Below are 53,585 nucleotides of genomic sequence, written 5' to 3' on the forward strand. Positions count from 1 at the left end.
GGCAAAGTCCGCCGCAACACCTGCATCGACCTCTACCGCACCAACCAACTCCCCCGCCAAGACACCTAACCGGCAAGAGATTGCTAGTTCGCCGCCGCCTTCTGATTGACGGCGGCCTCGAACCGCTTCTCCCAGCGGGAGTAGCTGCCGAGGTTGCCGAGCACGAAGGGCGAAAGGGCGATGAGCCAAGTGGCCATCTGGTTCAGCACGTTCGCGGGGAACCGCATGGGGCGCATCATGTCGACGAAGAGCACCACCCGAACCCCGTCCGTGCGGTTCCAGGCTTCGTGCTCGAAGGTGTCGTCGAAAATCATCACCCGGCCCTCTTCCCAATGGCGCGTTTGCGACCCGACCCTTATGCCGCATTGGTCGGCGGGCTCGGGAACGAGCAGCGCGAGATGAAGGCGGAGTACACCTTTGTACGGGCCGCGGTGGGGCGGCAATTCCTTGCCGGGGGCGAAAACGGAGAAAAACGCGGTTTTCATTCCCGGGATGGTCTTGAGCAGCTTGGCCGTTTCCGGGCAGCGGCGGCAATTTGCTTTCGCCCTGATCCCGTAGGCGTAGAAGAAGAAGGTCTTCCAGCCATCGTCTTGGGAGAGAGCCTTCTGCTCCTTTGAAATGTCTTGGAAGTTCGGCATGTCCGCCGCGTAGGGCAGCAGCGCGTCCAGCTCGGCGCGGACTTTTTTCCAGTCAGCCTCGACCGCTGGCACCCACGGAAAGTCGGTGACATCAAAGAATTCACGGTCGCCGAGCAGCGAGGCACGGCTGTAGAGGCGGTAGAGCCAACCGAAAAACGCCATCGCCAGGCGTCCGAATGTGCGCGCGACGAGCCCAGGCGCCTCGTTCATACTCCCCCCTTCACCAGACGCCGAAGTTTATTATCGGGCGCGTTGGTGCGCAATGCGCGAAGCCTGTCCATGCAGCACCGTCTCCTCGAAACTGTGTTCCCGCAATCGAGCGTCTCTCTCAAGAATTTCAGTCACACACAAGGTACAGCGCAACGCGATCGCTTGATGCATCTCGCGGAAGCACCGACATATCCCGGGGATCGCGATTAGCACTGCAGGGTCGGCCATCTTGCGTCGGGGGCCACACCTCAGACGACCATGGTCATTCGCTGAAACACTACCCGCGTAAGAAGAATCGCAGTTGAGCAAGCTCAGCATCACCAACAAGAGAAGCATTAGGCAACTACAGCAAAGCTCAATATATGTTCCGAAACCGCAATCGATCGCGCTTTTTCGTTCTGACTGGATCGTGGTGATCCGGTGTGCGCCTGGCGGTCCGAGGCCAACGAGTCGCCGCATTTCACCGGACGCGCACCAGAATTGAAAGGCTAGGATCTCGGCGATGAAGTTTGTGCTGGCGAGCTACGGCAGTCGTGGCGATATCGAGCCTTGTGTCGCTCTCGGCCGCGAGCTGTTGGCGCGGGGGCATGACGTTCGCGTCGCGGTCCCGCCTGACCTGGTCGGGTTCGCCGAATCGGTCGGCCTCACCGCGGTCGCCTACGGGCCGGATGCGCGAGCGTGGATGGACGTCCATCGAGACTTCTGGACGCGCCTTTTCAAGAATTTCTGGAAGGTTCGCGGCCTGGTCAACACATGGCGCGAACTCTGGGCCCCTGTCAACCAGTGCTGGGAAGAGCTCAGCGCCACACTCAAACCGTTGGCGGACGGTGCCGATCTGCTGTTCACCGGTGTGGTTTTCGAGGGCCCCGCGGCGAATGTCGCGGAACACTACGACATTCCGCTGGCGACGCTGCATTACAACCCCACCCGCGCCAACGGACAGTTCATGCCGTTCCTGCCGGCACCGTTGGCTCGTTTCGTCAGCGAGCTGGGCGACTGGTTTCTCTGGCGGATGGCGAAAAAGGTCGACGATGCGCAGCGCAGTGATCTGGGGTTGTCGGCGTCGACGAAGCCCCCGCCACAACGGATCGCCGACCGGGGATCGCTGGAAATCCAAGCCTACGACGAGGTTTTCGTCCCCGGACTGGCAGCCGAATGGGCGCAGTTCGCCGATCGACGCCCATTTGTCGGCGCCCTGACGCTGGAGTTGGCAGTCGATGCCGACGAGGACGTCTCGTCATGGATTGCCGCTGGCTCGCCCCCCATTTACTTCGGCTTCGGAAGCATGGCGGTCGGTTCGGCGGCCGACACGATCGCGATGATCGCAGCGGCCTGCGCCGAATTGGGGGAGCGCGCATTGGTTGTGGCCGGCTCGAGCGATTTCAGCGTCGTCCCTCACATGGAGAACGTCAAGGTGGTCACTGCGGTGAACTTTGCGACGGTCTTTCCGGCCTGTCGCGCTGTCGTACATCACGGGGGCGCAGGTACCACCGCCGCGGGCCTGCGCGCAGGGGTCCCCACACTGGTGCTGTGGACATGGCCCGAGCAGTCGCTCTGGGGCAGGCAACTCAAGCGCCTGAAAGTGGGTACTGCGCGGCGCTTTTCGACCACTACCAAGGAGTCGTTGGTCGCCGACCTGCGCACCATCCTCGCTCCGGAATACGCCGCGCGGGCCCGCCAGGTTGCCCCCAGGATGACCAAGCCTTCCGACAGTGTTGCCACCGCCGCTGACCTGATGGAGAACTTCGCTCGTTTGGGGCGTGTCGGCTGAGTTGGTCGCAGTCAGTCGATGTCTCCGGTCAAGCCGAAATCGGCCAGCGCCTGGCCCGCGAGCTCACGCAAAGCCGGCTTCGTGTTCTCCCCGCCGGGCTGATAGGCGACGACGGTAACGGTGATCCGGCCGTTGATGCGCCCGGACTGCAACCTCATCACGCCGCCTGTTCGCTCTAGCCACTGCCGCGTTGCGTGGTGCCAGGTCGCCCGCGCGGTGATGTATTCGGCGTCGGTGCCGTCGATGCGGCACAACAGAGAGGTGAGGTCGCCGAGGTAGGAGCAATAGACCGGACAGTCGGGGTCGGCGAGGGCCGCTTCGGCCGCACGCTCCATCGACCGCCTCGACCTGAACGGCATGAGCCACAGGAGCTTTCGGACCTCATCCGGCGTTTGCGCCTTCGTGGCCAACGCGCGTTTGATCGCGTCGCGGGCAACACGCAGATCATTCGTCACGGTGGACGGATCGATGCTGACGCGCGCGATCGACATCGCGTTCGCACGCGTGTCGTCCTCGCCGCGTTCGCTGATCGGAAGTTGCAAGGTGACGGCGCCGTCCGTGGCGCGTCTGCGCCCCATACGCTCGGCGAGTTTGGCGGCCAACCCGGCCAGCAGCGTGTTGCTGGTTCCGCCAAGCGCCTTCGCGCGGGCGTCCCACTCATCGACATCGGTATAGATGGTGATGCCGGGTACGACGATGACCTCGTCCGCGTCGCCGCCAGGAAGGGGGAGGGCCGGTCGGGCCAGTGATCGAACAGCGTCGGTTCTGCCGGGTCGGTTCCGATCACGCCAACGACGGCCCGCCAGCTTCGATCCCGCTACGAACGCCTCGATGATGTGAGGCGTGTCCTGCGCGGTTTCCCTGACATCGTGCACGACCGCGCGCACTGGTGTGCGTGAATGCGGCGGTGGGAGACCCAGATTGCGCGCTTTTCCCATGATCGCGTCGAGGATGACGACCGCGAGGCCGAGGCCGTCCACCAGGCAGTGAGAGACCACAAGACTGATGGCCGTCGCGCCGTCCTCGAGAGGTTGAACGCCGAGGTGCCAGCCGGGTCCCCACTCAGGATCGGTCGGCAGCTGTGAGCGTTCGTCGGCCCAGTCGCTGAGCTCAGAGCGTGGCCGGGGGCATTCGGCGATATCGATGTTCGGCGGCGCCTGATCGGCGACCCACCGATGCCGGGCGAACGGCAGCGGCGAACGTTCAATCCGCCGTCCCAGCAGTCCGTGGCCGAGATTGCGGTGAAAACGGCTCAGACCATCGAAGTCGACTTCGTGTTCGTACACCCACACGATCTGGATGGCGACCTTCTCACCGGTGGCTTGCTGCCACGTAAAAAAACTCTGATCCAGTAGAGCCAGCCGATTGTCGGGCCGCGCAACGCGATTCGAGACGCGGGCGTCATCGGATGCACCTGCAGACCGTGTACGGACTGCCACGTGACACGCCTCCGACCACATTGATTGATTCGCCCGAAATGCCTCATGGAGCGTACACCGGCGCACGGGGCTTTGCTGCGGGCCAACAGCGCAACGGAGGAAGGCGCCGACGCAGCGGGAACCGACAACCGCAGTAGCGCTACGCCACGCGGACCGCGCCACGTATATTCTGCGACCATGAGCAACAGCCGACCCACAGGCGGACAGCGCGCCACAAGATCACCTTTCGCGGTGACTGCGGCCGCGGAGTGGTGCTCGTGACCGCCGCCGGAGGAAGCGGAAGTGCGTCGCGCCCAGTGATTCTGTTCGTATTGGGCATGGGCCGGTCCGGAACTTCGGCTATCACCCGGGTTCTTTCGCTGTGCGGCGCCGCCCTGCCGGAGGGGATGTTGGGCGCGATGCGGGGGAATCCCACCGGTCATTGGGAGTCGCGCGCCGCGGTGAATCTCAACGACAAGATCTTGCACCGCAACGGCGGTGGGTGGTACGACCCGACGCTGCGCCTGGAGGCGAAGGATGCGTTCGACGCCAAAGAGCGTGCCGCATGCATCGCCGAGATCCGCGAGTTCTTCTCCACACTGCCTTCAGCGCCGCTCGTGGTGCTCAAGGACCCGAAAATCACGGTGCTGACCGGCCTGTGGTTCGAAGCCGCGCGTTCGGCGGGGTTCGACGTCGCGACCGTGATCGCGCTGCGTCACCCGCATGAGGTCGTCGCGTCGCTGACGGCTCCCGGTGGAGTCTCTTCGGAATTGTCGAGCGCTCTGTGGCTGAAATTCACGCTGGTGGCTGAGAGAAACACGCGATCCCTGCCGCGTGTGGTGGTCGACTACGCCAATCTGCTCGACGACTGGCGCCGAGAAGTAGCGCGTGTTTCCGCGGCACTTGATGTCGATCTCAACGCCCGTGACGAGAGCGCGATCGATGAGTTTCTGTCCCCGGACCTCCACAACCAGCGGCACTCCGGGCCGATCGAAGAGCCGTTCGGCACGGACTGGTTTGCGACGGTCTACCAACAGCTACAAGCGGCCGCCAGGGACGACGCGTGGGATCAGGGCGCGCTGGACCGCGTGTACGAGTCCTATGAGAGCAGCGAGCAAACGTTCCGAACGGCGTTTCAAGATTTTCAACGCCTGCGAAAAATTCACCGCGTATTCCGGCCGTCCTTCTCCAAATTGTTTTACGGGCTTAGGGCAATGACCCACCGTCGGGACGGTACATGGGCTTAGACTGCCCGTACAAACCCGGGGTATAGGGGGACTTTTCGATGACGTCTTAGGACTTCATCGAATTGGTCTGTCACTTGAGGCGGGGAGGGCCTTCAGTGAAACTGCTTGAACGTTTGAGCTATCACCCGCTCATCTGGAATATCGGTTACAAGACGCAAAAGCACAGCTATCGCGTCATTACTCGCCGATTCGGCAACGACGACGTCGTCTTTCTCAACTATGGCTACGAGGAAGACCCACCCATGGCGTTGGAGCTGGACGCCGCCGACGAACCTGACCGGTTCCCCATTCAGCTTTATCACCGCACCGCGACCCAGGCCGGCGGGCTGGCCGACAAAGATGTGCTCGAGGTCGGCTGCGGCCACGGCGGCGGCGCCTCGTATCTCACTCGCGCTTTGCGCCCGGCCCGGTACACGGGACTGGATCTCAATCCCAACGGGATCGACTTCTGTCGCCGACGCCACCGCCTGCTCGGCCTCGAGTTCGTGGTGGGCGACGCACAGAACCTGCCCTTTCCAGACCAGACCTTCGACGCCGTGATCAATGTCGAATCGTCGATCCACTATCCGGACTTCCGCCGGTTCCTTGCCGAAGTGGCGCGGGTCCTGCGCCCGGGCGGGCACTTCCTATACACCGACGGCCGCTTCGCACCGCATGTGGGCGACTGGGAGGCGGCGCTTGCCGACGCGCCGATGCAGCTCATCTCGCACGAAGACATCAGCCCTCAAGTCGTGCGCGGGATCGAGCGAAATTCGCAGCGTTGGCAGGAGCTGCTGGGTCGGCACAAGTTCAATGTGATGCGCGCGACCTGCCAGTTCGTGGAAGGCTCGAAAATCTACCGCTCTCTGCAAAACGGAGAATTTTCGTATCGCGTGTACTGCTTTGCCAATACAGCAGCTGGCAATTAATTGCTGTGACTTGCTAAGTCATGCGTACCATTCAAAACGAGCGAGTGCCGATAGGAACTCTTGCATCACATTAAGCTGGTCCGTGTGACCGTCAAGCCCTTGAGCTCATTCAAATCTCGTATAAAGAAGTCGATAGACTCCTTGGTTTTCTTCGTCAATAGCTCCGGTCCCGGAGTCCTTGGCCAGCTCGAATACAAGATCAGGTCGGCGCGCGACGATTGGGACGACCCACTGAACGGTCAGGTCGGCCGACTGCAGATATGCCGGCAGATCTTCGCGAAATTGCCGCCCTCGGCCGTCGTGGAGACGGGTACTTTTGTGGGCAACACCACGGTGTTTTTCGCCGAGCTCGGCGTCCCGGTATATACGGCCGAAGTGAAGCCGCGTTATCACGCTTTCGCGGAAATGCGGTTCCGTCCGATGCGTGACCGGGTACATGTCGAACTGGCCGACAGTCGCGCGTTTCTGCGGCGGTTGGCAAACGACCCGGCGGTGCCCAAGGACGGTGTTTTCTTTTACCTCGACGCCCATTGGTATTCGGACCTGCCGTTGGCGGAAGAAATCGACACGATTTTCGGATCGTGGCAACGGTCGGTGGTCATGATCGACGACTTCGCGGTCCCCGGCGACTCATACGAATACGACGACTACGGTCCGGGCGCCGTGCTCAACGCCGAATATCTCGATGCCATCGGGCGCGCCGATATGTTCAGGTTTTATCCCGCTTTACCGGCCAGCCAGGAAACGGGTGCCAAGCGTGGTTGCGTTGTCCTCTGCAATGATGCCGACACCCGAGACCGCCTCAACGATCTGGAGAGCCTGCGGACGTCCTGAGCCGGCAGACGACCCCTTAAGCGGTGATCAGCCGGCGTCGCTGGCAGCTTTGGCTTGACTCGCGTGTGCCACCTGCTGCGCGGTGTAGTTGATGAACAGGACAACACCACCGACCAGGATCACCGCGCCGGCCAGCCACAGAAGACCGTAGGTGATCCCATGGTCCAACGCGTTCAACTGGGCTTCGTTCATGGACTTCACCGGCCCGGTGGTGCCGCCCATGGCGAGCGTGCGTGACGTGATCGCGACTTGCACGACCGCCAGCACCATCGGCCCGCCCAAGCTCTGCAGCATGAGCGCGATGGCGGAGGTCGGGCCGATTCTGTCCAGGCCGACGCTGGCGATCAGCGATAACCGCAGCGGCACATTCACCACGCCGATACCGAGCGCGGCGACGACGAGCGGCAGCACCAGGTTCGGGAAGTACGAGGCGCCGCGCGTCAGTGTCGAGCCGTAGAGCATGGCACACAGCATCAGGCTGCCGCCGCCGATCAACACCACGCGCGGCGAGAAGAATCGCACAAGCCGCGCGGATGCGGCCGCACCGATGGCCACGGCGACGGCGAACGGCAGGAAGGCGACGCTTGCACGCATCGCGCTGTAGCCCATGACGCTCTGTACGTAGAGGGCCACGAGCACCATCAGCGTGAACATCACCCCGCCGCCGAGGAACAGCGCCGCGAACAAGGCCAGACGGTTGCGGTCGCGGAACAGGTTGAAGGGGACAATGGGGTTCGCCGCTGTGCGCTCCACCAGGATGAAGGCGATCAACGCCGACAGCCCGATCACGCCGGATCCGACAGGTATCGGCGCCAACCAGCCGTCCTCGGGCCCCCTGGAAAGACCGAACACCGTTGCGGTGCAGACCAGCGTCGCCAGCACAGCCCCGGTGACATCGAGCTTCATCCGCTCCTTCTGTGTTTCCCGCAGCGCCGCGCCCGCCAGGCAGAAGGCCAGGACTCCGAGCGGCACGTTCACCAGGAACGCCAGTCGCCACGACATCTCGGTAAGCGCCCCGCCGAGCACCAGACCCAGCACGGAGCCGATACCGGTCATCGCCGAGAACACCGCCACGGCCGCGTTGCGCCAAGGCCCCTTCGGGAACGTGGTTGCCACCAGTGCCACGGAGGTGGGTGCGATGACCGCCGCCGCGACGCCTTGCATGAGCCGGGCCGACACCAGCGCGCCGCCATTCCACGCAAAGCCGCACAGGGCTGACGCCAGGGTGAACAGCGCGACCCCGAGCATGAATGAGCGCTTGCGCCCGAACGTGTCACCCACGCGACCGCCGAGCAGCATGAGCCCGCCGAACGCCAAGATGTATGCGGTGATCACCCAATACCGCCCGCTGTCGTTGAGGCCCAGGTCATCCTGGATCTTGGGCAGCGCAATGATTGCGATGGTGCCGTCCATCATGGTCAGCAGCTGGATGCTGCCGATCGCCGTGACCGCGGCGACGAACCAGCGAGGCGGACGCCGCTTGAGTGAGGGCTTCTTCGTGTGGTGCGGCGGGGCTGGCTCGACCGGCGTCTCGGTCGCTTGATCGGCGCGCTCTGTCATGCTCTCCATTTCTGAGAAGCGGCTAAGCCTGCAATGCTATAGCAACTCAAAATGTTGCTAGCCGCCCCTGGCGATACGCACTGGTGCCGCCGATAGCCGCGCTTGTAGCAAATTGTCGAATGTATCGCCAGCAACCGTGCTCCGTGGATGCCATTGAGAATGCCATTCCTGTCGCCGCGGACGTTATCAGCTGCGCAACGACAAAGTCCGACAATGTTCGGGTCGGCGCTAGTTACGCAGCCGCAGGACACGCCTTGCTGGAAAGTCTAAACTCATCGCCGGCAGCCCCGGCATGGAAAAGAGGACAATTTGACGGTGACCGATCGCGACGTGCGATCCCTCTACCTTGACCTGATCCGACGCAATCTCACCAGATACGGGATGCACGAGCGGCTGCCTTCGCAGTGGCCGTTACGTCGGCGTCTTTTGCTGAAGACGGCCAACGCCGTCATGCCCATGCTCAACGGCAGAAGCCCGCTCAGCAAGGACAAGCGCGACCTGGGCCTGGACTGGCCGGCCGAAGCCGAGACGATGATCGGCATGCAGAGGCTCACCAGCCTGCAGCATTGTGTGGAAACGGTGCTGAAGGAGGACATTCCGGGTGATCTCGTCGAATGCGGGGTATGGCGCGGGGGCGCGTGCATCTTGATGCGCGCCGTGCTCGCAGCGTACGGCGAGGAAACGCGTTGCGTGTGGCTCGCTGATTCATTTGCCGGCTTGCCGCGCCCCGACGCCGAGAATTACAAGGCGGACAAGGGACTTCGGCTCGATCTGTTCACGGGGATTCTCGGGGTGCCCGAATCCGAAGTCCGGGCGAATTTCGAGCGGTACGGGCTGCTTGACGAGCAGGTTCGCTTCCTTCCGGGCTGGTTCAAGGACACCCTGCCGAACGCGCCGATTGATCGCATCGCGGTGTTGCGGCTCGACGGCGACCTCTACGAGTCCACGATCCAAGCACTCAATGCGCTCTATCCCCGGCTGTCGCCAGGGGGCTTCTGCATCATCGATGACTACTCGATCCCGGCCTGCCGGCAAGCCGTCGCGGACTACCGCGCCGAGCACGACATCACCGCGGAGATCAACGACATCGACGGAACCGGCGCGCTGTGGCGCAAGTAGCGACCGGATTTCTGCGATGAAGTTTCTGCTGTCCTTCTACGGGAGCCGTGGAGATGTCGAGCCCGGTGTCGCCGTCGGCCGTGAACTTGTGCGCCGCGGCCACGACGTCAAAATGGCCGTCTCACCCAACCTGGTCGACTTCGCCGAATCGCATGGATTCGCCGCGGTTTCGTTTGGACCGGATGCGGGGAAGTGGCAGGATCTGCACCGCGACTTCATGATGCTGATCTTCCGAAGCTTCTGGCGTATCCCCGATTTGATCCGGTTGGGGCGCGAGAACTGGCGGATGTACGGCCAGTTCTGGGAGGAGGCCAACGCGACGCTGCTATCGCTGGCCGACGAGGCCGATCTGGTGGTCGCTGACGCCGGTTTCGACCAGCCCGTCGCCAATGTCGCTGAGTACTACAACATTCCGCTGGCGACACTGCACACCTCCCCGCTGCGCGCGCACGAGGAGTTGGTATCCACGCAGTCCTCGCCGTTGATTCGCGCCGCGACGAGTTTCTCGAAGTGGCTGGGCGAACGGTTGGAGAAGACATTCTGGGACAGACAGCGCAGTGAACTCGGCCTGCCGAAGACGACGAGTCCGTCCGTTAGGCGGGTTTCCGAACACGGCTCGCTGGAGATACAGGCCTATGATGCGGCTCTCTTTCCCGCGCTGGAAGCCAAACTCGCGGCGTCGGATGCCGAACGACCCATGGTCGGTGCGCTGACCGTGGAAGCGCCGGCGGAGGCCGACGAGGAGGTCTTGTCTTGGATTGCCGCGGGGACGCCGCCGATCTTCTTCGGTTTCGGCAGCATGCCGGTCGAATCGCCAGTCGACACGTTGGCCATGATCGCCGACGCGTGCACGCAGTTGGGCGAGCGGGCGCTGATCTGCTCGGCCGCAACCGATTTCGGGGATGAGCACCGTGACTTCGACCGCGTCAAGGTGGTGGGCTCGCTGAATTTCGCAGCGGTCTTTCCCGCATGCCGCGCGGTGGTGCACCACGGTGGCACCGGCACGACGGCCGCGGGCCTGCGTGCCGGAGTGCCCACGTTGATCCTTTCGACATGGCTCGATCAAACGCTCTGGGGAGCGCAGGTCAAGCAGCTGAATGTGGGCACCACCCGGCGTCTGTCAACCACGACCCAGGAATCACTGGTTGCCGACCTGCGCACCATCCTCGCCCCGGATTACGTCGCGCGAGCACGCGAGTTCGCCGGCCGGATGACAAAGCCCGCTGAGAGCGCTGCCAACGCGGCCGACCTGGTGGAAAAGTTCGCCCAAGTGCACCGTGTCGGCTGAAACCCCCGTGCGGATCGGCATCCTCGGCGCCGCCAGGATCGCCCCCTTGGCGCTGATCAAACCCGCGCGCGACAGCGCCGACGTTGTGGTGGCTGCGGTCGCGGCGCGCGACGTGAACGATGCGCGAGCCTTCGCCGCGAAACACGGCATCCCAAGAGCACACGACAGCTACGAGGCGTTGATCGCTGATCCAGAGGTTGATGCCATCTACAATCCGCTGCCGAACGCGTTGCACGGCAGATGGACTCGAGCCGCGATGGCCGCGGGGAAGCATGTGTTGTGCGAGAAGCCGTTCACAGCCAACGCCGCCGAAGCCAGTGAGATCTCCGCGATGGCCGCGACGTCAGACCGCGTGGTGATGGAGGCGTTTCATTACCGGTACCACCCGCTGTTCCTGCGGATCGAGGAGATCCTCGCCTCGGGCGAACTGGGCAGGCTCACGCGAGTGGAATCCGCATTCTGCTATCCGCTGCCGAAGTTCTCCGACATCCGCTATGACTATTCCCTTGCCGGGGGCGCGACAATGGATGTCGGATGCTACGCGGTGGATATGGTCCGCAGCTTCGGCGGTTCGACTCCCGAAGTCGTTTCGGCACAAGCGAAATTGCGCGACGACCAGGTCGACCGAGCCATGACCGCCGAACTGCGCTTCGAGGCCGGACATACCGGCCGCATCCGCTGCTCGATGTGGTCGACCGATCTGTTTCAGTTGAGCGCCACGATAGTGGGTGAACGCGGCGAGGTGCGCCTGCGTGTGCGCAATCCCCTCGCGGCGCCGTTTCGCCGGCTGTCGGTGCGATCCAGCGAAGGCAACCGGATCGAGAACTTCCCCCGAGGCTCCTCCTACGCCTATCAGCTGGACGCGTTCGCCGCCGCGGTGCTTCACGGCGAACCGGTGAAGACGACACCGGCGGCCGCAACCGAGAACATGCGAGTCATCGACTCGATCTATCGCGCTGCCGGTCTGCTGCTGCGCGAGCCGGCCTGACCGGCACGGCTTCTCGGATCAGCTGGCGAAATGAACCTGGTTGATGTGGTCGGCCACCCGCAACGCGTTGGCGGCGACCGTCAGGCTGGGATTCACCCCGGTGCTGGACGGGAAGAACGAGCTGTCGACCACGTAGAGGTTGTCGACTTCGTGGGCGCGGTTCTGCGGGTTCAGCACACTCGACTTGGGATCGGTGCCGAATCGGCACGTGCCGCAGACGTGGGCTAGCGCCTCGTTGTCCTCTGCGCCTCGCAGGATGACGGTGCGAAACGGCTTGAACAGTTCCTTCAGCTGGCGCGAAAACGTTGCGCGGCGCTCGATCTCGCTCTTATGGAGGCGATACTGGATCCTCAGACGTTGGCGACCGTTCGAGCTCGGGTGCGCACTGGGCAACACGCGGTTGTCCAGATACGGCAGGTCTTCCATCAGCGGCGCCAGAACCAGCCCGCCATTGAAGTACCGCTCGTAGATGCGCCGCGCGGCAGGATGGACAAGCCGCAACGCCTTCGGTCGCCAACCCGGTCGGTTCGTCAACATCTCCATCGGTGGCATGGAGCCGAAGGACTGGACGGTGCCGTACTTCTGTCCCTCCCAGAAATAGAAGTCGTTCAGGCCGATTTCTTTGTTGGCGCCTGTGATCTTGCATCCGGGTTCGGGCCATATCTCGATCAGGTCGATGAGATGACGCATCATGTTGCGGCCGACCAGGTCCGAACCGTTGGCCAGACCGCCCGGCCAGTCTCCGGATCGCGAATTGAGGAGCAGCACAGGGCTTATGAGAGCACCTGCGGCGAGCACCACCAGCTTCGCCCTCAAGGCCACTGTGCCGGAGCGATCTTGACAGATGACTCGCCGCACCTGCGTGTCGTCTGCGTCCATCCGCACCACGCGACATTGCGGCAGCAGTCGGGCGCCATGCTCGGTCACTGCAGGCAGCACACAGTTTCGGCTGGCATCGTTCTTGCACGCGCGGTTGCAGAGATGGCTGTGACACGTCGAGCAGTCATCGGAGTAGTCGCAGGCCATCGGAAGGTGGTAGGGATGTAATCCGCGGCCCGTCAGATAGTCGGCCAGAAGCTGGTTGGCCGGTGAAAACGGCGGTGGCGCAGGCAGATCGAGGTCGGCGGTCTCCGGCCGCAGGGGGTCGGGCTCACCGCGTACCCTCAGCAGTTTCTCGGCCTCGGCGTACCACGGGCGCAGATCGTCGTAGGTGATCGGCCAGGCCTCGGGCACGGTGGATTCGCCCGGGTCGCGGAAGTCCTGGCGGGGAGTGAAATCGCGGACGAAGAAGCGCTCGCACGCCATGCCGTAGATGGCCGAGGATCCGCCCGTGCCGCTGCCGAGGAACGGCACGAACCGCCGCGGGAAGCGTCCGGTGGCATCTTCGACCTCATCGGTCGTGCGGCCGGCCCGGGCCAGCGCGTCGTAGTAGGCATCTGGCGAACGGCCGGCCTGTGGCTCGGCGAGTTCCGGCAGCGAATCGCGAATGGTGCCCGGCGCGCCGGGCAGCGTTGAGCGTCCCTTCTCCACGAACAACACGCGCCGCCCCGACCGGGCGAGTGAGTACCCGAGGGTGCCGCCGCCCATGCCGGTGCCCACCACGATCACGTCCCAGAAAACGCGTTCCGCATCGCGAGCATCAATCTCGCCGTCAGCCAAATCGAACTCCTCAGCGGACACCCCCACCACGCGGCCCGGGTTCGGGCGAACACGAAAGTACCACCCGTGCGCAGCGGTGAAACATGACTCGCTCGTGTCGGTGCGCAGGCCCGACGCGCAGCTGGGTCCATGAACCCGCAGTCAAGAGCCGGAATAAATGGCCGCCGACCCGAGGTGGCTGACGGGCAGGGGAGATGAGAGGCTGAGGCGGCGATGAAGTTTGTGCTGGCAAGCTACGGAACTCGCGGCGACATCGAGCCTTCGGTGGCGATCGGCCGCGAGTTGGTGTTGCGCGGGCACGAAGTTCACATCGCCGTCCCACCGGACCTTGTCGACTTCGCGGCGTCGGCCGGGCTAGCGACGAGTCCCTACGGGCTCGAGACGCAGGCCTGGCTGGACGCCTATCGCAACTTCTGGAGTTCCGTCTTTCGCAATGTGTGGAAGATCGGCGAACTGCGAAGGTTGTGGCCGGAACTATATGAGCCGCTTGTTCGCTGCTGGGAAGAGATCAGCACAACCTTGACGTCGCTTGCCGACGGCGCCGATCTGCTGTTCACCGGCTTGAGTTTCGAACAACCGGCGGTCAATGTCGCGGAGTTCTACGACATACCGTTGGCCACGCTGCACTACCTGCCTGTGCGGCCTAACGGTCAGGTCCTGCGGTTCCTGCCGAAGCCGTTGGGCCGCGCCGCAATGGCGACGTACGACTGGGTGGCTTGGCGGATGGACAAGAAGCTCGAAGACACTCAGCGGCGTCAACTGGGCCTGCCGAAGTCAACCCGGCCGGCATCGCGGCGGATCGCCGAACGCGGATGGCTCGAGATTCAGGCGTACGACCAGGCGTGCTTCCCCGGATTGGCAGCCGAGTGGGCGGGTTGGAATCACCGGCGCCCCTTCGTGGGCGCGCTGACGATGGAGTTGCCGACGGAGGCCGACGAGGAGGTCGCGTCGTGGATCAGGGGAGGGACACCGCCGCTCTTCTTCGGGTTCGGCAGTATGCCGGTGGAATCGCCCGCCGACACGTTGGCCATGATCGCCGGCACCTGTGCGCAATTGGGCGAACGGGCGTTGGTATGTGCCGGCTGGAGTGATTTCAGCAACGTCCCGCAGCCTGGGGACGTCAAAGTGGTGCGTGCGGTCAACTTCGCGAGCGTGTTTCCGAACTGTCGCGCGGTCGTGCACCACGGCGGGGCTGGCACGACGGCCATCGGTCTGCGCGCCGGGGTGCCGACGTTGATCCTTTCCATGGACGTCAACCAGACGGTGTGGGGAGCCCAAGTCCAACGACTGAAGGTCGGTGCCTCCCGGCGATTTTCGAACACAACGGGCGAAACGCTGCTCGCGGACCTGCGAACGATCCTGGCTCCCGACTACGTCGCGCGGGCCCGTGAATTTGCCACGCGGATGACCAAGCCCGCGGAAAGCATTGCGGCTGCGGCCACTCTTCTTGAAGAGAAGGCCCGTGTCGGCCGTGTCCGCTGACAGCGGCTAATCGTTGAGAGAGGGCGTCGCCTCGTCCTGGCTGTCGATCCATTTGAGCAAAGAATTCAGCCCGTCGTCGAGTGTCCACTGCGGGCACCATCCGAGCACCTCGCTCGCGGGCTGGACCGAGCAGCTCGCGGCGCGGACGTCGCCGTCGCGAAATTTTGGAACGACGATTGGTTCGGGTGCGTCGCACAGGCCGGCGATCTTGCGGGCTAGTTCGTGAATCGTGGTCGCCGAGCCGGACCCGATGTCGAGCAGTCGCATGGCCGTCGCGCGCCGCTGGATCGCGGCGAAGAGCGCGTCGGCCACGTCATCGATATAGACGAAATCGCGTACTATTCGGCCGTCTTCGTAAACCTCCAGCGTCTGGTGCCCGCGCGCCAACCGCGCGAAGAGGGCGACGATGCCGGTATACGAATTGGTCAGCGACTGACCCGGTCCGTACACGTTCTGCAGGCGCAGCGTGGTGAGATTGGTGTCGTGTGCGGCCGTCCAGGCAGTCATGATGTGTTCCTGGGCGAGCTTGGTCGCACCGTAGATGTTCGTCGGCCGAGGTTCGGTTTCTCCTGCGCGGCTCGGAACCGGTTCCGCGGGTTCGCCGTTCGGGCCCTGGGCATCCCAGACACCGGCGAGCAGCTGCGCGTGGCTGCGAGGCTGCGGGTAGAAATGGTGTCCGCCGCTTCGCCACGCGCCCTCGCCGTAGACCGCTCGCGACGATGTCAGCACGATCTGCTCCGGAACAAGATCGAAGCGGCTCAAGGCATCCAGAAGCGCAGTCGTGCCGACGACGTTGACCGAACCGTGTCGTGTCGCCTGCGCAAGCGACTGCGCGGTTCCGGTCTCGGCCGCCAGATGCACGACCTGGTCGGGGCGGAACAACCGTAGGACTGCGTCCCAGTCCGGGCCGTGCGTGACATCGCCGGTGAACAATCGGACCCTCGGCGGCAGATCGACGGCTCGACTCGTGCCATGCACTTGAGGGTGCAGGACGTCCATGACGGCCACGTCGTAGCCGGCCTGCACGAGACGACGGGCGAGCGCACATCCGATGAATCCCGCGCCACCAGTGAGCAGCACAGATGTTGACAAGAGCGCTAGCCCCCCATCGTCGGCTTACGTCGTCGACCGGTACTCGCTGGCGAGGCCGCGGTCTGATCGATCGTATCCGCGAAGGTTCGGGTGCGGCCGGGCGCGCGTCGAGAAAGATGAAATCGAGTCGAGGGCGAGGGCCTAGGCTATATTTCTCAGGCAGGCGATCGGGGAGGTGGGGACAGGCCGAAACTGGAAGGCCGAGCAGAGCTTGCTAAACCGTTGCGCTGCAACGAAAACGCGCGGCAGGATCACTGGTTGCACTCCCGGGCTCAGGTTGCTGAAATCGCACGGGATTTGGCGTGTTTTATGTTCGCACGTTTGCGGGCGGCCAGCCTCCTTTATAGGCTGCCTCCTCGGGAGGGTTTGAAAAGGGCGTGCTGATGACAGCATGACCCGACGAGGGGAAGGTGTCGCTTGAAGCGGATCAAGGCCGTGCAACGGGCGCTCGAGGGCCGGTCCAAGCCTGTTTATCTTGAGATCGGCGTCAAAAAGGGGGCGGCGTTCCGGCAGATCACCGCGGACGAAAAGATCGCCGTCGACCCAGCTTTCAGGCTCTCCGAGCGCTCGCGCAGGCTTGCCGACGCCAATGCGCGCGCCACGCACTACTTCGAAACGACCAGTGACGAGTTCTTCGATACGCAATCCGCCTTCTTGGAGGACCGCGGCGTCGACGTCGCCCTGATCGACGGACTGCACACCTACGGACAGGTGATGCGCGACGTCGAGAACACGTTGCGGTATCTGCGCGACGACGGCGTCATCATCCTGCACGACTGCAACCCGGCGACCGCTTCTATCGCCTACCCTGCCGAGTCATTCGCCGACTTCTACCAACAGCATCGCTGGTGGAACATCCTCTGGAGTGGCGATGTCTGGAAGGCGATCGTCCAGTTGCGCAGTACTCGCGGTGATCTGAAAGTGGCCGTGCTGAAGTGCGATTTCGGCGTCGGGCTGGTTCGGAAGGGCACACCCGAATCGACGTTGTCGTACACCCCGGAACAGATCGCGGCGCTGACGTACAAGGATCTCGCCGCCGATCGCCAGCGCATGCTCAATCTGAAGCCGTGGCGCTACCTTGATCAATTCCTGACGTCAGAGGATCGCATCGCGCCTTGACGGGCCTGCTCGACCAGCCTGCTCGGTTACCTCGGTGACGTGACCGCGTCGTGCGCTGCGCACGCAAGCCCGCTTCGCGCTGCGCACGGAAAAGATCACTGCGCCGGCGCAGTGCTCGTCGACGCCGATGACGAGATGTGAAGACGTCAACTCTGCCGTCACGTATCTATTCCTGCATAAATTGCGCCAATAGACGGATTCAGCAAAACGTTGCGTACGGTAACGAACTAAATGATCATCGTCACGGGCGAAGCGTGAATTATTAGCCCAATCATGGCACTGACAACCTTTTTGCTGTAGAGCGGCATTGATGACCATGACCGTCAATTAACTAGTTTTGAACGCCGCGTGCGGTCAGACGAAATTCGGCATCAGTTAACAAATTGTCAATAAGCTCGCGTTCGGCTCCGCATATCATGCTGTCTGAGTGTTGGCTCGGGGGGCTTGCGGAAAGGGGATTGTGATCAGATTTATTTGCCTAGCGCAGCCCTCTACGTTGCTGTGCCGGACAGATCGCTCCAGGTAGACACTGCAAATTCGGTGATCATCGAGGCGGCCCGGCGGGGTCCGGTCGAGGAGCGCGAGAACGCCAGTCCTCATTCCTCGGGTTTGCCGAAAGCGCGGATTCGCATATCCTGCTCAAGTATCTTTAGATTAGTTCAATACATGTCGACGAGACGGGTTGGAGAACTGTGAGCATTAATCCCTTCGATGACGACAACGGCAGTTTTTACGTCCTGGTCAACGAGGAGGAGCAGCATAGCTTGTGGCCCACCTTCGCCGACGTTCCCGCCGGTTGGCGGGTAGTTTATGGGGAGGCTGATCGCTCGGCCTGCCTTGATTACATCGAACAGAACTGGACCGATATTCGGCCCAAGAGTTTGCGTGACCGGTTGGCTGCGGGAGGAAGCCGCGATCAGTAGATCTTTTCGGATCTGGGGAGTCGTTTGGGGGGCTGGATGAAGTCCGATGATGGCGCTTTTCCGCTAACGCGGGCGCAACTAGACATCTGGCTTGCACAGGCTATTGGCCACTCCGCGGCCGAGTGGCAGGTCGGTCTGCTCGTGAAGATCGACGGCGCCGTCGATCACGACGCGCTCGAATGGGCGATCCGCCGTGTCGTGCAGGAGGCCGAGCCCATTCGGGTTGGCTGCTTCGAGGAAGACGGTCAAGTCTTTCAGCGGGTGATCGACGACCCAGACGTCGAACTGACCTTTCATGACCTGAGCAGCTCGCGCCACCCGGTGCAGGATGCACACGAGATGGCCGCGGCTATTCAGCGGACGCCGATGCCGATGAGCGGTCCGCTGTTCAACTTCGCGCTCTTTCAGACCGGATACGACGAATTCCACCTGTTCGCATGCTTGCACCACATCGTGGCGGACGGTCTCGCCATCGCGTTGGTCGGCCAACGTATCGCGGCCGTCTACTCCGCTGTGGTTTCCGGTGAACCGATCCCGCCGGCGTTCTTCGGCTCCCTCAAGGAGCTGGTCGACTGCGAGCTGGAATACGAGGCGTCGGCCGACTATCGGGAAGACGAGGCCTACTGGAACGCGAATGCACCCGAGATTCGTGAGTCGGCGGCCCTTCCTGAGTCTGCGAGCCAGACTGATCCACAACGTTTTTCCGAGCCGGTACAGATAGATCCGGTTGTCGTCCGCCGCATCGACGAGCTGGCGGACGCGTGGAACATGCCTCGGTCGTCGCTGCTCACCGCTGCCAGCGCGCTCTTGGTGCGCGGATGGAGCAACAGCGACTCCGAGCTGGTCCTCGACTTCCCGGTGAGCAGGCGGGTTCTCCCGGAGACCAAGACGCTTCCCGGGATGATCGCCGGCGTTGTGCCGCTGGTGCTGACGGTCTCGCCGACGTCGACGGTCTCGGACTTCTGCCGCCATGTGCACGCCCGCATCCAGGAAGCCCTGCAGCACCAACGGTTTCCGGCGCAATCGGCTGGCCGCCGCGCACCGGGCGCGGGACAGCCGACAGATCGCGTAGCCGTTGACTTTTTCCCGACCGCGTTCACGCTGGACTTCGGCGGTGCCCCGGCCTCCGCGTCGATGACCAGCGCCGGGCTCGTCGGAACCTTCGGCCTGTTCTTCTCGGGGGCCGGCGACCAGCTGTCCCTGAGCACCCTGGGCACCGGCCAACTGTTCTCGAGCCTGGACGTCGCCGGTTTGGCGGCGAGGCTGGAACAGGTGTTGGCCGCCATGACCGCCGATCCGGCAAGGGAACTGGCGGCGGTCGACGTCTTGGCCGCCCAGGAGCGAGATCAACTGGCGCGGTGGGGCAACCGCGCGGCGCTGACACCTGCCGCGACCACCCGGATGTCGATACCGGCCATGTTCGCCGAGCAGGTTGAGCGTGCTCCGGACGCGGTGGCGCTCGTGTGCGGCGAGAGGGCATGGACGTATCGCGAACTCGATGAGGCGGCCAACCGGCTGGCACATGCGCTGGCCGACAGAGGCGTCGGCCCCGGTTCGTGTGTGGCGGTGCTGTTCTCCCGCTCCGCCGAAGCCATCGTGTCGATCTTGGCCGTGCTGAAAACCGGTGCGGCCTATCTGCCGATCGACCCGGCGGTGCCCGCAGCGCGACTGCAGTTCATGCTGGCAGATGCCGCTCCGGTGGTCGCGATCACGACGGCGGCTCTGCGGCCACGTCTCGACGAGTGCGACATCGAGATGATCGACGTCGACGACCCGGCTCTCAACGATCAACCCAGCACCGGACTTTCGGTGCCGACCGCTGACGACCTGGCCTACATCATCTACACCTCGGGCACGACAGGGGTCCCCAAGGGGGTGGCGATCAGCCACCACAACGTCGTCCAACTCATGTCATGTCTGGACGACGCCGGCTTGCCGTCGGGCCCGGGGCAGGTGTGGTCGCAGTGGCACTCCTACAGCTTCGACATCTCGGGATGGGAGGTATACGGAGCGCTGTTGCGGGGCGGGCGCCTCGTCGTGGTGCCCGAGTCGGTGGCGAGCTCCCCTGAGCGCTTCCGCGCGTTGCTCGTCACCGAGAAAGTCACCGTCTTGAGCCAAACGCCGTCGGCGGTCGGAATGCTCTCGCCCGAGGGCTTGGACTCGGTGGCGCTGTTGGTCGGCGGCGAGGCCTGTCCGGCCGACGTCGTCGATCGGTGGGCGCCAGGTCGGTTGATGCTCAACGAGTACGGGCCGACCGAGACGACGATGTGGGTCGCGCTCAGCGCGCCGTTGAAAGCCGGAATGGGTGCGCCGCCCATCGGTTCGCCGCTGCCCAACTCGGCGCTCTTCGTCCTCGACAGCTGGCTGCGGCCGGTGCCCGCCGGTGTGGTCGGCGAGTTGTACGTCGCCGGATCGTGTTTGGGCACAGGGTACTGGCGACGGTCCGGCCTGACCGCATCGCGTTTCGTCGCATGCCCGTTCGGTGAGCCGGGCACACGGATGTACCGCACGGGCGACCTCGTGTATTGGGGCGCCGACGGGCAGCTGCGCTATCTGGGACGAGCCGATGAGCAGGTCAAGATCCGCGGATACCGGATCGAGTTGGGCGAGATTCAAGCGGCATTGGCCGCATGCGACGGCGTCGAGCAGGCCGCCGTCGTCGCCCGCGAGGACCGGCCCGGCGACAAGCGGCTCGTGGGCTATGTGACCGGAACCGCCGACCCGGCAACGGCGCGCGTCGCGGTCGCCGAGCGGCTGCCCGAGTACATGGTCCCCGCGGCCGTGGTGGTGTTGGACGCCCTGCCGTTGACGGTGAACGGCAAGCTCGACAAGCGGGCGCTGCCGGCTCCGGAATATCAAGACTCCGACGACTATCGGGCTCCGACCAACGCCATCGAAGACATACTGGCGGGCATCTACGCGCAGGTCCTCGGACTGGAACGGGTCGGTGTCGACGACTCCTTCTTCGATCTGGGTGGGGATTCCCTGTCGGCGATGCGTCTGGTTGCGACGGTCAACGCCGGCTTGGATGCCGGCCTGTCGGTGCGCAGCGTGTTCGAGTCGCCGACGGTTGCCAAGTTGGCGTCGCGGGTCGGCGCCGAGGAGGGGCGCCTCGAGCCGCTGACGGCTGCGGATCGTCCGGAAGTGATTCCGCTGTCGTTCGCGCAGAACCGGCTCTGGTTCATCGACCAGCTGCAGGGGCCGTCGCCGATCTACAACATGGCGGTGGCCTTAGCGCTGACTGGGCCCTTGAACGTCGAGGCTTTGAGTCTTGCGGTGGCAGATGTGGTGGGCCGCCATGAAAGTCTGCGCACTCTGTTCGCCGCTCCCGCAGGGGTTCCGCACCAGGTTGTGATGCCGGTCGACCAGGCCGACGTCGGGTGGCAGGTCGTCGATGCCACCGGTTGGTCGGACGAACGGATGGAAGACGCCATCGGTGCGGTGGTCCGTCGGCCGTTCAACCTGTCCACCGAAATTCCTCTGCGCGCAAAGCTTTTCCGTGTCAACGATTGCGAGCATGTGTTGGTGGCGGTGGTGCACCATATCGCCGCGGACGGATGGTCCATCGCACCCCTGATGGCCGACTTGGCCGACGCGTACGAGGCGCGGCGCAACGGCCAGCCACCGACATGGGCCCCGCTGCCGGTGCAGTACGTGGACTACACACTGTGGCAGCGCGCGCAATTGGGCGATCTCGATGACGAGCACAGCCGAATCGCCGCACAGCTGAGGTACTGGGAAGACACGCTCGCCGGTCTGCCCGACCGGTTGCAGTTGCCGACGGATCGACCGTATCCGGCCGAAGCCGATTACCGCGGCGCCACGGTTGCGGTGGATTGGCCTGCAGACTTGCAGCAGCGAGTGGCTCAAGTGGCGCGCGAGCACAACGCCACCAGCTTCATGGTGGTGCAGGCCGCGCTGGCAGTCCTGCTGTCCAAGCTCAGCGCCAGCAGCGATGTGGCAGTTGGATTTCCGATCGCCGGCCGCAGCGATCCGGCGCTGGATCGTCTGGTGGGCTTCTTCGTCAACACGTTGGTACTGCGGGTGGATCTGGCCGCGGATCCCACCGTCGCAGAACTATTGGGTCAGGTGCGCCGACGCAGCCTTGAGGCTTATGAGCACCAAGACGTCCCGTTCGAGGTGTTGGTGGAGCGGCTGAATCCGACACGGAGCTTGGCGCATCACCCGCTGGTGCAGGTGGTGTTGGCCTGGCAGAACTGGCAGGACGATGACCCCGCCGCGGGCCTGGCGCTGGACGACGTAGAGATCGCCTCCAGATCTGTCGATACCCGTTCGGCGCGAATGGATTTGACGTTCTCGCTCGGCGAACGCTGGAGCGAGACAGGAGCGCCCGCCGGCATCGGCGGGGGAGTGGAGTTCCGCACCGACGTGTTCGACGCGGCGACGATCGAATCGTTGATCGCGCGATTGCAGCGGGTGTTGGCGGCAATGACAGCCGATCCGGCGCAACGGATGTCGTCTCTTGATGTGTTGGACGCCGCCGAACGTGCCCGGTTGGACGGTTGGACGAACCGAGGTGTGCTGACGCGCACGTCGGCGCCGGCGATGTCGATCCCGGCCATGTTCGCCGCGCAGGTGCAACGCACACCCGATGCGGTGGCGCTGACCTTCGAGGGCCGTCGCATCACCTACGCGGAACTCGATGACGCCTCGAGTCGGTTGGCGAACGCCTGTGCGCACCACGGTGCCGAGCCGGGCAAGTGCGTGGCGCTGTTGATCCCTCGGTCCAGCGCGGCGGTGGTGGCGATCTTGGCCGTGCTCAAGACCGGCGCCACGTACCTGCCTATCGATCCGGCTGTGCCCGCGGAACGGTTGGAGTTCATGCTCGCCGACGCGAAGCCGGTGACGGCCGTCGCATCGGCGCATCTGACGTCGCGCCTTGACACATCCGGTGTGCCGGTCATCAACGTCGATGATCCTGCGGCCTACGAGTATTCGGCCACCGCGCCGTCTGCGCCTGCCCCGTCCGCCGACGACATCGCCTACATGATCTACACGTCGGGCACGACCGGTGTGCCCAAGGGCGTGGCCATCACGCACGCGAATGTGGCGCGCGAACTCGCGTCGCTGCCCACCGGCCTGCCGTCAGGACCCGGCCGGGCATGGTCCCAGTGGCATTCGCTGGTGTTCGACGTGTCGGTGTGGGAGATGTTCGGTGCGTTGCTGCACGGCAGTCGATTGGTGATCGTGCCCGAGTCGGTGGCGGGTTCACCCGACGAACTGCATGACTTGCTGGTCGCCGAGCACGTCGACGTCATCTACCAGACCCCGTCCGCGGTGAGCATGTTGTCGCCGGAGGGTCTCGAGCACGCGACGTTGGTGGTGGCCGGTGAGGCCTGCCCGACGGAGGTGGTCGACCGGTGGGCGCCGGGGCGGACGATGATCAACGCCTACGGCCCGACCGAAGCCACCATCTACGCGGCGATCAGCGCGCCGCTCGCGGCGGGGTCGGGCGTGGTGCCGATCGGCTCACCGGTGCCCAACGGTGCGACGTTCGTCCTCGATCAGTGGCTGCGGCCTGCGCCCGTAGGCGTCGTCGGCGAGCTGTATCTGGCAGGCGGCGGCGTGGGCGTCGGCTACGTGAACCGGTCAGGCCTGACATCGTCGCGGTTCGTGGCGTGTCCGTTCGGTGCGCCCGGGTCGCGGATGTACCGCACCGGAGACCTGGTCCGGTGGGGGCCCGACGGGCAACTGCAGTATCTGGGCCGCGCCGATGAGCAGGTCAAGATCCGCGGCTACCGGATCGAATTGGGCGAAGTGCAAGCGGCTTTGGCGGCTTGCGACGGTGTCGACCAGGCCGTGGTGATCGCTCGCGAGGATTCGCCAGGCGACAAGCGACTCGTGGGTTATGTGACCGGCACCGCCGACCCGGCTCAACTGCGGGCGGCGGTGGGGCAGCGGCTGCCTGCCTACATGGTTCCCGCGGCGGTGGTGTCGATCGATTCGATTCCGTTGACCGTCAACGGCAAGCTCGACAAGCGCGCGCTTCCGGCACCGGAGTACCGCAGCGCCGACGGCTACCGCGCCCCGACCAACGCCGTCGAAGAGATTCTGGCCGACATTTTCGCCGAGGTGCTCGGGTTGGAGCGCGTCGGCGTCGACGACTCCTTCTTCGAACTCGGCGGCGACAGCATCCTGTCGATGCAGGTGGTCGCGCGCGCCAGGGTCGCGGGGCTGATCTGCCGGCCGCGCGATGTCTTCGTCGAGCAGACCGTCGCCGGCCTGGCGCGGGTGGCCGAGGTGGCCGACAGCGCACCCGAGGAAACCGACGACGGTGTCGGGCACGTGATCGCGACTCCGATCATGCGGTGGCTCCGCGACACCGACGGCCCGATCGACCAGTTCAATCAAACGCTGGTGCTGCAGGCGCCTGCGGGGGTCACCCTGCCCGACGTCACGGCGCTGCTGCAGGCGCTGCTCGAACGCCACGCCATGTTGCGGCTGCGGGCCGACGACGACGGCGCCGGCGGCTGGGCCCTCCACGTGCCCGAGCCGGCTTCCGTCGACGCGCAGAAGTACGTCCAGACCGTCGCCGAGATCTCCGACGTGGCACTGGTCGAGGCGCGCTCACGGTTGAATCCGGCTGCCGGGGTGATGCTTTCGGCCGTGTGGGCGACCGAGACCCGTCAGCTCGCGCTTGTGATTCACCATCTGGCGGTTGACGGGGTCTCGTGGCGAATTCTGCTCGAGGATCTGAACATCGCGTGGACCCAGCATCGGGCCGGGCAACCGATCGTTCTGCCTTCGGGGGGAACGTCGTATGCGAAATGGGCGACGCTGCTCGCCGACCACGCAGCCAACCCGCGCGTCGCCTCGCATGCCGACCAGTGGCGGCACACCGCGAGCGTTCCTGCGGCATTGCCGTCCCCGCAGCCCGAGGTGGACACGTTCGCCACGGCCGGACAGTTGTCGGCGGAACTGGATGCCGAAACGACACGCACGCTCCTAGCCGAGGCGCCTGCGGCGTTCCGCGCCGGACTGCAGGACATCCTGTTGATCGCCTTCGGGCTGGCGTGGGCCGAATTCCTCGGCGGCGCAGGGCAACCGATCGGTGTCGACGTGGAGAGCCACGGGCGTCGCGAAGAGCTCGCCGACGGCGTCGATCTGTCGCGGACGGTGGGATGGTTCACCGCCAAGTACCCCGTGTCGATGGCCGTCGGTGAACTGTCATGGCCACAGGTGGTCGGCGGTGACGCCGTCCTCGGCGGGGTCATCAAGGACCTCAAAGAGCAGCTGCGGGCACTGCCCGACGGGCTGACGTACGGCCTGCTGCGGTACATGAACAACGACGCCGAATTGGCGGTGTCCGATCCGCCGATCGGATTCAACTACCTCGGCCGCCTCACTCCGGCCGCCAACCTGTCCGAAGAGCTATGGCGAATCGACGAAGGCGGCCTTGCCATCACGGCCCAGGCCACCGCGGGGCCAATGCCGTTGCCGCACACCGTCGAGCTGAACGCCGGCGTGCTCGACAAGTCAGGCAATCCGCAACTGCACGCCACCTGGACGTGGGCGACCTCGGCGCTGAGCGAGGATGAGGTGAGCCGGGTCAACACGCTGTGGTTCGACGCCCTGACCGGCATCTGCGAGCACGTGCGGCGCGGCGGCGGCGGGTTGACCCCGTCCGACATCGCACCTGCGCGGCTGACCCAGCAGCAGATCGACGAGCTGCAGCGCCAGCACCGCATCGCCGACGTCTTGCCGCTGACGCCGTTGCAGCAAGGGCTGTTCTTCCACACCACCGCCGCGCAGCACAGCGATGACGTGTACGCGGTGCAGCTGGACATCTCGGTCAGTGGCCCGCTGGACCAGCAGCGGCTGCGGAAGGCCGTTCACACGGTGGTGAATCGCCATCCCAACCTGGCCGCCCGGTTCTGCGAGCAGTACGACGAACCGGTACAGGTCATTCCGGCCGATCCGGTCGCGGGATGGAAGTACGTCGAACTCGACGGCGCGGCCGATGTGGAGGAGAAGGTCCGGCAGGTGTGTGCCGACGAACGCGCCGCGGTGATGGACCTCGCCGACGCGCCCGCGTTCCGGGTGGCGTTGATCCGCACCGGAGCTGATCGGTCCCGGATCGTGTTGACCAATCACCACATCGTCGCCGACGGTTGGTCGCTGTCGGTCCTGCTGCAGGAGATGTTCGCCAGTTACTACGGCCACGACCTGCCGGTCGCGGTGCCCTACCGCAGGTTCGTCACCTGGCTGGGCGACCGCGATTTAAATGCGGCACAGGCGGCTTGGCGCGAAGTGCTGGCCGGGTTCGAAATCCCGACCCTGGTGGGTTCGCAGAACGCGATGGAGCACGGGCCACGCAGTTCGGCACGATTCCAGGTGCCCGAGGAAACCACGCAGGCGCTCGGCGAGCTTGCGCGCTCGTGCCACACCACGGTCAACACGGTGTTGCAGGGCGCATGGGCGCTGATGCTGACCTGGTTGACGGGCCAGCACGACGTCGCCTTCGGCATCGCGGTCTCCGGTCGGCCGACGGAGTTGGTCGGCTCGGACCGGATGGTGGGCCTGTTGATCAACACCGTCCCGGTGCGCGTCAACATCACCCCGGACACCACCATCGCCGACCTGCTCGAGCAGTTGCAGAGCGCGCACAACGAAACCCTCGAGCACCAGCACCTGGCGCTGCGCGACATACACCGTGTAACAGGCCACGACAGGTTGTTCGACACACTGTTCGTGTACGAGAACTACCCCGTGGATGCGAATACACCCCTCGGCGACGACGGTTTGGAGATAACCGGTTTCACCAACCTCGAGTACAACCACTACCCGCTCGCGGTCCAGGCGGTGCCTGGCCCCGAGTTGAACCTTCGCGTTGAATACGACACCACCGTTTTCGACGCGGCGAAGATCAACGCGTTAGTCGAAAGGTTGCAGCGAGTGTTGAATGTCATGACCGCCGACGTGGGGCGCTCATGACGGCCGGCGCTGGACGGCGGCTGTTATCAATCGATCTGCTGGATGGCGGCGAACACGCCCAACTCGATGACTGGGGCAACAAGGCAGTCCTGACACAGCCGAGGACAGCCTCGCAGTCGATCCCGGAGCTGTTCGCCGCCCAGGCCGCGCGCAACCCCGACGCGGTAGCGCTGACCTTCGCCGACGTCTCGATGACCTACCGCGAGCTCCACGCGCGGTCTAATCAGCTGGCGCACATGCTGATTGACCATGGCGCGCGCCCGGGTCAGCGGGTGGCGCTGCTGTTCCCACGCTCGGCAGACGCGATCGTCGCGATTCTGGCGGTCCTGAAAACCGGCGCCGCCTATCTGCCGATCGACCCGGCCGTACCGGCGGCGCGGGTCGAATTTCTGATCGGTGACGCCGCGCCCATGGCCGCGCTCACCACGTCCGAATTGGCGGGCAGGCTCGACGATTTCGACCTTCCTGTGATCGACGTCGCCGACCCACGCATCGGCGACCACGCGACCGATGATCTGCCCGCGCCGTCAGCCGAGGACGTCGCCTACCTGATCTACACCTCGGGAACCACCGGCAGGCCCAAGGGCGTGGCGATCACCCACCACAACGTGACCGAACTGATGCGGTCGCTGGGCGCCAGAATCGAGACGGCAGACCAGGTTTGGTCACAATGGCACTCGCTGGCGTTCGACGTCTCGGTCTGCGAAATGTGGGGCGCGCTGCTGCACGGCGGCCGACTCGTGATCGTGTCCGAGTCGACAGCGCGCTCACCGGAGGATTTCCACGCGCTGCTGGCCACCGAAAAGGTCACTGTCCTGAGTCAGACGCCGTCGGCGTTCTATGCTTTGCAATCGGCCGACGCCGTGCAGCAAGAGCAGCGCGGTCAACTCGAACTCCAGACGGTGATCTTCGCGGGTGAGGCGCTGGAACCGGTGCGTCTCGCCAAGTGGATGAGCAACCACCCGCGCTTGCCGCGCCTGATCAACATGTACGGCACCACCGAGACGACGGTGCACGCGTCGTTCCGGGAAATCGTTGCCGCCGACGCTGAATCGACAGCCAGCCCCGTCGGCGTGCCGTTGGACCATCTCGCGTTCTTCGTGTTGGACGGGTGGCTTCGGCCCGTGTCGCCCGGAGTGGTAGGAGAGCTGTACATAGCCGGTTCCGGCGCGGGCTACGGCTATGTGGGACGGGCCGGTCTGACGTCGTCGCGGTTCGTGGCGTGCCCGTTCGGAGGACCGGGCGCCCGGATGTATCGCACCGGCGACCTGGCTCGCTGGAGCGACGACGGAGAGCTGATCTATCTGGGGCGCTCCGACGATCAGGTGAAGATCCGCGGCTACCGCATCGAACTCGGTGAGGTGCAGGCGGCGCTGGCGAGCTGCGAGGGAGTCGATCAGGCCGCGGTGGTCGTCCGTGAAGACCGACCCGGCGACAAGCGCCTGGTGGGCTACATCACCGGGTCGGCAGACCCGAGCGAAATTCGGACAGCGCTCGCCGAAACGCTTCCGGCGTACATGGTTCCGGTCGCGGTGGTCGCGTTGCAGGCGCTGCCGTTGACGGTCAACGGCAAGCTCGACAAGCGCGCACTGCCCGCACCGGAATACCAGAACGCCGACCGATATCGCGCCCCGGCCAACGAAGTCGAGAAGGTCCTGGCCGAGATCTACAGCCAGGTCCTCGGGCTGGAGCGCGTCGGTGTCGACGAATCGTTCTTCGAACTGGGCGGCGACAGCATCCTGTCGATGCAAGTGGTGTCGCGTGCGCGCGCCGCAGGCGTGCTGTGTCGTCCGCGCGACATCTTCGTCGAGCAGACGGTGTCCCGGCTGGCACAGGTGGCCCGGGTGACCGACGGCGCGGCCGCAGGCGCGCACGACGACGGCGTCGGACCTGTGGTGGCCACGCCCATCATGCGGTGGCTGCAGCAGATGGACGGCGCGGTCGGCCAGTTCAATCAGTCGGTGGTTGTGCAAGCCCCCGCCGCCGTCGCCGAAGCCGACGTCGTGGTGTTGCTGCAGGCCCTCATGGACCGGCACGCCACCTTACGGATGCGCGTCGAAAACGACGGCGCCGATGCGTGGGCGATGCGGGTGCCCGAGGCGGGATCCGTGCGCGCAGACGAATGCCTGCACGTCGTTGACGCGTTGTCCGATGCGGCGCTGGTGCAGGCACGTTCCCGGTTGAACCCGTCGGCGGGCGCGATGGTGTCCGCGGTGTGGGCGACAGAGACGAATCAGCTGGCGCTGATCGTTCACCACCTCGCCATCGACGGCGTTTCGTGGCGAATTCTGTTGGAAGACCTCAACATGGCGTGGGCCCAGCTTCACCGCGGGCAGCCAGTGTCGTTGTCAGCCGGCGGCACCTCATTCGCGCGCTGGTCGCGGCTGCTGGCCGATTACGCGCAATCCCCGCACGTCGTCGAGCACGCCGACACCTGGCGCAGGGTGACGACGATCCCGGCTGCGCTGCCGGCGGTGCGCCCGGAGCGTGACACGTATGCCAGCGCCGGACATTTGTCGATGGAGCTCGATGGCGAGACAACGCGCATCCTGCTCGGCGATGTACCAGCGGCATTCCACGCCGGCGTGCAAGACGTCCTGCTGGTCGCATTCGCGTTGGCGCTGGCGGAATTTCTGGGCGAGCACACCGCACCGCTCGGTATCGACGTGGAGGGCCACGGGCGTCACGAGGAACTCGGTGACGACGTGGACTTGTCGCACACCGTGGGCTGGTTCACCACCAAGTATCCGGTCGCGCTGAACGTCGGTGGACTGTCGTGGGGGCAGGTCGCAGCAGGCGAGGCAGCGCTTGGCGCGGTGCTCAAGCGGGCCAAGGAGCAGCTGCGCAGCCTGCCGGACGGCTTCACCTACGGGCTGTTGCGGTATCTCAATCCGGAGGTCGACCTGGATGGGCCCGATCCTGCGATCGGGTTCAACTATCTGGGGCGGCTGGGCGGCTCGGCTGAACTCTCCGACGATCTGTGGCGGATCAGTCAGCAGGGTTTGACCAGCGCAGGCGCGGCCGCCGCAGCGGTGGCGATGCCGCTGATGCACACGCTCGACCTCAACGCGGGCACCATCGAGGTCGGCACCGAGCTTCGCCTTCAGGCGAATTGGACGTGGGCGCCGTCGGCCCTGGACCACGAACAGGTCAGCCGTCTGAACCGACTGTGGTTCGACGCGCTGACCGGCATCTGCGCACACGTGCGGACCGGTGGGGGCGGGCTGACCCCGTCCGACATCGCACCGGCCCGACTGACCCAGCAGCAGATCGACGAGCTGTCCGCTGACCAGCGGATCGCCGATGTGCTTCCGCTGACCCCGGTTCAGCACGGCTTGCTGTTCCACGCCAGCGCCGCGGAGAAAGACGAAAACGACGTCTACGCAGTGCAATTGGCGTTCTCCATCACCGGGCACCTGAATCATCACCGCCTGCGCGATGCGGTGGATTCCGTGGTCGCTCGCCACCCCAACCTGGTGGCTCGGTTCTGCTCGCAGTTCGACGAGCCGGTGCAGGTGATCCCGGCGGACCCCGCGCCGGCGTGGCGATATGTCGAACTCGATACCAACGGTCGCGGCCCCGATGCACAGATAGCCCAGGTGTGCGCCGCCGACCGCGCGGCAGTCGGCGAACTTTCAGACCAACCACCCTTCCGGGTGGCCGTGATTCGCATCGGCGAACACGAGCATCGGTGCGTGTTCACCTTCCACCACATCGTCATCGACGGTTGGTCGCTGCCCATCCTGCTGCGCGAGATCTTCGCCAACTACTACGGGCATCAGCTGCCGCCGCCCGTGCCGTACCGCAACTTCGTCGCGTGGCTGGCCGACCGCGACACAGACGCCGCCCACGCCGTTTGGCGTGACGTGCTTGCGGGCTTCGGCAACCCGACACTGGTTGCGCCACAAGGCCGGTTGCGTCTCGGGCAGCGAGCCGTCGCCTCGTTCCGGGTGCCGGAAGAGGCTACGCGGTCGGTCGGCGAGCTGGCACGCTCGCTGCACACCACCGTCAACACGGTGCTGCAGGCCGCATGGGCCCAGCTGTTGATGTCGATGACCGGACAGCGCGATGTCGCGTTCGGCGTTGCGCTCTCGGGCCGACCCGCCGAGGTCGCCGGCTCCGAATCAATGGTCGGGTTGATGATCAACACCGTGCCGGTGCGGGCGAACAGCACGTCGTCGACCACCGTCGCGGAACTGCTTGATCGGCTGCAAAGCGCATACAGCGACACCCTCGAGCATCAATACCTCGCGCTCAACGACATTCACCACATCACCGGTCACGATCAGCTGTTCGACACACTGTTCGTGTACGAGAACTATCCGATCGACGCCGCGATGTCCGGGGACGACGGGCTGGTCATCTCCGACGTCAACGCCCGTGAGAACAACCACTACCCGCTCGCGGTGATGGTCCTGCCCGGATCCGAACTCGGCCTCCGCGTCGAATTCGACACCGATGTGTTCGACGCGGCCGATGTGGATGCTCTCGTCGCCCGCCTGCAGCGGATTCTCGCGGCGATGACGGCCGATCCCGAGCGGCGCCTGTCCTCGATCGATCTGCTGGATCGCGACGAGCTCGTCAGGCTCAACTCGTGGGCCAATCGAGAGGTCTTGACCCAGCCGAGGACGCCGGTGTCGATTCCGGCGGTGTTCGCCCAGCAGGTGGCTCGCACCCCAGAAGCGGTCGCACTCACGTTCGCGGGCCGCTCGATGACCTATCGCGAGCTCGATGAAGCATCCGATCGATTGGCGAACGTGTTGGCCGCCAACGGCGCTGCGCCCGGCCGGTCCGTGGCCCTGTTGGCGCCGCGGTCGGCGGACGCGATCGTAGCGATCTTCGCGGTGCTCAAGACGGGCGCGGCGTATCTGCCGATCGACCCGGCGGTGCCTGCCACCCGGCTGGAGTTCATGCTCGCCGATGCCGCGCCGGTCGCGGCGGTGACGACAGCGCAGCTGCGTACCCGCCTCGCGTCAGCCGACGTTCCGGTCATCGAGATCGACAAGTGCGCCGTCGACGACGCGGCCGGCCCTGAGCCGGTCGGACCGTCGCCGGACGACATCGCCTACATCATCTACACCTCCGGCACCACGGGCGTGCCGAAAGGCGTTGCCATCACGCACGCCAACGTCACCGCCGAACTCGAGACGTTGCCCGCCGGCCTACCCTCGGGACCGGGAACCACGTGGTCGCAATGGCATTCGTTGGTTTTCGACGTGTCGGTGTGGGAACTGATGGGTGCCCTGCTGCACGGCACAAGGCTGGTGATCGTGCCCGAGGCCGTGGCGGGCTCACCACAAGAGCTTCACGACCTGCTCGTCGCCGAGAAGGTCGACGTCATCTACCAAACCCCTTCGGCGGCACGGATGTTGGCGCCGCAGGGTCTGGAACGCGCCGCACTGGTGGTGGCCGGCGAGGCCTGCCCGGCCGAGGTGGTCGAGCGGTGGGCGCCGGGCCGGACGATGATCAATGCCTACGGCCCGACGGAGGCGACGATCTACGCGGCGATCAGCGCACCGCTAAGCCCTGGACAGGGTGCGGTGCCGATCGGTTCACCGGTGCCCAACGGTGCGACGTTCGTCCTCGACCAGTGGTTGCGGCCGGTGCCCCCCGGGGTGGTCGGTGAGCTCTACCTCGCAGGCGAGGGTGTGGGCGTCGGTTATGTGAACCGGTCCGGGCTGACGTCCACGCGGTTCCTCGCATGCCCGTTCGGCGGCCCGGGCTCACGCATGTATCGCACTGGCGACCTGGTGTATTGGGACGCCGACGGCCAGCTCGTCTACCTCGGTCGCGGTGACGAGCAAGTCAAGATCCGCGGATACCGCATCGAGCTGGGCGAAATCCAGACCACGATGAACGCACTCGACGGAGTCGAGCAGGCGGTCGTGATCGCCCGCGAGGACCGGCCGGGCGACAAGCGGCTGGTCGGATACATCACGGGCACCGCCGACCCCGGCGCGGTGCGCACCGCACTCGCCGAGAAGCTGCCCGCCTACATGGTGCCCGCGGCTGTCGTGGTGATCGATGCGCTGCCGTTGACGGTCAACGGCAAACTCGACAGGCGCGCCCTGCCTGCGCCGGAATTCTCCGACGCAGGCGGCTATCGCGCGCCGAGCACCGCGATCGAGGAGATCCTGGCCGGGATCTACGCCCAGGTACTGGGTTTGGACCGGGTGGGCGTCGACGACTCGTTCTTCGACCTCGGCGGCGATTCGCTGTCTGCGATGCGGGTCATCGCCTCGATAAACGCCGGACTCGACGCCCGGCTCGGCGTGCGCGTCTTGTTCGAGGCGCCGACCGTCGCGCAGTTGGCGACGCGCGTCGCGGCCGGCGACGAAGCCCTCGATCCGCTGGTGGCGACCGAACGGCCGGACGTGGTTCCGCTGTCATTCGCCCAGAGCCGGTTATGGTTCCTCGACCAATTGCAGGGACCGTCACCGGTCTACAACATGCCTGTCGCGCTGCGGCTTTCAGGTCACCTCGACGCCGACGCCCTCGGCGCCGCACTCAGCGATGTGATCGCCAGGCACGAGAGCCTGCGCACCGTGTTCCCCGCGGTCGACGGAACACCCCGGCAGCTGGTGCTGCCCGCCGAGAGAGCCGACTTCGGCTGGCGGGTGATCGATGCCACCGCCTGGACACCCGAGCAGCTGGACGACGCGATCGGCGAGATCGTGCGCCACCCGTTCGGCCTGGACTCCGAGATCCCCTTGCGGGCATCGCTTTTCACCGTCGCCGAAGACGAACACATCTTGGTGGCCGTCGCCCACCACATCGCCGCTGACGGCTGGTCGATCACCCCGTTGGTGCGGGACCTGAGCCTGGCCTACGCGAGCCGGTCGACCGGCCGCGCGCCCGACTGGGCTCCGCTGACCGTGCAATACGCCGACTTCACCCTGTGGCAGCGGGCGCAGTTCGGTGATCTCGACGACAACAGCAGCCGCATCGCCGCTCAACTCGCCTACTGGCAGGAGGCGTTGGCTGGGCTACCGGAACGCATCCAGCTGCCCACCGACCGGCCCTACCCGCCCGTCGCCGATCAGCGCGGCGCGACGGTATCGGTCGAGTGGCCGGGCGAACTCCAGCAGCGCGTCGCTGACGTGGCCCGTGAGCACAGCGCGACGAGCTTCATGGTGATGCAGGCGGCTCTGGCCGTGCTGCTCTCGAAGATTGCCACCAGTTCCGATGTGGCGGTGGGCTTCCCGATCGCCGGGCGCCGCGACCCTGCGCTCGACGACCTGGTGGGCACCTTCATCAACACGCTGGTTTTGCGGGTCGACCTGGCAGGCGACCCCACCGTCGCCGACGTGTTGGCTCAGGTCAGACAGCGCAGCCTGGCCGCCTACGACCACCAGGACGTGCCGTTCGAAGTGCTTGTCGAGCGGCTGAACCCGACGCGCAGCCGCACTCACCACCCGCTGGTGCAGGTGATGCTGGCCTGGCAGAACTTCGCGGGGCAGGAAACCCCAACGGCCGGACTCGCGCTCGGCGACCTGCAGGCCACGCCACTGCCTGCAGACACCCACACCGCACGCATGGACCTGACGTTCTCGTTGGCGGAACGGTGGACCGACGCCGGACAGTGCGCCGGTATCGCCGGGACGGTGGAGTTCCGCACCGACGTGTTCGAGGCGAGCACCATCGAGGCGTTGGTGCAGCGGTTGCGCCGCGTGCTCGACGCGATGGTCGCCGATCCGCACAAGCGGCTGTCGTCGGTTGATCTGCTCGACGACAACGAGCGGGTCCGCCTCGACGACTGGGGAAACCGTGGGGTGCTCACCGCGCCGGTGCCCCCGTCGCTGTCGATCCCGGCGATCTTCGCCGAGCAGGTCGCGCGTGCGCCCGAAGCGGTTGCGGTCCGCTCCGAAGCTCTCTGTGTGACCTACCGGGAACTAGACGAAGCCTCGAACCGGTTGGCGCACACGCTGATTGAGTACGGGGCTGGCCCGGGGCAGCGGGTGGCCGTGTTGCTTCCCCGGTCCGCCGAAGCGGTCGCCTCACTGCTGGCGGTGTTGAAGACGGGGGCGGCGTATGTGCCGATGGACCCGGCGCATCCGCCCGCGCGGATGGACTTCATGTTGGCCGACGCCGCTCCGGTGGCCGCCCTCACGACAGAGGCTCTGGCCGACCGCTTCTCCGGATCCGGTGTCGCGGTCATCGATGTCAACGATCCCAACATCGCGGGCAAACCGGCTTCGCCGTTGCCGGGACCGTCGGCTGACGATGTCGCGTACCTGATCTACACGTCCGGAACGACGGGCAAGCCCAAGGGCGTCGCGGTCACGCATCGCAATGTCACCCGGCTGTTGGCGACGTTGGACGAAGATCTGCAGCTGTCTACGAAACCCGTTTGGTCGCAGTGCCATTCGTTGGCGTTCGACTTCTCTGTGTGGGAGATCTGGGGCGCCCTGCTGTATGGCGGCCGCGTTGTCGTGGTGCCCGACGCGGTGGTGCGTTCGGCCGCAGACCTGCGCGCGTTGCTGGCCAGCGAGCGGGTCAGCATGTTGAGCCAGACGCCGTCGGCGTTCTACGCGCTGCAGTCCGCCGACGCGGCCGACGGCGACGGCGAACTCGTGCTCGACGCTGTGGTGTTCGGCGGCGAAGCCCTTGAGCCGCAACGTCTCCGGGGCTGGTTGGACAAGCACCCCGAATCGCCGCGGTTGATCAACATGTACGGCATCACCGAGACGACGGTGCATGCCTCGATTCGACAGATCGGCGCCGCCGATCTCGACGGCAGCGACAGCCCGATCGGTGTGCCGCTGGATCACCTGGCCTTCTTCGTGCTCGACGCAAACCTGCGCCAGGTGCCTGTGGGAGTGGTCGGCGAGTTGTATGTGGCCGGTGCCGGCCTGGCGTGCGGCTATGTGGGCCGGTCGAGCCTGACGTCGACGCGGTTCGTGGCGTGTCCGTTCGGCGGGCCGGGGGCCCGCATGTACCGCACAGGCGATGTGGTGCGGTGGGGCGCCGACGGCCAACTGCAGTATCTGGGTCGCGCCGACGATCAGGTGAAGATCCGCGGGTACCGCATCGAACTCGGTGAGGTCCAGGCGGCGCTGGCGAGTGTCGACGGCGTCGCGCAGTCGGCGGTGATCGCGCGCGAGGACCGCCCCGGCGACAAGCGGCTGGTCGGTTATGTGACCGGGACGGCGTCGCCGGCCGAGATCCGCGCCGCAATGGCCGCCAAGCTGCCCGGCTACATGGTCCCGGCCGCGGTGGTCGTTCTCGACGCGCTGCCGCTGACCGTCAACGGAAAACTCGACACCCGCGCCCTTCCGGCTCCGGACTATCAGGAAAGCGACCACTACCGGGCGCCGAGCACCCCGACCGAAGACGTGCTGGCCGGCATCTACGCCCAGGTCCTCGGGCTGCAGCGGGTCGGGGTCGACGACTCCTTCTTCGACCTCGGCGGGGATTCGTTGTCGGCGATGCGCGTCGTCGCGGCGATCAACAAGGCGTTGAACGTCGAACTGGCCGTGCGCACACTGTTCGAGGCGCCGACGGTTGCCGAGCTGGCGCCGCACGTCGACGCAGGCGGTCGCGGCCTCGACGCCCTGGTGGCGGGGGAGCGGCCCGCGGCGATTCCGCTGTCGTTCGCCCAGAGCCGGTTGTGGTTCCTCGACCAGCTGCAGGGGCCGTCACCGGTGTACAACCTCGCGGTCGCGCTGCAGCTGCACGGGCACCTCGATGTCGAGGCGCTCGGCGCGGCACTCGGCGACGTGGTGAGTCGCCACGAAAGCCTGCGGACGGTGTTCCCGGCGCCAGACGGGATGCCGCAACAGGTGGTGCTAACGGCCGAACGGGCCGATTTCGGCTGGGAGGTCGTCGACGCCACCGGCTGGCCGGCCGATCAGCTGACCGAGGCGGTCGGCGCCACCGCTCGCTACCCGTTCGACCTCGCCGCCGAAATACCGTTGCAGGCGAAGCTGTTCCGTGTCGCCGACCACGAGCAGATCCTGGTCGCGGTCGTACACCACATCGCGGCCGACGGGGTCTCGGTGGGGCCGCTGGTGCGCGATCTGGGCGTGGCCTATGCCAGTCGATCCGCGGGCCGGGCCCCCGACTGGTCGCCGCTGCCGGTGCAGTACGTCGACTACGCGCTGTGGCAGCGCGAGCAGTTCGGCGATGTCGACGACAGCCACAGCCGCATCGCCGCTCAGCTGTCCTACTGGCAGGATGCGCTGGCCGGAATGCCCGAGCGTCTCGAATTGCCAACGGACCGGCCCTATCCGAGCGTCGCCGACCAGCGCGGCGCCACGGTGGACCTCGACTGGCCCGCCGACCTTCAGCGGCGGGTGCGCGAGGTGGCCGTCGCACACGACGCAACCAGTTTCATGGTCGTGCAGGCCGCCCTCGCCGTGCTGCTCGCCACCCACAGCGCCAGCAGTGATGTGGCGGTCGGCTTCCCGATCGCCGGACGCCGCGACCCCGCACTCGACGAGTTGGTCGGGTTCTTCGTCAACACCCTTGTGCTGCGGGTGGATGTCGCCGGCGATCCCACCGTCACCGAGTTGCTGGACCAGGTGCGCCACCGCAGCCTGGCCGCCTACGAGCATCAGGACGTGCCGTTCGAAATGCTTGTCGAGCGGCTGAACCCGATCCGGTCGCTGACCCATCACCCGCTCGTGCAGGTGATGCTGGCATGGCAGAACTGGCAGGACAGCGATCCGGCCGCCGATTTGGCGTTGGGCGACCTGCAGGTCGCGCCGCTGCCGGTCGACATGCACACGGCGAGGCTGGATCTGGCGTTCTCCATCGGTGAGCGCTGGAGTCCCGGTGGGGAACCGGCGGGTATCGGCGGCGCGGTGCAGTTCCGCACCGACGTCTTCGATGCGTCCACCATCGAGACGCTGCTCGACCGGCTGCGCCGGATCCTCGATCTGATGGTGGCCGATCCGGGGCGGCGGTTGTCGTCGATCGACGTGCTCGACCCGGCCGAGCACAGCCGTCTGGATGAATGGGGCAACAAAGCCGTTCTCGAAGCGGCCGCATCTGCCGCGCCGTCCGTAACGGAGGTGTTCGACGCTCAGGTGGCGCGGGTCCCCGACAAGGCTGCGCTCACTTTCGAGGGCCGGTCGCTGACCTATCGAGAACTCGATGAGGCCGCAAATCGACTGGCGCACATGCTGACCGAGCACGGTGCCCGACCCGGCGAAGTGGTTGCCCTGCTGCTGCCCCGGACCGATCAGGCGGTGGTGGCCATCCTGGCGGTGCTCAAGAGCGGCGCGGCGTATGTGCCCATCGACCCGGCCGTGCCTGCGGCCCGGCTGCAGTTCGTGCTCACCGACGCCAAGCCGATCGCCGCGATCACCACCGCGGATCTGGCCGACCGGCTGGATGCCACCGGTCTCACCGTTCTCGACGTCGACGACCCGCGCATCGACACCTACCGCAGCGACGCGCTGCCGCCTGCACGGCCCGACGACATCGCCTACGTGATCTACACATCCGGAACCACCGGTGTGCCCAAGGGTGTGGCGATCACGCACGCCAATGTGACCCAGCTGCTGGAGCATCTGGACGCCGGGCTGCCACCGGCCAGCACGTGGGCGCAGTGTCACTCCTTGGCCTTCGACGTCTCGGTGTGGGAGATCCTGGCTCCGCTGTTGCGCGGCGGCCGCGTGGTGGTTGTGCCCGACTCGGTGGTGCGTGCACCAGAAGACCTGCACGCGTTGCTGATTGAGGAACACGTCGAGGTGCTCACCCAGACACCGACGGCGGTCGCGGCGATGAGCCCCGAGGGCCTGGAGTCGCTGACCCTGGTGACGGCGGGAGAGGCGTGCCCGCCGGAGGTGGTCGACCGATGGGCGCCCGGCCGGGTGATGATCAATGCCTACGGGCCGACCGAGACGACGATGTGTGTGGCCATCAGCGCGCCGTTGCAGCCCGGGCCTGGCGTCGTCCCGATCGGCTCGCCGGTGCCGGGCGCGGGACTGTTCGTGCTCGACGACTGGCTGCGGCCGGTCCCTGCAGGCGTGGTGGGCGAGTTGTATCTGGCAGGCCACGGCGTGGGTGTCGGCTACCTGGACCGGTCCGGCTTGACGGCGTCGCGTTTTGTGGCATGCCCGTTCGGGGGGCACGGCGAGCGGATGTACCGCACCGGCGACCTGGTGCGGTGGGGCGCCGACGGGCAGCTGGAGTACCTGGGCCGGGCCGACGAACAGGTCAAGATCCGCGGCTACCGCATCGAATTGGGCGAGGTGCAGGCGGCGCTGGCGGCGTTCGACGGCGTCGACCAGGCGGTCGTGATCGCTCGCGAAGACCGCCCCGGCGACAAGCGACTCGTCGGCTACATCACCGGGACCGCCGATCCTGCGGCGCTGCGCGCGGATTTGGCGCGTCGGCTGCCGGACTTCATGGTGCCCGCGGTCATCATGACGATCGACGCGGTGCCCTTGACCGTCAACGGAAAGCTCGACAAGCGCGCGCTGCCGGCCCCCGACTACGGCGACGCGGTCGGGTACCGCGCGCCGACCACCGCCATCGAGGAACTGTTGGCAGGCATCTTCTGCCACGTGCTCGGTTTGGAGCGCGTGGGAGTCGACGCCTCGTTCTTCGACCTCGGCGGTGACTCGCTGTCGGCCATGCGGACCATCGCGGCGATCAACGCCGCGCTGGAATCCCAACTCGGCGTGCGCGCGTTGTTCGAGGCGCCGACGGTGGCGCAGTTGGCGGCGCGGGTCAGCACCGGCAACGGTGGCTTCGAGCCGCTGGTGGCAGTCGAGCGGCCGCCGGTGATTCCGCTGTCGTTCGCGCAGAACCGATTGTGGTTCATCGACCAATTGCAGGGCCCGTCACCGGTTTACAACATCGCAGTGGCGCTGCGACTGGCCGGGCCGCTGAACGTCGATGCGCTGAGCTTGGCGCTGCGTGATGTGGTGGATCGTCACGAGAGCCTGCGCACGCTGTTCCCGGCGGTCGACGGCACCCCGCACCAGATGGTGATCGGCTCCGACGAGGTCGACTTCGGCTGGAAGGTCGTCGACGCCGACGGCTGGTCGGTGACTCAGCTGACCGAGGTGGTGGAGGAGACGGCAGGCTACGTCTTCGACCTGACCTCCGAGATCCCCCTACGCGCAAAGCTTTTGCGTGTCAGCGACGACGAACATGTGCTGGTGGCCGTGGTGCACCACATCGCCGCGGACGGTTTGTCGGTGATGCCGTTGATGCGCGATCTGGATGCCGCCTACGTCAGCCGGTGCGCGGGACATGCGCCGCAGTGGTCGCCGTTGCCCGTTCAGTACGTCGATTTCAGCCTGTGGCAGCGCGCCCAGCTCGGCGAACTGCAGGATTCCGACAGCCGGATCGCCGCGCAGCTCGCGTACTGGGAAGACACGCTGGCCGGAATGCCTGAGCGGCTTGACCTTCCGACCGACCGCCCGTATCCGACGGTGGCCGATCAGCGCGGCGCCACCACGGCCGTGCAGTGGCCTGCCGAACTGCAGCAGAAAGTTGCTCGGGTCGCCCGTGAGCAGAACGCGACCAGTTTCATGGTGGTACAAGCCGCGTTGGCGGCCCTGCTGAGCAAGCTCGCCGCGACCAGCGACGTGGCGGTCGGGTTCCCCATCGCCGGGCGCAGCGCCCCTGTCCTCGACGACCTGGTCGGGTTCTTCGTCAACACACTGGTGTTGCGCGTCGATCTGACCGGCGACCCCACCGGCGGCGAGCTGATCGCCCAGGTGCGGCAGCGCAGCCTCGGCGCCTACGAGCATCAGGATGTTCCGTTCGAGGTTCTCGTTGAACGGCTCAAGCCCACCCGCAGCCTGACCCATCATCCCCTGGTGCAGGTGATGCTGGGCTGGCAGAGTTGGCACGGCACCGACAACGGCGACTCCGTCACCCTCGGTGATCTCGACGTCACCCCGTTGCGGGCCGAAACCCACACCGCCCGCACCGATTTGACCTTCTCGCTGGCCGAGCGGTGGACCGAGTCCGGCGAACCGGCCGGCATCGGCGGGGAGGTCGAATTCCGCACGGACGTGTTCGACGCGAGCACCATCGAGGTGTTGGTCGAGCGGTTGCGGCGAGTACTCGACTCGATGGTGGCAGACCCGGACCGACCGCTCTCGTCGATCGACGTGCTCGACGCGGACGAGCATGCCCGCCTCGACGCCTGGGGCAACCGGGCGGTCCTCAGCGCGCCGATGGCGGCGACCGACTCCATCCCGGCGATGTTCGCAGCACAGGTCGCGCGTGCTCCGGAAGCGGTGGCCGTCACGTTCGAGGACCAGTCGCTGACCTACCGCGAACTCGACGAGGCATCGAACCGGTTGGCGCACTTGCTCGTCGAGCACGGTGCGGGCCCGGGGCAGCGGGTGGCGCTGCTGCTGAACCGTTCCGCGCAGGCGGTGATGGCGCTCATGGCGGTCCTCAAAACCGGGGCGGCGTACCTGTCGATCGACCCGGCCCACCCGACCGCGCGGATGCAGTTCATGCTCGGTGACGCCGCACCGGTCGCCGCGGTCACCACCGCGGCGCTGGCCGAGCGGCTCGACGGGTGCGGCGTCACGGTCATCGACATCGCCGACCCCCGCATCGGTGAGCAGCCCGATACAGCTCTGCCTGCACCTGCGGCCGAGAACATCGCGTACCTGATCTACACCTCCGGCACCACGGGTACGCCGAAAGGCGTTGCGGTTACCCACCACAACGTCACCCGGCTACTGAAGACGCTTGACGAGGATCTGGAGCTGTCGGCGGGCCAGGTGTGGACGCAGTGCCATTCGTTGGCGTTCGACTTCTCGGTGTGGGAGATCTTCGGCGCCCTGCTGTACGGCGGCCGTGTGGTGGTGGTGCCCGACGCGGTGGTGCGGTCGCCCGAAGACCTTCACGATCTGCTCGTCGACGAACGCGTCACGATGCTGAGCCAGACCCCGTCGGCGTTTTACGCGCTGCAGACCGCCGACGCCTTGCAGCGCGACCGCGGCGACGAGCTCAAGCTGGAGACGGTGGTGTTCGGCGGCGAAGCGCTGGAGCCTGGGCGCCTGGAGACCTGGATGCACCGGCATCCGGGGCTGCCCCGGCTGATCAACATGTACGGCATCACCGAAACCACGGTGCACGCCTCCTTCCGCGAGATCGTCGACAGCGACCGCGAGAACGCGGTCAGCCCGATCGGCTCGCCGCTGGCGCATCTCAGTTTCTTCGTGCTGGACAAGTGGTTGTGCCGAGTGCCTGCCGGAGTGGTCGGTGAGCTCTACGTTGCCGGTGCGGGTTTGGCGTGCGGCTATGTCGGCCGGCCGGATCTGACGTCGACGCGATTCGTGGCGTGCCCGTTCGGTGGTCCCGGCGCGCGGATGTATCGCACCGGCGACCTGGCGTCATGGAGTCCCGACGGTCAGCTGCGGTATATGGGCCGCATCGACGATCAGGTGAAGATCCGCGGCTACCGCATCGAGCTGGGTGAGATCCAAGCGGCGCTGAACGCTCTCGACGGGGTCGACCAGGCGGTGGTGATCGCGCGCGAGGACCGCCCCGGCGACAAGCGGTTGGTGGGCTATGTCACCGGCACCGCGGATCCGACCGCCGCCCGGGCTGCGCTCAGCCAGCGGCTGCCTGCATACATGGTGCCGACAGCGGTGGTCGCGATGGAAAAGCTGCCGCTAACGGTCAACGGCAAGCTCGACACCCGCGCGCTGCCGTCGCCGGAATATCAAGAGGTCGACCATTACCGCGCACCGGGCAACCACACCGAGGAAGTCCTCGCCCGCATCTATGCCCAGGTGCTCGGGCTGGAACGGGTCGGAGTCGACGACTCGTTCTTCGAACTCGGCGGCGACAGCATCCTGTCGATGCAAGTGGCCGCGCGTGCGATCAGTGCCGGTGTAAAGGTCAGGCCCCGAGACATTTTCGTCGAGCAGACAGTCTCGCGGGTGGCGCGGGCGGCGAAGCTGGTCTGGGTCGTGGTGCGTGACGACGGCAAACAGGGCGTCGAAAACGTTGTGGCCACGCCGATCATGCGGTGGTTGCAGCGTGCCGACGGTGCGGTCGATCAGTTCAACCAGACCGTGGTGCTGCAGGCGCCCGCAGGCGTGACCGAAACCGACGTCGTCGTGGTGTTGCAGGCCCTGCTGGACCGGCATGCGATGTTGCGGGCCCGCGTCGACGACCAGTGGGGCAGAGGCGCGCCGTGGTCGTTGACCGTGCCCGAAGCCGGGACCGTGCAGGCGGGCGGCTGCGTGTACTCGGTTGATGTGCTGTCGGAAGCGGCTGTGCAGGAGGCGCGTTCGCGGTTGAACCCCGAGGCCGGGGCGATGCTGTCGGCGGTGTGGGCGTCCGAAACGAACCAGCTGGTGCTGATGATCCACCACCTGGCCGTCGACGGCGTGTCGTGGCGAATCCTGTTGGAAGACCTCAACGTTGCGTGGGCGCAGCATCGCAGTGGCCAGCCGGTGGCGTTGTCGTCGGGTGGGACGTCGTTCGCCAGGTGGGCGCAACTGCTCGAGGAACACGCCCACGATCCTGCGGTGGTGGCGCAGGCGGAGGCGTGGCGGCAGATCGCCGCCGTGCCTGCGCCGTTGCCCACGGTGGAGCCCGGCGTCGACACCTTCGCCAACGCCGAACATCTTTCGCTGCAACTCGATGTCGAGAGCAGCCGCATGCTGCTCGGCGAAGTGCCCACCGCGTTCCATGCCGGTGTGCAGGACGTGCTGTTGATCGCGTTCGGGTTGGCGGTGGCGGAGTTCCTCGGCGGCGGTTCGTCACCGGTGGGCATCGACGTCGAAGGGCACGGCCGCGCCGAGGAGGTGGCCGATGACGTCGACCTGTCCCGCACGGTCGGGTGGTTCACGGTCAAATATCCGGTGTCGTTGACAATCGGTGGACTGTCCTGGGCTCAGGTGGTGGCCGGCGACGCCGCGCTCGGAGCGGTGGTCAAGAACGCCAAGGAACAACTGCGGGCCATGCCCGATGGGTTGACCTACGGGGTGTTGCGCTACCTGAACCGAGACGTCGACCTCGACGGTCCCGACCCGCAGATCGGCTTCAACTATCTCGGCCGACTCGGTGCCGCGGCGAACGAACTCTCCGACGACTTCTGGCGGGTCAGCCCGGACAGTGGGGATATCGCGGGCGCAAGCCTGAAAATCCCGCTGACGCTGCCGCACACCATCGAGTTGAACGCCAGCACCGCCGACACCGAGTCCGGCCCGCGGCTGCAGGCCAACTGGACATGGGCGCCCTCGGCCGTGGAGGAGGACCAAGTCAGCCGACTGAGCCGACTGTGGTTCGAAGCGCTGGCCGGACTATGCGTGTTCGTGCGCCGAGGCGGGGGCGGACTGACCGTGTCGGACATCCTTCCGGCCCGGCTGCGCCAGCAGCAGATCGACGAGCTCGAGCGGCAGTACCGCATCGCCGACGTGCTGCCGATGACACCGCTGCAGCAGGGACTGGCCTACCACGCCAATGCTTCCCACGAGCGAGGCGACGACACCTACGCGGTGCAGCTGGACATCTCGCTGAGCGGTCCGCTCGACGTGCAGCGGCTGCAGCAGGCGGTGCAGACGGTGGTCAACCGGCATCCGAACCTGGCTGCCCGGTTCTGCCATCAGTTCGACGAGCCGGTCCAGGTGATCCCGGCCGACCCCGCACCGGGCTGGCGATACCTCGAGTTGGATGCCGAAGCGTCGCAGGACGAGATCGGGCAGCTGGCCGCCGCCGAGCGCGCCGCGGTATGCGATTTGGCCAATCCGCCGGCTCTGCGAGTCGCCGTGATCCGGACGGGCGCGGACCGTCACCGGCTCCTGCTGACCAACCACCACATCCTGATGGACGGGTGGTCGCTGCAAGTCTTCCTGCAGGAAGTCTTCACGTCTTACCTCGGGCAGCGGCTCCCCGCCGCCGTTGCCTACCGCAGGTTCTTCGACTGGCTGGCCGACAGGGACCGGTCAGCGGCCGAAGACGCTTGGCGTCGTGCGCTGGCCGGCTTCGCCGCGCCGACGTTGGTGGGACCACAGGACCGCCTGGGTGTGGGGCCGCGAAATGCGAAGTCGTTCCGCCTGTCTGAGGAGACGACGCAGGCGGTCAACGAGCTGGCGCGCACGAGTCAGACCACGGTCAGCACGGTGCTGCAGGGCGCCTGGGCGCTGCTGTTGGCCTGGCTGACCGGTCAACGCGATGTCGCGTTCGGCGCAGTGGTTTCGGGTCGGCCGGCAGACGTGCCCGGCGCGGATTCGATGGTCGGCCTGCTGATCAACACGGTTCCGGTGCGAGCGAACATCACGCCGACCACGACCGTCGCCGACCTGCTCGACCAACTGCAGGTCGCCCACAACCACACGCTCGAACACCAGTATCTGGGGTTGCGCGACATCCACCGGGTCACCGGTCTCGAGCGGCTCTTCGACACGGTCTTCGTGTATGAGAACTACCCGACCGTGGCCGCCGCCTCGTCCGACGGCGCCGACGAATTGGTGATCAGCGACGTCGGCATCCGCGATTACTACCACTACCCGCTTGCGGTCCAGGCGGTTCCTGGCGCCGAACTCGAGCTGCGCGTGCAGTTCCGCTCAGATGTCTTCGATGCGGCCGAAATCGACGCAGTGACTGCGCAATTCCGGCGTGTGGTGGAGGCGATGGTCTCCGACCCGAAGCTGCCCTTGGCATCGACGGAGCTGATGGACGGCCGTGAACTCGCTCCGGGGACCGCCGAGCCGACGCAGGCCAGCGCCACCGGCGGGGATGGCGAATACCGTGCTCCGGCAACGCTTGTCGAGCAGATCGTGGCCGGGATCTACGCCACCATTTTGGGTCGGGACCGCGTGGGTGTGGACGAGTCGTTCATCGACCTGGGCGGCGATTCCGTATCGGCGATGCGGGCGGTCGCCGCGATCAACGCAGCCTTGGACGTCGACCTGCCAGTCAGCACGCTGTTGGACGCGTCGTCGGTTCGACGGTTGAGCCAACGACTGGCGGACCAGGCTGAGTAAACCCGCTGCCGCAGTTACCAGACCGCGGGCACCAGGCGATACCGCACCTTCTGGGTGTACTCGGGGTAGCCGGCCAGTTCCGCCGACAGCAGGCTCTCCTCGTCGCGGATGCGGAACGCGAGAATCGCCACGCCGGAGATGACGAAGAGCAACCCCCAGTAGGAGCCGAGCGCCAGCGGAATCCCGATCAGCAGGATCACATTGCCGGTGTACATGGGGTGGCGCACCAACCCGTAGAGGCCCGTTGAGATCAGTGGTTGGTCGGCTTCCACCCGCACCGTGGCCGCCGCGTGGCTGTTCTGGATCACCACCAGCATCATCACGCTCAGGCCGACCACCACCAGGACGTCGCCGATCACGCAGATCACCGTCGGCACCGAAGACCAGCCGAACCGATGGCCGAGCCCGCTGACCGCGAGCATCGCCGCGAGTGACAGCCATGCGCTGGCCATGACGATCTTCTGAGCCCTGCGGGTCTCGGCACCGGGGCCGCCCCTGCGGCGCCGTTCCATCGCAGCCGGATTGGTCCGCATCAGATAGATGCTGGGAATCCATCCGGTGACAGCGAACAGGACCAGGAACACCCACGCCTGCCAGTAGTCGAACGTGCCGGCGGCCGCAAAAAGAATCAGCCCGAATACCACCGGCTCCAGCAAACCGAACACCAGCATTTGCAGAATGCTTCTCAAGAATCCCCCTATACGGCACCGCAAGCTGTCAGCGCACCCGACAAACCTACCGTTACCTGGCGCGCAGGCACGCACCAACTCCGCAAGGCCACCGGCGGTGGCTCGCTATCATTTTTCCCAAATGTCAAGACATACAACGTCGCGCTGAGGAATGGAGGCACATGACCGCCAACGTCGAGCAGTTGGAGTTCCAGGCGGAGGCGCGCCAATTGCTGGATCTGATGATCCACTCGGTCTATTCGAACAAGGACTCTTTTCTCCGCGAGTTGATCTCCAACGCCTCGGATGCTCTCGACAAACTTCGGATCGAGGCATTTCGCAACAAGGACCTCGAGGTCGACACCTCCGATCTGCACATCGAGATCGAAACCGACAAGGATGCCCGGACCCTGACCGTCCGCGACAACGGCATCGGCATGAGCCGTGACGAGGTGGTCGAGCTCATCGGCACCCTGGCCAAATCCGGCACCGGCGAACTGCGTCAACAGCTGCGGGAAGCCAAGAACGCCGCCGCCTCCGAGGAACTGATCGGCCAATTCGGCATCGGCTTCTACTCGACGTTCATGGTGGCCGACAAGGTCGAGCTGCTCACCCGCAAGGCCGGCGAGAACAACGCCACCCGCTGGGTGTCCAGCGGCGACGGCACCTACACCGTCGAAACCGTCGACGACGCTCCGCAGGGCACGTCGGTCACGCTGCACCTCAAGCCAGAAGACGCCGAGGACCAGCTGCACGACTACACCTCGGAGTGGAAGATCAGGGAACTGGTCAAGAAGTACTCCGACTTCATCGCCTGGCCCATCCGCATGCAGGTCGAGCGCCGCACACCACCGGCGGAGGAAGGCGGCGAAGAGACCGTCACCGTCGAGACACAGACCCTCAACTCGATGAAGGCGCTGTGGGCCAAGAGCCAAGACGAAGTCTCCGAGGACGAGTACAAGGAGTTCTACAAGCACATCGCCCATGCCTGGGACGAACCGCTCGAGGTCATCACCATGAAGGCCGAGGGCACGTTCGAATACCAGGCACTGCTGTTCATCCCGTCGCACGCGCCGTTCGACCTGTTCACCCGCGACGCCAAGACTGGGGTGCAGCTCTACGTCAAGCGTGTCTTCGTGATGGGCGACTGCGACGAGCTCGTCCCCAGCTACCTGCGCTTCATCAAGGGCGTTGTCGATGCCCAGGACATGTCGCTCAACGTGTCCCGCGAAATCCTGCAGCAGGACCGCCAGGTGACGGCGATCCGTCGCCGCCTGACCAAGAAGGTGCTGTCGGCGATCAAGGACATGCAGTCCTCACGCCCCGACGACTACCGCAAGTTCTGGACCCAGTTCGGCGCAGTCCTCAAGGAGGGCCTGATGTCGGACTTCGAGAACCAGGACACCATCCTTCGCGTCTCGTCGTTCGCCTCAACGCACAGCGACGAGGAGCTCACGACGCTGGCGGATTACGTCGGCCGGATGAAGGAGGGGCAGAAGCAGATCTTCTACGCCACCGGGCAGACGCGCGACCAACTTCGCAAGTCGCCGCATCTGGAGGCGTTCAAGGCCAAGGGATATGAGGTGCTGCTGCTCACCGACCCGGTCGACGAGCTGTGGGTCGGGGCGGTCAGCGAGTTCGACGGAAAACCGCTTCAGTCGGTCGCCAAGGGCGAGGTGGACCTCGACTCCGAGGAAGAGAAGAAGGCGCACGAGGCCGAACGCGAGGAGGCGGAACGGGAGTTCGCCGACCTGCTGTCCTGGCTCAAGGATGTGCTTGGTGAACACGTCAAGGAGGTGCGGTTGTCCACCCGGCTGACCGAGTCGCCGGCCTGCCTGGTGACCGACGCCTTCGGCATCACGCCGGCGCTGGCGCGCATGTACCGGGCCTCCGGACAGACGGTTCCGGTCGGGAAGCGAATTCTTGAACTCAACCCGAAGCATCCGCTCATCACGGGGTTGCAGCAGGCCCAGAAGAGCCGGCCCGCCGACGACCCGTCGCTCAAGGAATCCGCGGAGTTGTTGTACGGCACCGCGCTGCTGGCCGAAGGAGACGTGCCGGAGGACCCGGCGAAATTCGCATCGTTGCTCGCGCAGCGCCTCGCCGGAACCGTGTAACGGAAACGGACCGGGGGATCAGGTCACGACGGCCGAGCTATTCGCCCCAGGCGACGGCGTGGTGGCACTTGGCGACATGCTCGAGTCGGCAGAGTGCGGCGGCGAGGTCCTCGACGATCGGCAACTGGTCGTCGGGATCGCAGATGTGCATTACTCGTCGCACCCTCGGTCCGGCCACCACCATCCAGTCCACGTCGCGCCGCGCGCACTGGATGTTCGCGTAGTACAGGGCCGTGAAGGCTTGGCTGCCGAAGAAGTCGACACCGGTCAGATCCAGGATCAGTTGCTTGGAGACGCGGGTGTGACGCTGGACGAAGCGGCCGAGCGCCTGGCGATTGGTGGCGTCGACCTCACCGCGGACGCAGACGAGCACTCTGGCGTCGGTCAGCTCCTCGGCGGTGAAGACAGCGCGGCCCGCGCGCTGGATCTCCTCGGCGGCGGGCAGACGAACCTGGCGCAGCTGAACGGTCGTAGCGACGGGCAAGGCGAACTCCTTCCCAGCGTGGCAAGACGCTCGAGTCGACTCGAAGACCCCTGCAATCTGAAGGCCGGAACAGCGACGCCACGTCGTCGGGTGCCGCAACCGGCGGTAGCTCAACCGGAGTTCACCCTACGACGAAATCCGAGTAAGTGACACAGTTCACAGAACTCTTATGAATCCATTGTGTTACTTGGTCTTTCAATCTGAGTTAAATCTGGCAGTTAACTGAACGAGTCCAGTCTCAGCGTGTACCTACGGAATCCGCATGCTCGTTCAGCAAGAACTCCACCACCATCTGCGCGACGGCGTCGATCGCGTCGCGGTGGATTACTTCATAGCCGTGGGTGGACAGCGTGGGCAGGCAGAGCAGCCCGGCGCGGGCGACCAGGCCGCTGGCTTTGGCGTGCGACGCGTCGGACTCGAATGCGCCGAGGACGGCAGGCTGCGGCGACAATCCGAGCTTCTCACCGATATCCATCAGGCGGTCGGCGACGGGTTTGTCGTAGATGCACATCGCATCGCTGTACGCGACGATCGGGCCGCCGCTCACCGAAGTCTCGTACTCGCCTTCGGTGGGGCCGACCTCCAGCGCGAGGATGAGGTCGCCGGGCAGGGTGCGCGCGGCGTAGGCGCCGCCGATGCCGCCGACTTCCTCACTGGTGGTGAAGACGAAGTAGACGTCGTTGACCGGGCGCCTGCCCCGCTGCCGCAACGTGTGCGCCGCGTCCAAGAGCGCAACCACCAGCGCGCGGTCGTCCATGAAATAGCAGCCGAGGTAATCGGCGACCTCGACCAGGGTCCGCTTGCTGCGTTCAACGCAGATCCGGGTGCCGATGTGCACTCCGGCGGCATGTAGCTCGTCGACGTTACGGCCGGTGAAGACGTACACATGCGTCCAGTCCAACGCCTTGTCGCCGCCGTCGGGCTTGGTCTCCCAGATCCGTTCGCTTTCCCGGGTGGTGTGCTCCGAGCCGAGCGAGAGCACCCCGGTGAGCCGGTCGCGATCGCCGAGGACCGTGACGGGACCAAGCCCGAAATTGCCCGGATACATCGTGCCGAGCGGGGTCAGGTACAGCGTGCCGTCGGCACCGATGCGCTTGACCAGCATCGACAACTCGTCCATGTGCGCCGTCACCCGGATCGCGGCGTCGTCGGCCGCGCCGTCGCCGCGCAGAAGCCCGACGACGTTGCCGGCGTTGTCCACCCACATCTCGTCGACGGATGCGCGAAGTTCCCGCAGGCAGATGTCTCGGACGTCGTTTTCCTGGCCGGCGGGCCCGCAGGCCCACAGCAGTTCCTGAAGAAGCTCGCGTCGCAAACTAGGCCCCCGTTACGCAAGTAAGTCGAACAGCAGCCACACGCCGGTCGCGACGAACAGCAGCACGAAGAGCGTTACGACGACGATCGACACCACCACGGTCGGCGTGTACTTCCGCCGCGCGCGCGGCTGGGGCGCCGATACGCCGGATGTCTGCGCCGAGTCGGGCGGCAGTTCACCCGGCGTCACGCCTCCGCCGGCCTCGAGGCCTGAGGTCCGCGCGGGATCGGGATCTGGTGGCTGGGCGGTCATGTTGTAGCCATACCCAGCCGACGAAGATGTACGCTTGCGGCCATGGAACTACTACGCAATGTAGTTGTTTTGCTGCACATCACCGGCTTCGCGGTCACGTTCGGAGCCTGGGCCGCCGAGGCCGCCGCGCGCCGCTTCCGCACCACCCGGCTGATGGATTACGGCCTGCTCCTGTCGCTGCTGACGGGGCTCGCGCTGGCTGCGCCGTGGCCCGCCGGAATCGAGCTGAACTACCCGAAGATCGGGACCAAGCTCGTCATCCTCATCGTGATCGGCGGCCTGCTCGGCATGGGCAGCGTCCGACAGAAGCGCACCGGCGAGGCGGTCCCGCGCGCGATGTTCGCCTCAGTCGGGATCCTGGTCTTCATCGCCGCCGGTATCGCCGTCCTGTGGTGATGTTGCACCCCATACGATTCGGGGAATGACGACTCGGAAGATGGCAACACCCGAGCCGTTCGTGACCGAAAGGCCCGGCGGTGTCCGCATCGTCGCCGACCGCCTCGGCGATGCCCGCGAGCGCGCCGTGGTGTTCCTGCACGGCGGCGGGCAGACCCGACGGTCGTGGGCCAAGGCCGCGGCGGCGATGGCGCGGCGCGGTTGGCAGGCCGTCACCGTCGACTTCCGCGGTCACGGCGAATCGGACTGGTCGGCCGAGGGCGACTACCGCGTGGTCACGTTCGCCGAAGACGTGCGCGACGTGCTGGCTCAACTGCCGCCCCGACCGGTGTTGGTGGGCGCCTCGCTCGGCGGCTTCACCTCAATGCTGCTCGCAGGCGAGCTGGCTCGCGGCATCGCCGACGCCGTCGTGCTGGTGGACATCGTGCCGAACATGAACCCGTCGGGCGCAGAGCGGATCCACAACTTCATGGTCGACCGGATGGTGGACGGATTCGCCTCCCTCGAGGAGGTCGCCGACATGATCGCCGAATACAACCCGCATCGGCCGCGGCCCACCGACCTGAATGGGTTGCGCGCCAACCTTCGTCGCCGCGGCGACCGGTGGTACTGGCACTGGGATCCGCAGTTCATCGACGGCACGGCCGCGCGTCCGCCGATCGAGGTGACCGACCCGGAGCGCATGAACACGGCCGTCGCGGCCATCCTCGCCGACGGTGTGCCGATGCTGCTGGTGCGCGGGCAGGTCAGTGACCTGGTCAGCGAGGATCGCGCCGAGGAGTTTCTCGCCCGCTTCCCCCAAGTCGAGTTCGTCGACGTGCAAGGCGCAGGGCACATGGTGGCGGGAGACCGCAACGATCTGTTCGCCTCGGCCGTCGTCGACTTCCTCAACCGACACGCCCGCGCTGACGGTTCCCTAGGATCAGCGGTATGCGCGGATCCAAAATCCTGATCACCGGCCCCACCGGACAAGTCGCCGCACCCATCGCCCGCGCGCTCGCGGCCGACAACGAGGTGTGGGGAATCGCCCGCTTCACCGACGCGGCGGCGCGGGAAAGCCTGCAGCAGGCCGGTGTTCGGTGCGAGACGGTCAACCTGGCTGACGGCGACTTCAGTGGTCTGCCAACCGACTTCGACTACGTGCTCAACCTGGCGGTCGCCAAGAGCGGGCGATGGGACAAAGACCTGGGCGCCAACGCCGAGGCGGTCGGCCTGCTGATGGCCCACTGCCGCAGCGCGAAAGCATTCCTACACTGCTCCTCGGCGGCCGTCTACGATCCGCCCGATGACGAGCCGCGCACCGAGCGCGCCGCGCTGGGCGACAACCACAAGCCGTTGTTTCCAACGTATTCCATCTCCAAGATCGCGGGAGAGGTTGTGGTGCGCACGATGTCGCGTGCGCTGGGCTTGCCCGCCATCATCGCCCGGCTGAACGTGCCCTACGGGGACAACGGCGGATGGCCTTTCTTTCACATGGAGATGATGCTCGGCGGCATCCCGATTCCCGTGCCACCGGGCGCACCAGCCGTGTACAACCCGATTCACGAGGACGACATCGTCGCGATGATCCCGAAACTGCTTGCGGCGGCCTCAGTTCCGGCGACCACCATCAACTGGTGCGGCGAGCAGGCCGTCAGCCTCCAGCAGTGGTGCACCTACATCGGTTCGCTGATCGGCGTCGAGCCCGTGTTCGAAGAGAGCACGCAGGCGCTGCGCGGCAACCCGACCGACAGCACCAGGATGCGCGAACTGATCGGCGGCACCACGGTCGACTGGCAGGACGGCATGCGCCGCATGGTGAGCACGTTTCACCCGGAACTGCTCGGCGCAACCGGCTAGTTGTACTGGGACAGGACGTTGGTAGCAGGCGTGTTGGCTTGATGTGAGGAGAACCTCCGGGTGGGGTGTGGCTTGTCTAGGTCCACCACCGTCCGGAGGTTCTCGTGTCCCACCGTAATGCCCGTACGACGTTTCACGGCCGCCTGCTGATGGTGCACCGGTATCAGGCTGGTTGGCCCAAGGCCCATATCGCGAAAGCGATGGGGGTTTCGCGTAAATGCGTCCACACCTGGATCAGTCGTTTTGAGACCGAGGGTGAAGACGGTCTTCACGACCGGTCCTCGCGGCCGCATACCAGTCCGAGCCGTGTTCGGCCCAGCGTGGAGAACCAGATCGTGGCCTGGCGCAAACGCCACCGGTGCGGTCCTGACGAGATC

The 53,585-nt window shown here is 65.8% G+C and carries 25 protein-coding genes and 3 pseudogenes; 18 read left to right on the plus strand and 10 right to left on the minus strand.

The features are described 5' to 3' along the window. Window positions 1–83: 83 nt before the first annotated feature. Entirely contained in the window at window positions 84–848 is a 765-nt protein-coding gene (locus tag CQY20_RS21155; RefSeq protein WP_097942049.1) for an aspartyl/asparaginyl beta-hydroxylase domain-containing protein, read from the minus strand. A gap of 502 nt (window positions 849–1,350) precedes the next feature. Here CQY20_RS21155 and CQY20_RS21160 point away from each other — a divergent pair. Continuing rightward, a complete protein-coding gene (locus CQY20_RS21160; protein ID WP_097942050.1) occupies window positions 1,351–2,619 on the plus strand; it encodes a glycosyltransferase in 1,269 nt (422 codons plus the stop codon). An 11-nt stretch (window positions 2,620–2,630) separates the two neighbouring features. Here the strand turns inward: CQY20_RS21160 and CQY20_RS21165 are convergent, their stop codons facing one another. Continuing rightward, window positions 2,631–4,079: a condensation domain-containing protein gene (locus tag CQY20_RS21165; RefSeq protein ID WP_165789286.1), complete on the minus strand. Its 1,449-nt coding sequence runs from the start codon at window positions 4,077–4,079 to the stop codon at window positions 2,631–2,633. A 296-nt stretch (window positions 4,080–4,375) separates the two neighbouring features. On the opposite strand from CQY20_RS21165, the gene CQY20_RS21170 reads away from it, so the two are divergent. From CQY20_RS21170 to CQY20_RS21180, 3 genes are all read left to right on the plus strand, one after another. Next, complete coding sequence (locus CQY20_RS21170) at window positions 4,376–5,284, plus strand: sulfotransferase family protein (protein WP_174814735.1); 909 nt, start codon at window positions 4,376–4,378, stop codon at window positions 5,282–5,284. A gap of 95 nt (window positions 5,285–5,379) precedes the next feature. Next, window positions 5,380–6,192 (plus strand): phthiotriol/phenolphthiotriol dimycocerosates methyltransferase, encoded by an 813-nt coding sequence (locus CQY20_RS21175; protein ID WP_371870998.1) that lies wholly within the window; start codon window positions 5,380–5,382, stop codon window positions 6,190–6,192. 84 nt (window positions 6,193–6,276) lie between these two features. Continuing rightward, a complete protein-coding gene (locus tag CQY20_RS21180) occupies window positions 6,277–7,026 on the plus strand; it encodes an O-methyltransferase (protein WP_133119094.1) in 750 nt (249 codons plus the stop codon). 27 nt (window positions 7,027–7,053) lie between these two features. Here CQY20_RS21180 and CQY20_RS21185 read toward each other — a convergent pair whose 3' ends face one another. After that, window positions 7,054–8,595 carry an MFS transporter gene (locus CQY20_RS21185; RefSeq protein ID WP_097942052.1) on the minus strand — a complete coding sequence of 514 codons (1,542 nt, stop codon included), beginning with the start codon at window positions 8,593–8,595 and terminating at the stop codon, window positions 7,054–7,056. Between the two features lie 300 nt (window positions 8,596–8,895). On the opposite strand from CQY20_RS21185, the gene CQY20_RS21190 reads away from it, so the two are divergent. Genes CQY20_RS21190 through CQY20_RS21200 form a run of 3 tightly spaced genes read left to right on the plus strand, consistent with a single transcriptional unit; the run spans window position 8,896 to window position 11,981 of the window. Beyond that, window positions 8,896–9,705 (plus strand): TylF/MycF family methyltransferase, encoded by an 810-nt coding sequence (locus CQY20_RS21190; RefSeq protein ID WP_097942053.1) that lies wholly within the window; start codon window positions 8,896–8,898, stop codon window positions 9,703–9,705. 16 nt (window positions 9,706–9,721) lie between these two features. Then, entirely contained in the window at window positions 9,722–10,993 is a 1,272-nt protein-coding gene (locus tag CQY20_RS21195; protein WP_097942054.1) for a glycosyltransferase, read from the plus strand. Further along, complete coding sequence (locus CQY20_RS21200) at window positions 10,983–11,981, plus strand: Gfo/Idh/MocA family protein (RefSeq protein WP_234816339.1); 999 nt, start codon at window positions 10,983–10,985, stop codon at window positions 11,979–11,981. The genes CQY20_RS21195 and CQY20_RS21200 overlap by 11 nt, the downstream gene beginning before the upstream one ends. Window positions 11,982–11,999: 18 nt before the next feature. Here the strand turns inward: CQY20_RS21200 and CQY20_RS21205 are convergent, their stop codons facing one another. Further along, window positions 12,000–13,640, minus strand: coding sequence for a GMC oxidoreductase (locus CQY20_RS21205; RefSeq protein ID WP_097942071.1), 1,641 nt, complete (start codon window positions 13,638–13,640; stop codon window positions 12,000–12,002). Between the two features lie 213 nt (window positions 13,641–13,853). Here CQY20_RS21205 and CQY20_RS21210 point away from each other — a divergent pair, with 213 nt between their 5' ends. Next, a complete protein-coding gene (locus CQY20_RS21210) occupies window positions 13,854–15,122 on the plus strand; it encodes a glycosyltransferase (protein ID WP_097942055.1) in 1,269 nt (422 codons plus the stop codon). Between the two features lie 6 nt (window positions 15,123–15,128). On the opposite strand, the gene CQY20_RS21215 is transcribed toward CQY20_RS21210, so the two are convergent. Beyond that, window positions 15,129–16,202, minus strand: a complete 1,074-nt coding sequence (locus CQY20_RS21215; RefSeq protein WP_097942056.1) for an NAD-dependent epimerase/dehydratase family protein — start codon at window positions 16,200–16,202, stop codon at window positions 15,129–15,131. A gap of 429 nt (window positions 16,203–16,631) precedes the next feature. Here CQY20_RS21215 and CQY20_RS21220 point away from each other — a divergent pair, with 429 nt between their 5' ends. After that, window positions 16,632–17,333: a class I SAM-dependent methyltransferase gene (locus tag CQY20_RS21220; protein ID WP_097942057.1), complete on the plus strand. Its 702-nt coding sequence runs from the start codon at window positions 16,632–16,634 to the stop codon at window positions 17,331–17,333. Here CQY20_RS21220 and CQY20_RS34525 read toward each other — a convergent pair. Then, on the minus strand, window positions 17,310–17,660 hold the full coding sequence (locus tag CQY20_RS34525; RefSeq protein ID WP_133119095.1) for a hypothetical protein: 351 nt from the start codon (window positions 17,658–17,660) through the stop codon (window positions 17,310–17,312). The genes CQY20_RS21220 and CQY20_RS34525 overlap by 24 nt on opposite strands. Before the next feature lie 365 nt (window positions 17,661–18,025). Here CQY20_RS34525 and CQY20_RS21225 point away from each other — a divergent pair, with 365 nt between their 5' ends. The 4 genes and pseudogenes from CQY20_RS21225 to CQY20_RS36350 form a co-directional block, all read left to right on the plus strand. Continuing rightward, window positions 18,026–18,256, plus strand: coding sequence for an MbtH family protein (locus CQY20_RS21225; RefSeq protein WP_097942058.1), 231 nt, complete (start codon window positions 18,026–18,028; stop codon window positions 18,254–18,256). Window positions 18,257–18,292: 36 nt separating this feature from the next. After that, window positions 18,293–19,549, plus strand: a pseudogene (locus CQY20_RS36345) (condensation domain-containing protein); the annotation flags it as partial. Window positions 19,550–19,564: 15 nt separating this feature from the next. Then, window positions 19,565–45,828: pseudogene (locus CQY20_RS21235) on the plus strand (non-ribosomal peptide synthase/polyketide synthase); the annotation flags it as partial. A 75-nt stretch (window positions 45,829–45,903) separates the two neighbouring features. Further along, window positions 45,904–46,137: pseudogene (locus CQY20_RS36350) on the plus strand (phosphopantetheine-binding protein); the annotation flags it as partial. A gap of 14 nt (window positions 46,138–46,151) precedes the next feature. Here CQY20_RS36350 and CQY20_RS21240 read toward each other — a convergent pair. After that, window positions 46,152–46,826, minus strand: coding sequence for a methyltransferase family protein (locus tag CQY20_RS21240; RefSeq protein WP_163700527.1), 675 nt, complete (start codon window positions 46,824–46,826; stop codon window positions 46,152–46,154). Window positions 46,827–46,987: 161 nt separating this feature from the next. Here CQY20_RS21240 and htpG point away from each other — a divergent pair, with 161 nt between their 5' ends. Next, window positions 46,988–48,922, plus strand: coding sequence for a molecular chaperone HtpG (gene htpG / locus CQY20_RS21245; RefSeq protein WP_097942061.1), 1,935 nt, complete (start codon window positions 46,988–46,990; stop codon window positions 48,920–48,922). A gap of 37 nt (window positions 48,923–48,959) precedes the next feature. On the opposite strand, the gene CQY20_RS21250 is transcribed toward htpG, so the two are convergent. The 3 genes from CQY20_RS21250 to CQY20_RS21260 form a co-directional block, all read right to left on the minus strand. Further along, complete coding sequence (locus CQY20_RS21250) at window positions 48,960–49,406, minus strand: STAS domain-containing protein (protein WP_097942062.1); 447 nt, start codon at window positions 49,404–49,406, stop codon at window positions 48,960–48,962. Window positions 49,407–49,644: 238 nt separating this feature from the next. Beyond that, window positions 49,645–50,721, minus strand: coding sequence for a M42 family metallopeptidase (locus CQY20_RS21255; RefSeq protein ID WP_097942063.1), 1,077 nt, complete (start codon window positions 50,719–50,721; stop codon window positions 49,645–49,647). A gap of 12 nt (window positions 50,722–50,733) precedes the next feature. After that, on the minus strand, window positions 50,734–50,973 hold the full coding sequence (locus CQY20_RS21260) for a DUF6480 family protein (RefSeq protein WP_097942064.1): 240 nt from the start codon (window positions 50,971–50,973) through the stop codon (window positions 50,734–50,736). A gap of 42 nt (window positions 50,974–51,015) precedes the next feature. Here CQY20_RS21260 and CQY20_RS21265 point away from each other — a divergent pair, with 42 nt between their 5' ends. The 4 genes from CQY20_RS21265 to CQY20_RS21280 all read left to right on the plus strand — a co-directional run. Continuing rightward, on the plus strand, window positions 51,016–51,369 hold the full coding sequence (locus tag CQY20_RS21265) for a Fe-S protein (protein WP_097942065.1): 354 nt from the start codon (window positions 51,016–51,018) through the stop codon (window positions 51,367–51,369). Window positions 51,370–51,394: 25 nt separating this feature from the next. Then, entirely contained in the window at window positions 51,395–52,321 is a 927-nt protein-coding gene (locus CQY20_RS21270) for an alpha/beta fold hydrolase (protein ID WP_371870997.1), read from the plus strand. Further along, window positions 52,300–53,208 carry an NAD-dependent epimerase/dehydratase family protein gene (locus CQY20_RS21275; RefSeq protein ID WP_097942066.1) on the plus strand — a complete coding sequence of 303 codons (909 nt, stop codon included), beginning with the start codon at window positions 52,300–52,302 and terminating at the stop codon, window positions 53,206–53,208. The genes CQY20_RS21270 and CQY20_RS21275 overlap by 22 nt, the downstream gene beginning before the upstream one ends. Before the next feature lie 104 nt (window positions 53,209–53,312). Beyond that, a partial coding sequence (locus CQY20_RS21280) for a leucine zipper domain-containing protein (RefSeq protein ID WP_165789285.1) occupies window positions 53,313–53,585 on the plus strand: 273 nt, incomplete at its 3' end.

The sequence above is a fragment of the Mycolicibacterium agri genome, from assembly GCF_002553505.1.
Taxonomy (GTDB): Bacteria; Actinomycetota; Actinomycetes; order Mycobacteriales; family Mycobacteriaceae; genus Mycobacterium; species Mycobacterium agri.

What these genes read in the sequence shown, in the direction of transcription:
- CQY20_RS21265 (WP_097942065.1), top strand. Translation starts at nt 51,016, where the DNA reads ATGGAACTACTACGCAATGTAGTTGTTTTGCTGCACATCACCGGCTTC.
- CQY20_RS21165 (WP_165789286.1), bottom strand. Translation starts at nt 4,079, where the DNA reads ATGTGGTCGGAGGCGTGTCACGTGGCAGTCCGTACACGGTCTGCAGGT.
- CQY20_RS21210 (WP_097942055.1), top strand. Translation starts at nt 13,854, where the DNA reads ATGAAGTTTGTGCTGGCAAGCTACGGAACTCGCGGCGACATCGAGCCT.
- CQY20_RS21185 (WP_097942052.1), bottom strand. Translation starts at nt 8,595, where the DNA reads ATGGAGAGCATGACAGAGCGCGCCGATCAAGCGACCGAGACGCCGGTC.
- CQY20_RS21270 (WP_371870997.1), top strand. Translation starts at nt 51,395, where the DNA reads ATGACGACTCGGAAGATGGCAACACCCGAGCCGTTCGTGACCGAAAGG.
- CQY20_RS21195 (WP_097942054.1), top strand. Translation starts at nt 9,722, where the DNA reads ATGAAGTTTCTGCTGTCCTTCTACGGGAGCCGTGGAGATGTCGAGCCC.
- CQY20_RS21170 (WP_174814735.1), top strand. Translation starts at nt 4,376, where the DNA reads ATGGGCCGGTCCGGAACTTCGGCTATCACCCGGGTTCTTTCGCTGTGC.
- CQY20_RS21275 (WP_097942066.1), top strand. Translation starts at nt 52,300, where the DNA reads ATGCGCGGATCCAAAATCCTGATCACCGGCCCCACCGGACAAGTCGCC.
- htpG (WP_097942061.1), top strand. Translation starts at nt 46,988, where the DNA reads ATGACCGCCAACGTCGAGCAGTTGGAGTTCCAGGCGGAGGCGCGCCAA.
- CQY20_RS21155 (WP_097942049.1), bottom strand. Translation starts at nt 848, where the DNA reads ATGAACGAGGCGCCTGGGCTCGTCGCGCGCACATTCGGACGCCTGGCG.
- CQY20_RS21260 (WP_097942064.1), bottom strand. Translation starts at nt 50,973, where the DNA reads ATGACCGCCCAGCCACCAGATCCCGATCCCGCGCGGACCTCAGGCCTC.
- CQY20_RS21160 (WP_097942050.1), top strand. Translation starts at nt 1,351, where the DNA reads ATGAAGTTTGTGCTGGCGAGCTACGGCAGTCGTGGCGATATCGAGCCT.